Annotated in this window: 59 protein-coding genes and 6 pseudogenes; 35 read left to right on the plus strand and 30 right to left on the minus strand. The window is 61.7% G+C overall.

Going from position 1 to position 56,101, the window contains the following annotated elements; translation table 11 throughout:
* Positions 1-257 precede the first annotated feature (257 nt).
* Positions 258-449 carry a hypothetical protein gene (locus HB778_RS42660; RefSeq protein ID WP_244662151.1) on the minus strand — a complete coding sequence of 64 codons (192 nt, stop codon included), beginning with the start codon at positions 447-449 and terminating at the stop codon, positions 258-260.
* 596 nt (positions 450-1,045) lie between these two features.
* Between HB778_RS42660 and HB778_RS42665 the strand changes: the two are divergent.
* The 8 genes and pseudogenes from HB778_RS42665 to HB778_RS40450 form a co-directional block, all read left to right on the plus strand.
* Positions 1,046-1,598 (plus strand): annotated as a pseudogene (locus HB778_RS42665) (IS110 family transposase); the annotation flags it as partial.
* A gap of 378 nt (positions 1,599-1,976) precedes the next feature.
* On the plus strand, positions 1,977-3,053 hold the full coding sequence (gene aepX, locus HB778_RS40420; RefSeq protein WP_244662152.1) for a phosphoenolpyruvate mutase: 1,077 nt from the start codon (positions 1,977-1,979) through the stop codon (positions 3,051-3,053).
* A 72-nt stretch (positions 3,054-3,125) separates the two neighbouring features.
* A complete protein-coding gene (locus HB778_RS40425) occupies positions 3,126-4,313 on the plus strand; it encodes a pyridoxal phosphate-dependent aminotransferase (protein WP_183465683.1) in 1,188 nt (395 codons plus the stop codon).
* The gene (locus HB778_RS40430; protein ID WP_244662153.1) at positions 4,310-5,137 is read left to right on the plus strand and encodes a phosphocholine cytidylyltransferase family protein; all 828 of its coding nucleotides are present in this window, start codon (positions 4,310-4,312) and stop codon (positions 5,135-5,137) included. The genes HB778_RS40425 and HB778_RS40430 overlap by 4 nt, the downstream gene beginning before the upstream one ends.
* A gap of 10 nt (positions 5,138-5,147) precedes the next feature.
* The gene (locus HB778_RS40435) at positions 5,148-5,756 is read left to right on the plus strand and encodes a CDP-alcohol phosphatidyltransferase family protein (RefSeq protein WP_183465684.1); all 609 of its coding nucleotides are present in this window, start codon (positions 5,148-5,150) and stop codon (positions 5,754-5,756) included.
* Positions 5,756-6,889 carry a PLP-dependent aminotransferase family protein gene (locus HB778_RS40440; RefSeq protein ID WP_183465685.1) on the plus strand — a complete coding sequence of 378 codons (1,134 nt, stop codon included), beginning with the start codon at positions 5,756-5,758 and terminating at the stop codon, positions 6,887-6,889. Before HB778_RS40435 ends, HB778_RS40440 begins: the two co-directional genes overlap by 1 nt.
* 67 nt (positions 6,890-6,956) lie before the next feature.
* Positions 6,957-7,739, plus strand: coding sequence for a class I SAM-dependent methyltransferase (locus HB778_RS40445; protein WP_183465686.1), 783 nt, complete (start codon positions 6,957-6,959; stop codon positions 7,737-7,739).
* Between the two features lie 35 nt (positions 7,740-7,774).
* The gene (locus tag HB778_RS40450) at positions 7,775-8,593 is read left to right on the plus strand and encodes a class I SAM-dependent methyltransferase (protein ID WP_183465687.1); all 819 of its coding nucleotides are present in this window, start codon (positions 7,775-7,777) and stop codon (positions 8,591-8,593) included.
* Here HB778_RS40450 and HB778_RS40455 read toward each other — a convergent pair.
* The 6 genes from HB778_RS40455 to HB778_RS40480 form a co-directional block, all read right to left on the minus strand.
* Positions 8,573-9,472, minus strand: coding sequence for a hypothetical protein (locus tag HB778_RS40455; protein ID WP_183465688.1), 900 nt, complete (start codon positions 9,470-9,472; stop codon positions 8,573-8,575). The genes HB778_RS40450 and HB778_RS40455 overlap by 21 nt on opposite strands.
* 333 nt (positions 9,473-9,805) lie before the next feature.
* Entirely contained in the window at positions 9,806-11,011 is a 1,206-nt protein-coding gene (locus tag HB778_RS40460) for an extracellular solute-binding protein (protein WP_183465689.1), read from the minus strand.
* Positions 11,012-11,162: 151 nt separating this feature from the next.
* Positions 11,163-11,795: an HpcH/HpaI aldolase family protein gene (locus HB778_RS40465; protein ID WP_244662154.1), complete on the minus strand. Its 633-nt coding sequence runs from the start codon at positions 11,793-11,795 to the stop codon at positions 11,163-11,165.
* Positions 11,796-12,073: 278 nt separating this feature from the next.
* Positions 12,074-12,910: a carbohydrate ABC transporter permease gene (locus tag HB778_RS40470; RefSeq protein WP_183465691.1), complete on the minus strand. Its 837-nt coding sequence runs from the start codon at positions 12,908-12,910 to the stop codon at positions 12,074-12,076.
* Entirely contained in the window at positions 12,907-13,860 is a 954-nt protein-coding gene (locus HB778_RS40475; protein WP_183465692.1) for a carbohydrate ABC transporter permease, read from the minus strand. Before HB778_RS40475 ends, HB778_RS40470 begins: the two co-directional genes overlap by 4 nt.
* Entirely contained in the window at positions 13,857-15,032 is a 1,176-nt protein-coding gene (locus HB778_RS40480) for an ABC transporter ATP-binding protein (protein WP_183465693.1), read from the minus strand. Before HB778_RS40480 ends, HB778_RS40475 begins: the two co-directional genes overlap by 4 nt.
* 165 nt (positions 15,033-15,197) lie before the next feature.
* Here HB778_RS40480 and HB778_RS40485 point away from each other — a divergent pair, with 165 nt between their 5' ends.
* The 3 genes from HB778_RS40485 to HB778_RS40495 all read left to right on the plus strand — a co-directional run bounded on the left by HB778_RS40485 (position 15,198) and on the right by HB778_RS40495 (position 18,317).
* Positions 15,198-16,109, plus strand: coding sequence for a LysR family transcriptional regulator (locus HB778_RS40485; protein ID WP_183465694.1), 912 nt, complete (start codon positions 15,198-15,200; stop codon positions 16,107-16,109).
* A 122-nt stretch (positions 16,110-16,231) separates the two neighbouring features.
* The gene (locus tag HB778_RS40490) at positions 16,232-17,470 is read left to right on the plus strand and encodes a pyridoxal phosphate-dependent aminotransferase (protein ID WP_183465915.1); all 1,239 of its coding nucleotides are present in this window, start codon (positions 16,232-16,234) and stop codon (positions 17,468-17,470) included.
* Positions 17,445-18,317 (plus strand): isocitrate lyase/phosphoenolpyruvate mutase family protein, encoded by an 873-nt coding sequence (locus HB778_RS40495; protein WP_183465695.1) that lies wholly within the window; start codon positions 17,445-17,447, stop codon positions 18,315-18,317. Before HB778_RS40490 ends, HB778_RS40495 begins: the two co-directional genes overlap by 26 nt.
* Positions 18,318-18,413: 96 nt before the next feature.
* Here the strand turns inward: HB778_RS40495 and HB778_RS40500 are convergent, their stop codons facing one another.
* On the minus strand, positions 18,414-18,995 hold the full coding sequence (locus HB778_RS40500; RefSeq protein ID WP_183455035.1) for an ISAs1 family transposase: 582 nt from the start codon (positions 18,993-18,995) through the stop codon (positions 18,414-18,416).
* Positions 18,955-19,569: an ISAs1 family transposase gene (locus HB778_RS40505; RefSeq protein ID WP_183456831.1), complete on the minus strand. Its 615-nt coding sequence runs from the start codon at positions 19,567-19,569 to the stop codon at positions 18,955-18,957. Before HB778_RS40505 ends, HB778_RS40500 begins: the two co-directional genes overlap by 41 nt.
* A gap of 319 nt (positions 19,570-19,888) precedes the next feature.
* Here HB778_RS40505 and HB778_RS40510 point away from each other — a divergent pair, with 319 nt between their 5' ends.
* A complete protein-coding gene (locus HB778_RS40510) occupies positions 19,889-20,134 on the plus strand; it encodes a hypothetical protein (RefSeq protein WP_183455128.1) in 246 nt (81 codons plus the stop codon).
* Between the two features lie 22 nt (positions 20,135-20,156).
* On the opposite strand, the gene HB778_RS40515 is transcribed toward HB778_RS40510, so the two are convergent.
* From HB778_RS40515 to HB778_RS40550, 7 genes are all read right to left on the minus strand, one after another.
* Positions 20,157-20,843 carry an acyltransferase gene (locus HB778_RS40515; RefSeq protein WP_183465696.1) on the minus strand — a complete coding sequence of 229 codons (687 nt, stop codon included), beginning with the start codon at positions 20,841-20,843 and terminating at the stop codon, positions 20,157-20,159.
* Positions 20,840-21,274 carry a hypothetical protein gene (locus tag HB778_RS40520; RefSeq protein WP_183465697.1) on the minus strand — a complete coding sequence of 145 codons (435 nt, stop codon included), beginning with the start codon at positions 21,272-21,274 and terminating at the stop codon, positions 20,840-20,842. Before HB778_RS40520 ends, HB778_RS40515 begins: the two co-directional genes overlap by 4 nt.
* 100 nt (positions 21,275-21,374) lie before the next feature.
* Positions 21,375-21,992 (minus strand): hypothetical protein, encoded by a 618-nt coding sequence (locus HB778_RS40525; protein WP_244662155.1) that lies wholly within the window; start codon positions 21,990-21,992, stop codon positions 21,375-21,377.
* A gap of 69 nt (positions 21,993-22,061) precedes the next feature.
* The gene (locus HB778_RS40530; protein ID WP_183465698.1) at positions 22,062-22,616 is read right to left on the minus strand and encodes a hypothetical protein; all 555 of its coding nucleotides are present in this window, start codon (positions 22,614-22,616) and stop codon (positions 22,062-22,064) included.
* On the minus strand, positions 22,616-23,185 hold the full coding sequence (locus HB778_RS40535) for a thermonuclease family protein (protein WP_244662156.1): 570 nt from the start codon (positions 23,183-23,185) through the stop codon (positions 22,616-22,618). Before HB778_RS40535 ends, HB778_RS40530 begins: the two co-directional genes overlap by 1 nt.
* Positions 23,186-23,198: 13 nt before the next feature.
* Positions 23,199-24,176 (minus strand): single-stranded DNA-binding protein, encoded by a 978-nt coding sequence (locus HB778_RS43365; protein ID WP_348524810.1) that lies wholly within the window; start codon positions 24,174-24,176, stop codon positions 23,199-23,201.
* Positions 24,176-24,517: a hypothetical protein gene (locus HB778_RS40550; RefSeq protein WP_244662157.1), complete on the minus strand. Its 342-nt coding sequence runs from the start codon at positions 24,515-24,517 to the stop codon at positions 24,176-24,178. Before HB778_RS40550 ends, HB778_RS43365 begins: the two co-directional genes overlap by 1 nt.
* Before the next feature lie 260 nt (positions 24,518-24,777).
* Here HB778_RS40550 and HB778_RS40555 point away from each other — a divergent pair, with 260 nt between their 5' ends.
* From HB778_RS40555 to HB778_RS40615, 13 genes and pseudogenes are all read left to right on the plus strand, one after another.
* Complete coding sequence (locus HB778_RS40555) at positions 24,778-25,536, plus strand: lytic transglycosylase domain-containing protein (protein ID WP_244662158.1); 759 nt, start codon at positions 24,778-24,780, stop codon at positions 25,534-25,536.
* A gap of 11 nt (positions 25,537-25,547) precedes the next feature.
* A complete protein-coding gene (locus HB778_RS40560) occupies positions 25,548-25,859 on the plus strand; it encodes a TrbC/VirB2 family protein (protein WP_183465701.1) in 312 nt (103 codons plus the stop codon).
* A gap of 10 nt (positions 25,860-25,869) precedes the next feature.
* Positions 25,870-26,166 (plus strand): type IV secretion system protein VirB3, encoded by a 297-nt coding sequence (locus HB778_RS40565; RefSeq protein ID WP_183455121.1) that lies wholly within the window; start codon positions 25,870-25,872, stop codon positions 26,164-26,166.
* Between the two features lie 9 nt (positions 26,167-26,175).
* Entirely contained in the window at positions 26,176-28,587 is a 2,412-nt protein-coding gene (locus HB778_RS40570) for a VirB4 family type IV secretion system protein (protein WP_183465702.1), read from the plus strand.
* Positions 28,584-29,480 (plus strand): hypothetical protein, encoded by an 897-nt coding sequence (locus HB778_RS40575; RefSeq protein ID WP_244662159.1) that lies wholly within the window; start codon positions 28,584-28,586, stop codon positions 29,478-29,480. Before HB778_RS40570 ends, HB778_RS40575 begins: the two co-directional genes overlap by 4 nt.
* 84 nt (positions 29,481-29,564) lie before the next feature.
* Entirely contained in the window at positions 29,565-30,209 is a 645-nt protein-coding gene (locus HB778_RS40580) for a type IV secretion system protein (RefSeq protein ID WP_244662160.1), read from the plus strand.
* 54 nt (positions 30,210-30,263) lie between these two features.
* Positions 30,264-30,455: a hypothetical protein gene (locus HB778_RS40585; RefSeq protein ID WP_183455118.1), complete on the plus strand. Its 192-nt coding sequence runs from the start codon at positions 30,264-30,266 to the stop codon at positions 30,453-30,455.
* A 202-nt stretch (positions 30,456-30,657) separates the two neighbouring features.
* Positions 30,658-31,794 carry a type IV secretion system protein gene (locus HB778_RS40590; RefSeq protein WP_183465704.1) on the plus strand — a complete coding sequence of 379 codons (1,137 nt, stop codon included), beginning with the start codon at positions 30,658-30,660 and terminating at the stop codon, positions 31,792-31,794.
* The gene (locus HB778_RS40595) at positions 31,791-32,510 is read left to right on the plus strand and encodes a virB8 family protein (RefSeq protein WP_183455116.1); all 720 of its coding nucleotides are present in this window, start codon (positions 31,791-31,793) and stop codon (positions 32,508-32,510) included. Before HB778_RS40590 ends, HB778_RS40595 begins: the two co-directional genes overlap by 4 nt.
* Before the next feature lie 35 nt (positions 32,511-32,545).
* Positions 32,546-33,322 (plus strand): P-type conjugative transfer protein VirB9, encoded by a 777-nt coding sequence (virB9, locus tag HB778_RS40600; protein ID WP_183465925.1) that lies wholly within the window; start codon positions 32,546-32,548, stop codon positions 33,320-33,322.
* A gap of 6 nt (positions 33,323-33,328) precedes the next feature.
* The gene (gene virB10 / locus HB778_RS40605; protein ID WP_183465705.1) at positions 33,329-34,687 is read left to right on the plus strand and encodes a type IV secretion system protein VirB10; all 1,359 of its coding nucleotides are present in this window, start codon (positions 33,329-33,331) and stop codon (positions 34,685-34,687) included.
* Positions 34,647-35,704: pseudogene (gene virB11 / locus HB778_RS40610) on the plus strand (P-type DNA transfer ATPase VirB11). The gene virB10 and the pseudogene virB11 overlap by 41 nt, the downstream one beginning before the upstream one ends.
* A 226-nt stretch (positions 35,705-35,930) precedes the next feature.
* Complete coding sequence (locus HB778_RS40615) at positions 35,931-37,817, plus strand: type IV secretory system conjugative DNA transfer family protein (RefSeq protein ID WP_244662162.1); 1,887 nt, start codon at positions 35,931-35,933, stop codon at positions 37,815-37,817.
* Positions 37,818-37,961: 144 nt separating this feature from the next.
* On the opposite strand, the gene HB778_RS40620 is transcribed toward HB778_RS40615, so the two are convergent.
* The gene (locus tag HB778_RS40620; protein ID WP_183465707.1) at positions 37,962-38,480 is read right to left on the minus strand and encodes a GNAT family N-acetyltransferase; all 519 of its coding nucleotides are present in this window, start codon (positions 38,478-38,480) and stop codon (positions 37,962-37,964) included.
* On the minus strand, positions 38,477-38,752 hold the full coding sequence (locus HB778_RS40625) for a DUF1778 domain-containing protein (RefSeq protein ID WP_183455111.1): 276 nt from the start codon (positions 38,750-38,752) through the stop codon (positions 38,477-38,479). Before HB778_RS40625 ends, HB778_RS40620 begins: the two co-directional genes overlap by 4 nt.
* Positions 38,753-39,107: 355 nt before the next feature.
* Between HB778_RS40625 and HB778_RS40630 the strand changes: the two genes are divergently transcribed.
* The gene (locus HB778_RS40630) at positions 39,108-39,296 is read left to right on the plus strand and encodes a type II toxin-antitoxin system HicA family toxin (RefSeq protein ID WP_183455110.1); all 189 of its coding nucleotides are present in this window, start codon (positions 39,108-39,110) and stop codon (positions 39,294-39,296) included.
* 5 nt (positions 39,297-39,301) lie between these two features.
* Positions 39,302-39,703, plus strand: coding sequence for a type II toxin-antitoxin system HicB family antitoxin (locus HB778_RS40635; protein ID WP_183455109.1), 402 nt, complete (start codon positions 39,302-39,304; stop codon positions 39,701-39,703).
* A 412-nt stretch (positions 39,704-40,115) separates the two neighbouring features.
* Here HB778_RS40635 and HB778_RS40640 read toward each other — a convergent pair whose 3' ends face one another.
* Both HB778_RS40640 and HB778_RS40645 read right to left on the minus strand, forming a co-directional pair.
* On the minus strand, positions 40,116-42,443 hold the full coding sequence (locus HB778_RS40640; RefSeq protein WP_183465708.1) for a relaxase/mobilization nuclease domain-containing protein: 2,328 nt from the start codon (positions 42,441-42,443) through the stop codon (positions 40,116-40,118).
* Complete coding sequence (locus tag HB778_RS40645) at positions 42,440-42,769, minus strand: hypothetical protein (RefSeq protein WP_244662163.1); 330 nt, start codon at positions 42,767-42,769, stop codon at positions 42,440-42,442. Before HB778_RS40645 ends, HB778_RS40640 begins: the two co-directional genes overlap by 4 nt.
* Positions 42,770-43,411: 642 nt before the next feature.
* Between HB778_RS40645 and HB778_RS40650 the strand changes: the two genes are divergently transcribed.
* From HB778_RS40650 to HB778_RS40660, 3 genes are all read left to right on the plus strand, one after another.
* A complete protein-coding gene (locus tag HB778_RS40650; RefSeq protein WP_183465709.1) occupies positions 43,412-44,113 on the plus strand; it encodes a ParA family protein in 702 nt (233 codons plus the stop codon).
* Positions 44,110-44,541, plus strand: coding sequence for a hypothetical protein (locus tag HB778_RS40655; protein ID WP_183465710.1), 432 nt, complete (start codon positions 44,110-44,112; stop codon positions 44,539-44,541). Before HB778_RS40650 ends, HB778_RS40655 begins: the two co-directional genes overlap by 4 nt.
* Before the next feature lie 799 nt (positions 44,542-45,340).
* Positions 45,341-45,739, plus strand: a complete 399-nt coding sequence (locus HB778_RS40660) for an XRE family transcriptional regulator (protein ID WP_244662164.1) — start codon at positions 45,341-45,343, stop codon at positions 45,737-45,739.
* Between the two features lie 691 nt (positions 45,740-46,430).
* On the opposite strand, the gene HB778_RS40665 is transcribed toward HB778_RS40660, so the two are convergent.
* The 5 genes and pseudogenes from HB778_RS40665 to HB778_RS40685 form a co-directional block, all read right to left on the minus strand.
* Positions 46,431-46,787: a DUF2958 domain-containing protein gene (locus tag HB778_RS40665; RefSeq protein WP_183455103.1), complete on the minus strand. Its 357-nt coding sequence runs from the start codon at positions 46,785-46,787 to the stop codon at positions 46,431-46,433.
* Between the two features lie 9 nt (positions 46,788-46,796).
* A complete protein-coding gene (locus HB778_RS40670) occupies positions 46,797-47,024 on the minus strand; it encodes a hypothetical protein (protein ID WP_183455492.1) in 228 nt (75 codons plus the stop codon).
* Between the two features lie 532 nt (positions 47,025-47,556).
* Positions 47,557-47,862: pseudogene (locus HB778_RS40675) on the minus strand (helix-turn-helix domain-containing protein); the annotation flags it as partial.
* Positions 47,863-48,086: 224 nt separating this feature from the next.
* Positions 48,087-49,478 (minus strand): type II toxin-antitoxin system HipA family toxin, encoded by a 1,392-nt coding sequence (locus HB778_RS40680; protein ID WP_244662165.1) that lies wholly within the window; start codon positions 49,476-49,478, stop codon positions 48,087-48,089.
* A 20-nt stretch (positions 49,479-49,498) separates the two neighbouring features.
* The gene (locus HB778_RS40685; RefSeq protein WP_244662166.1) at positions 49,499-49,771 is read right to left on the minus strand and encodes a helix-turn-helix domain-containing protein; all 273 of its coding nucleotides are present in this window, start codon (positions 49,769-49,771) and stop codon (positions 49,499-49,501) included.
* 212 nt (positions 49,772-49,983) lie between these two features.
* On the opposite strand from HB778_RS40685, the pseudogene HB778_RS40690 reads away from it, so the two are divergent.
* A pseudogene (locus tag HB778_RS40690) lies at positions 49,984-50,506 on the plus strand (ISNCY family transposase); the annotation flags it as partial.
* Positions 50,507-50,866: 360 nt separating this feature from the next.
* Here the strand turns inward: HB778_RS40690 and HB778_RS40695 are convergent.
* Positions 50,867-51,385 (minus strand): annotated as a pseudogene (locus HB778_RS40695) (helix-turn-helix domain-containing protein); the annotation flags it as partial.
* A 268-nt stretch (positions 51,386-51,653) separates the two neighbouring features.
* Here HB778_RS40695 and HB778_RS40700 point away from each other — a divergent pair.
* From HB778_RS40700 to HB778_RS40715, 4 genes and pseudogenes are all read left to right on the plus strand, one after another.
* A complete protein-coding gene (locus HB778_RS40700; protein ID WP_183463841.1) occupies positions 51,654-53,285 on the plus strand; it encodes an IS66 family transposase in 1,632 nt (543 codons plus the stop codon).
* Between the two features lie 26 nt (positions 53,286-53,311).
* Positions 53,312-53,489, plus strand: a pseudogene (locus HB778_RS40705) (type IV secretory system conjugative DNA transfer family protein); the annotation flags it as partial.
* Between the two features lie 375 nt (positions 53,490-53,864).
* Positions 53,865-54,110, plus strand: a complete 246-nt coding sequence (locus HB778_RS40710) for a WGR domain-containing protein (protein WP_183465712.1) — start codon at positions 53,865-53,867, stop codon at positions 54,108-54,110.
* 119 nt (positions 54,111-54,229) lie between these two features.
* Positions 54,230-54,508 carry an HU family DNA-binding protein gene (locus HB778_RS40715; protein WP_183455100.1) on the plus strand — a complete coding sequence of 93 codons (279 nt, stop codon included), beginning with the start codon at positions 54,230-54,232 and terminating at the stop codon, positions 54,506-54,508.
* A 37-nt stretch (positions 54,509-54,545) separates the two neighbouring features.
* On the opposite strand, the gene HB778_RS40720 is transcribed toward HB778_RS40715, so the two are convergent.
* From HB778_RS40720 to HB778_RS40735, 4 genes are all read right to left on the minus strand, one after another.
* Positions 54,546-54,983 carry a TA system VapC family ribonuclease toxin gene (locus HB778_RS40720; RefSeq protein WP_183455099.1) on the minus strand — a complete coding sequence of 146 codons (438 nt, stop codon included), beginning with the start codon at positions 54,981-54,983 and terminating at the stop codon, positions 54,546-54,548.
* Entirely contained in the window at positions 54,980-55,207 is a 228-nt protein-coding gene (locus HB778_RS40725) for a CopG family transcriptional regulator (RefSeq protein WP_183455098.1), read from the minus strand. The genes HB778_RS40720 and HB778_RS40725 overlap by 4 nt, the downstream gene beginning before the upstream one ends.
* A 20-nt stretch (positions 55,208-55,227) precedes the next feature.
* The gene (locus tag HB778_RS40730) at positions 55,228-55,404 is read right to left on the minus strand and encodes a hypothetical protein (protein ID WP_183465713.1); all 177 of its coding nucleotides are present in this window, start codon (positions 55,402-55,404) and stop codon (positions 55,228-55,230) included.
* A 70-nt stretch (positions 55,405-55,474) separates the two neighbouring features.
* Entirely contained in the window at positions 55,475-55,786 is a 312-nt protein-coding gene (locus HB778_RS40735) for a DUF736 domain-containing protein (RefSeq protein ID WP_183455095.1), read from the minus strand.
* Between the last annotated feature and the right edge of the window lie 315 nt (positions 55,787-56,101).

Consider the following 56,101-nt stretch of genomic DNA (forward strand, 5'->3'; position numbering starts at 1 on the left):
CCGTTACGCCTCCAGACAGGAAGACAGGGATCGCAATCGAGTTTTTCACGGCATCGATCAATTTTTTCGGTTCGGGAACGTGACGTTGCGCCAGGATGGACATTCTGCTGAATTTCACCTGCCGGCGCTGTTTCGTGGACGCGCTTGGGACTCCCATTTCTATTGCCCGTCTCGGCTCATGCCGGGGCGGGCTTCTTTGCGTTCTGGGAGGATTATCTAGCTGACCATGGTTCATCGTGGCGGCCATGGAGATCGCCTCAGAAGCGGCGCCCAATCGGAAACGTTAGCACCTGCGCGTTTTGGCGTGGTTGCTTGAACTCTTCGGCGGCAACCGCCTCAATTAACAGGTCCAAGGCTTCGCGTCCCCTCCGGCTCATCGGGTCATCGCCACGAAGGTAGTGATACGCTCGATCTAAATGCACTCGGGCGGCGGAAAAATCGCTTGTCATATGACCCTCTCAGTAGCCGCCCGCATTAGCCGTCTACGAGGTGAGGGTCGCGCAATCGTCAATATCCACAGCGGGATTTGATTTAAATCGGGGATAATCGGGGGAGTAGCCAGGATGCCGGCTGCCTTTTGCGAGAAACAGCGTGCATTCGACAGGATCGCCCGGATGTCAGGGGGCTCCGGCCCCAGGCGCGCGAGGAATGCCGAGACCTCGGCCTCGATGTCGGCCGGTCCAGTACCGTGGGGGACACTACATTTCGTTCTGCGACATGATCCGCCCTCGAGCCGCAGACGACCACTCGCTGGCGCTCGGTCGGATCATGAATGCCGAGCACCGAGACCACCTCTGACCTCCGTCATTCGATGCAGACCTGGCGGACCCGGCCCCGATTTTGCGGCGTAGAGCCAGAGACGGCCGCCAGGTCCCAGGCCGGTTGGCTGCAAATCACGCTAGGAGGATGATGGGCCACACCGGTCCCGCGGGCGACCTCATCGGCGACACGCAGGCACCTTCGCCATAGTACGCCTGGGCTCGTCCTCCCGCGGCTTCCTCCTTCCAGGGTTGTGTGCGTCTGCAAAGAGGGGTGGTCATGCGGCTTGACGCAGCACTTTTGCGCAAGTGGTTTTCTGGGAAATGGCGCAGTTGTTTTCCGTAGGCAGCTGCGGCGCGATAAGGTGCTGGAATTCTTTGCCAAGCAGCCGGCATGCCTGGTCATCATGGAGGCGTGTGGTGGCGCGCACCATTGGGCGCGCGAGATCGGCAAATTGGGCATACCGTCCGCCTGATCCCGCCGGCCTATGTGAAACCGTTCGTCAAGCGCCGACGATGCCGCCGACGCAGAGGCGATCTGCGATGCGGCGCAACGGCCGACAATGCGCTTTGTGGCGGTCAAGACCGAAGAAGCCCAGCCCAGCGGCGGTCGTGTTCAGTGTCCGCGATCTGCTGGTTCGGCAGCGCACGCAGGTGATCAACGCCCTGCGCGGTCATCTCGCTGAATACGGGCTGGTGGCTGCCCAGGGCCCGCCCCATGTCGCGAAGCTCGTCGACCATGTGGAGGATCCGGCAAGCGCTTTGCCGGCGGCGGCTCGGCTGGTTCTCGGCATGCTGGTTGAGACCATGAGAGCGCTTGAGGAACGGATCGAACACCTTCAAGGCCGCAGGATATGAACCGGATTAAACAGACGCGTTCTAGCGTGGCCGGGACATCACTATTAGGGGGCGACCTGCCGCCCTCGCACCGTGGTATAGCTTGTCCACTGTCGCGATCCCGACAGAATTGTACTGTCGCTAACAACGGTAACCAGCCGCGCAAAGCCAACCTATTCCAATAACAACGGCTTTTTAGCTGGCATGGCTCTTGCTGCTTGAGCTGTAACGTGCGCTCCGGCAAGAGCCGCTTCCAGCGGATCTCAGACCATTGCGCATATGTAGGCCAAAGGACTTTCTGCGGCGAGGTCAGGGCGACAATGAGTAATCGTCCCGTTTCACCGAGTTCATTGGACCTGAGTTTATGGAGGAGGTCATACAATGAGCAAGGCGATTTCATTCGGGGCGGAAGTCTTGCCGGTGACGGCGTCATCAACGACCCTTCGCGAGCTCATTCTTTCCAACGACCTGACATTTTTGATGGAAGCGCATGATGGGCTTTCGGCAGCAATTGCCGAGCGCGCTGGCTTTCGAGGGCTCTGGGCCTCTGGTCTTTCCATCGCCTCGGCGCTCGGCTATCGGGACGCCAACGAAGCGAGTTGGACGCAAGTCGTCGACGTCGTCGAGCGCATGGTCGATGCGACGAACATCCCTGTTCTTGTCGACGGTGACAGCGGCTTCGGAAATTTCAACAATGCTCGACTGGTCGCGCGGAAGCTTGAGCAACGCGGCGCTAGCGGCGTCTGCCTTGAAGACAAGGGGTTCCCGAAAAGTAACTCCTTCGTCGGCGATCGGCATCCGCTCGCTGACATTGATGAATTCTCAGGGCGGCTCAAGGCCGTAAAAGACACGACGGATCCAAATTTCGTGGTCGTCGCGCGCATCGAGGCGCTGATCGCCGGTCACAGTCTCGATGAGGCGCTATGCCGGGCCGACGCTTATTCAGAGGCCGGCGCCGACGCAATCCTCATCCACTCCCGTCAGGCCGTCGCAGACGAGATCCTGACCTTCGCCAAGGAATGGAACAACAAGCTCCCAGTCGTCATCGTCCCCACCAAATACTACAACACCCCGGCTTCGGTGTATCGTGATGCCGGCATTTCGACCGTCATCTGGGCCAACCATTCGATGCGGGCGGCGATTGCTGGCATGCGTGACACCTGCGGCCGCATTCGGTCGGAAGAAAGCATCGCCGGGATCGAGGACCAGGTTGCGGGCCTCGACGAACTGTTCAGTTTGATGGGCTACGACGAATTGGCTCAGGCGGAAGAACAGTATCTGCCGAAGCGGACAGCGGAGCGACGTCCGAGCGACTCGGACCAATTAAGCAATCGACAATTAGCTCAGGAGGGGGGGACGTCACGTGTGCGACCGCATCATTCAGGAAGAGAGCATTGCCGTATTGAAGGTGAAGTCGCGACGCTCGACGAGCTGTTCGAACTGATGAACTACGGCTAGCTCTCGGCGGCAGAAGAGAAATGGCCAGGGACAGCCGCGGTAAGCGGTTTTGCCGAAAAGATGGAGACGCGCATGTTAGCGTCACGGACAAACTTGTTCAAATCGTCGGGCACAGCGGCCGCCCGCGCCGCGGCGAAGGCTGCCGCCGATGCCGGGATGGAGATTGTGGATCTCACGGCCGGCGAAATCTGGAGCGATCTGGCACCAACGATCCGGGACGGAGCGATCGAGGCCATTCAACAAGGTCTGAACCGCTACACCGACACGATCGGCTTGATGGAGTTGCGCGAGGCGCTGGCACGGAAGATCTCTCTCGAAACCAGCCAGGTCTGGCAGGCCGACGAGATCGCGGTGACGGCCGGCGCCAAGCAGGCGCTGTTCAACACGGCCATGGTACTGGTCAACCCAGGCGACGAAGTCATCGTCCCGGTCCCCTACTGGACCACCTTCCCCGCCCAGCTGCTGATCGCCGGCGGCATACCCGTTTTTGTCGACACCCGCGATAGCGCCTATGTGCCGCGGCCCAGCGACATCGAGCGCGTGATCACGCCGCGGACGCGCGCGATCGTCGTGAACACGCCGAACAATCCCACCGGATCCGTCTATGACCGTGAGACACTCCAGGCTCTCGCGGAGCTGTCCATCGCGAAGGATCTGTGGCTGATCTTCGATGAGTGCTATGGCGCATTCGCGCATGATCCGCACATCCATCATCCGATCGTCTCGCTGGTGCCGGAGGTGCGGCCGCGCACTATCATCATCAACGCCTTCTCGAAGACTCTTGCCCTGACTGGATGGCGGATCGGCTATCTGGCGGCGCCCAAGGAACTGGTCAGTGCGGTGAAGGCGCTGCAGTCGCACACGACGTCGAATCCCAACGTCATCGCGCAGCACGCGGTGCTGAGCCACCTCGAGCGCAATGACGGAACATACGAAGCGCAGCTGCGGGCCCAACTGACCGCGGCGCGGCGACGCGGCCTCGACATCCTGTCGAGCCTGGCGTCGGTGCCGGCCCCGGCGGCGCAGGGCGGGTTCTACTTCTACCTCGATCTCTCCAATCAGGTCGCGGGCGACAATCCCGTCCACAATGCCATGATCGCCGATCGCTTCGCCCACCGGCTTCTCGCCGAGCATGGCGTCGCCGCGGTCTCCGGCAGCGCCTTTGGCGACCCCTTCGGCGTCCGCCTCTCGTACGGCGTGCCGCCCGACCAGCTCGCGATCGGCCTGGACCGCCTCGTCCAGATGCTGGTAATCGCATGATGCCGGAGACCATGATGCCGAAGCCCAACATTCCGCAGCAGGCCGTCATCCTCGCCGCCGGCTATGGATCGCGACTCCGGCCCTTTACTGACTACCGGCCCAAGCCGCTGGTCGAGGTGAACGGCGTCGCGATCCTGCACAACGCGCTCGCCCATCTCGATGCGCTCGGCGTCCGCGAGGTGACGATCGTGGTCGGCTATCGCAAGGACGCGATCGAATATGCCTGTGGCAGCCAGTTCGGCGGGCTGCAAATCCGCTATGTCGAGTCGACCGTCTTCGCGACGACCGGGAGCGCTTGGTCGCTCTGGCTGGCGCGCGAGGCCTTGCTCGCGGGCGACCTCTTCCTTTTGGAGGGCGACGTCTTTTTCGAGCGTGCCGCGATCGAACGGCTCGCGTGGCATCCAGCACCGGACGTCGCCGCGGTCGCGCCCTTCACCGAATTGATGGAGGGGTCCGCTGTGGTGATCGACGAGGGCGGCGCGATCCACGAGGTGCGGATGAAGCAGACCGCTGCCGATCTGCGCCGGCCCGGCCCGCCCGTGTTCAAGACCATGAACCTTTTGCGGTTCTCAGCTCAAACGCTGCGAGACAAGATCGTCCCCGCTCTCGATGCCTATGCCGACGCCGGGCACGCCAACGTCTATACCGAGCAGATGCTCGCGCAGCTGATCGCCGACGCCGGCCTCGCCTTGGCCGCCGCGCGCTGCGACGATCTGCGCTGGTACGAGATCGATACCGCCGACGACCTTCGCATCGCGGAGGGTATGTTCTCCAAGCCGGCACTGCGGTCTGCGTCGGCCGGACACATTGAGGTCATCAGGTGAAGGCTTTCCTATGATCCGGCACCTTCTCGATCCGGCTAATGCCATAACAGCGGGCGGCATCGTGCTCTCGATGATCGCGATGGGGCAAAACATCCTCGGCGTGCCTGAACTCGGCGCCGCCATCGCGCTCTGGGCGCTGCTGGCCGACCATTTGGACGGCATCGTCGCGAAGCGAACGAAAGGACGGCAGGCAGAAACGGCCGAGATCGGAAAAAATCTCGACTCGCTGGCGGACCTTGTCAGCGCGGGCATCTTTCCAGCGATCACTATCCTCGGCATCGCCCAAGCGACCCCGACTACCATCGCCACCGCGTCGCTCCTCGTACTCTCCAGCGCCCTACGGCTGGCTTATTTCAATGTGAACGGGTCGCCCGGCGGCAGGTCGACGGGCTTGCCCACCACCTATGCCGTGCCGGTGACGGCAATTGTCCTCCTGTGCCGGCCATTCATCCCGGACACCTATTTCTCGACCGTGCTCGCCGCGTCGCTGCTGGCGGTCGCATGTCTGCAGGTCGCGCCGCTTCAAGTACCGAAGACGGCGGGGATAGGATATCTCCTCGTATCGCTCTTCTGCGTAGCTACTTCCCTGGCGCTGCTTGCTCGGGTGGGTATGGCGTGATGGCCAACGCGCGCTCCTCTGCGAGTGTCATCGACTTGACGACTGCGCTACCGGCATCCGCCTCGGCGCTTGACGACGCCTTGGCGGATGCGCTCCGCAGACTTGCGGCGACCGATGGGTGCGGCGAACTCATTCGCCGGAATCGCATTCGCGGCTTCGATCGGGACGCGCAGCTTGGCGCGAGATGGCTCTCGACCCGGCTCGGACGCGACCTTGATCCGGCCCAGATCGTCCTAACGAATGGCACGCAGAGCGCGCTCAGCCTACTCTTCTCAGCCCTTGTGCCGAGCGGCGGCGCGCTCGTCACCGAATCGCTAACCTATGCCGTGCTGCGCCAAATCGGCAACCGAGCAGGGCTCAGGTTACGGGGCGTGGCCCTGGATGAAGAGGGGATGATTCCTGAAGCGTTGGAAGAAGCCTTCGCGGATTTACCCGGCCCGCGGATCCTGTTCTGCAATCCCACCGTCCACAATCCGACCACGGCCGTCATGGGCATCGGCCGGCGGCAATCCATCGTGGACGTCTGCCGCAGACATGGCGTGGCGATCATCGAAGACGATGTCCTTGGATTTCTCCACCGCGATGCGCCGCCGCCGATCGCAGCGATCGCACCCGACATCACCTGGTACTGCATGAGCGTGTCCAAATGCCTCGCGATGGGGTTGCGAATGGCCTATCTCGTGGCACCTTCGGCGCTAAGCGCCGCCCGCGTGACGGAACCGGTCCGAAGACTATCCTCCTGGTTCCCCAACTCGCTGTCGGCGCTCATCGTCGCGCAGTGGATCGAGAGCGAAGCCGCAACCGGAATTGCCATGGCGATGGCAGCAGAGATCGCGAAGCGACATCAACTCGCGGCCGAGGTGCTCGCGGACATAGCTTATGTCACCAAAGACGGCGCCCTCCACATCTGGATGCCATTGCCTGCGGAGCTGCCGAGGCAAGCGTTTGCCACGGCGCTTGAACAGCGCGCAGTCCTCATCCGGCCGGCCGACCTGTTCTCGGTTGACGATGCCGATATCCCGAATGCCGTCCGCATTTCCCTGACAGGACCCGACACGGGTGCCGAGCTGAAGACAGGCTTGTCGATCGTTTCCAAGACCTTCCTTGGCTGGTCACGAGGATCGGCGCGATGAAGCCGACGATCATGCGCGTTCGCGCTTGCGCCAAGCAAAGACCGCTGGACTTCGAGGAGGAGACGCCGTGACAGCGACCGCCGTTGATTGGGGCAACTTCAGCGCCACGCCCCAGGACTATGCGCAACGCCCCGCGCATGCACCAACGTTGCTCCACACGCTTAAGCTGGAGATTGCCGACAAAGGATTCGCCGATTTCGTCGTCGACCTATGCGCCGGAACCGGCAATCTGACCGCGACCCTCGCTTCGCTTGGTCTTGGCGGCTACGCGATCGAGCCGGAGGCCGAGATGCGGCGGGAAGCGCGTCGCCTGAACCGCGATGGCGCATTTCAATGGCGCGACGGATATGCCGAGGCCACGGGCTTGCCGGACAACACCGCAAGCTGGATCCTGATCGGCAACGCTCTCCAGTTCGTCGATGCAATAAAAGCGCTCGAGGAATGCAGTCGGATTCTCAAGCCGGGCGGGTTTCTCACCGTCCTCTGGAATCCTCGCGACATCCGGTTGGATGCCTTTCAGCGCGAGATAGACCAGTTGATACGAGAAGCATGCCCAGCGGTCCGCCATACCTTCACCGACACCGAAGCGGCGATCCGGCCCGTCGAGCAGTCCGGGCACTTTCGGCCCTATCTCTACTGTGAACGGACGGATTGGCACGAGATGTCCGTCGAAACCTTTATGGCGACATGGCGAGGCGCACATTACGTGCCCAGCCAGATCGGGCCGCAGGCATGGCGCGATCTTCTTCAGACCATCGCCGCGCGCGCTTCGACACGAGACGTCCTGCGGACAGGCTGGCGGACCCGGGCCTGGACGTTCCGCGCGACCCCGCCGGACGATGGAAATTGAATTCGCTCCCCGGCTGTTGACAAGGAGACCCCTCGATGACGCAGCATCAGTCAGTGGCACCCGCACCCGACGACCTGTTCGAAGGCGCAGCCTATTATTTTGCCCGATATCAGGCCTATTATCCAGCGACGATGTTCGAATTCCTGGCCGGCAATTATCTTGTCGACCCGTCCGCCGACGACCTGTTGGACCTCGGATGCGGGACCGGCCAGTTCGCTGTCCCGCTCTCGAAATTCGCACGACACGTCGTCGCGGTGGATCCAGACAGCGGCATGATCGCGGAAGCCCGCCGGCTCGCGGAGGCAAACGACGCCGCCAACATAACATTTCTGTCGGGTCGTTCCGAGGAGCTTCTGCCCGAGCTCGGTAGCTTTTCGTTAGTTACCATCGCCGGGGCGTTCCATTGGATGGATCGGGAAACGGTGCTCGCGAAGCTGAGCGCGAAAGTCTCCGACCAAGGCGCTATCGCGATCATCTCGCGCGTCCGGACGAATTGCGAGCCGCGTGACTGGTTCTCGGAGCAGCTCCGCTACATCGAAGATTTCTGGGGCGGCCATTTCCCCGCAGGCAAGGACGGCATCAGGCCGACATTGGCGGAGTCGAACGAAGCTATTCTTCGGCGCTCCGCTTTCCGCAATGTCCAGCGGCAGAATTTCAGCTACGAGCATCGCTGGGATATCGACTCGCTCATGGGATATATCCTTTCCACGTCCAAAGCTTGCCCGGGCGTTCTCGGCGATCGACGCAGCGAATTCGAATTGGGAATGCGTTCGCATTTGCTCGCGATGTCGCCGGCAGGCAGCTTCATCGAGCGCGGAAATGCGGAGGTGCTGTTAGCACGGCGGCGGGGATGAGGATGCTCCGCCCAAGGCTTGGAGACGCGATCGAATTGCGTCCAATGCCGCCGAGAGGCGCGATATATGGGCAGCGGTTTGCATGGCGCCTTCGCGACCGATGAAGAAGAAATGGCCGCCTTCGACCGAACAGGACAGCGTGGTCTCCATAGCGAACTTCACATCCAGGATGCTGTTCCATACGTCGTCGCTGCCGATGCTGGCACCGGCTCGCGCCAGAGCTTCGTAAACGGAATAGAGCTTCTGGCTGTTCAAGAAGGCCCAAGTCGCCTGATCGGTCACCACGTGCCGCGCGTCCAAGGGAGACGTCGGCATGATGGCCCCGGTGATCGGATAGCCCGAGAAATCGAACGACCCCAGATCAGTGATGGTTTCCACGAGACTATTTCCGGAAAGACCACTGCCCTGCTCCGGTTCGCCCCGCAGCAGGATCGGCGTGTTTGTCGTGTAGGCCCCAAAATAGTCCGCCGCGGCAATGAGGTCATATTCCCTGCCGCCGTTCCTCCAATGAATGTCGTTCAGGTATAGTTCGTGCTGCGGCTGCGCGTCGCCGAGCCGCCCGTCGGTCTTCCAAAGGCCGTCCTCGGTGAAAGGCTGGCCCTGAGGCGGCGTGTCCGCGAACCGCGGCAGCGGCGGGGTCGCGGCCAGCGAGATGAAACCCCTGACAGCAAGACCATGGCTTTCAGCGGCGCGCGTGAACGCGCGGCTCGCGCGACCCGCCATGCTCCAGCCCATGAGAAGTACGTCGGGCGGCAGGCTGCGCTTGGCGATTATATCGGCAGTGATGGTCGCGGCGGCCGCAGCCCACATCGTCGTCGTCAGCGCCACGTCGGGCCGCGGGAAGACAGGGTGGTCCGATGGATAGGAGAGCGCGAGCAAGCCGAACCCGCGTTCCTCAAGCCAATGATCGAGAAAGTCCGTCGAGCGGGCGCCATCATGGCCGTAATAGACCCGCGCGAGATGGCCCCCGCCAGGCAGGCCGACAATTAGCGGCAACGACGCCGCGCCCTCGCGAAAATAGGCGAGCGCGGAAACACCTTCGCCCTCGACAATGAATTCAGACGCTCGCAGGCCGGACTTCGCGGCCGCCGATATCGAAGGCATCGGACATAAAATCTCCAGTGGGACGCCCATTGCTGGGATGGGTCGAGCCGGCGCGATCTCCCAGGCCGGCTCGACCAGATGCTGCGCTAGTTCGGCGCACGAACAGGGTTACTCGCCCACCATGCCCGGGATCTTGTTCTGCAGATCGGCGACCGCATCGGCCGGCGACTGACGAAGCGTCACCACTTGGCGTGCCGAGTCCAGGAACAACTGGTCGATACGCGCCGCACCCGTGCCGTTGAATGCGTACCAGGGGGCAGCATAGGCGCTCGAGTCAAGCGCCGCCGACATGGCCGGGCGGTCCTTATAATATTGGCCGAGCAGGTCGGCCGTTTCCACCGCCACATTGTTCGCCGGCACATAGCCCGTGCTCTTGCCGACAATGACTTGCGCCTTCGGGCTCGAGACAAAGCGCATGAAGCGCCACGCGGCCTTCGCGCGATCGTCATCGCGGGCGTGGAGAAGGACTGCGATGCCCGCCGTCGGAATCTTGCCGCTGTCGTTCGCGAACGGGAAGCGGATCGTCCCGATCTCGAAATGCCCCTGCGCCGCGCGCTGGAAGCTCTCCAGGCTGCTGCTGGAGTCGACGAGGATCGCGATCTTTCCGCCGGAGAATGCCTGACGCGCCTGCTCGTCCGTCATGTCGACCTTTGCTTGACCGGCTTCGCCAAACTGGCGGAACAGATCAAAGGCGTGGCGACCGGCGTCGTTGGCGAACGCGACCTCCGTCCCGGCGGCATTGCCGACTTCCGCGCCCTGGCTCAGGATAAAGCCCTGCCCGACGAACGAATTGTAGCGCGTGTAAGCACCGAGCACGTCCGGATGCTGTTGCTGGATCGCCTTGGCGACGCCCAAGATGCCATCCCAGGTGCCGGGAAGCGTGCCGTCGCCGTTCTGCGCCTCGGCAACCAGCTCCTTGTTGTAGAAGACGACCGGGAAGGAAAAGGCGACGCTCAGGCCCAGGACCTTGCCGTTGATCGTGGTTGCCTGAGTGACGGACGGCGAGAAATCGGTGCTCCAGCTCGTATCGCTTTTGATGAAGTCGCCGACCGGCGCGACATAGCCCTGATCGTCAAGCAGCTTCAGATAGTTGAAGCTCTGAAACGAGATATCGGGAAGCTGGCCGACAAGCCCCTTCCGAAGCACGCTTTGGGTCGCGTCGGTCTGATCGCGCTGCGTGAGATCGAGATTGATCTTCACATCCGGGTTCTCGACTTCGAAAGCCTTGACCAGGTTCTGGAACATCTCGGCGAAGATGGACGGGGTCGCGTCCACCTGGAGCGTGATAGGCGCGGCTGAAGCAGCGCCGGACATAAGGGCAAAGCCCAATATTGCTGTGGTTGCGAGGCGAGAAAACATCGCTCTACCTTTCGAGAGGCTTGGAGTTGATCTGATATCGACTGGGTGGGCCAGCTATCAGCCGGATCTAGCGACGGCCCCGGTCGCGCGATCCGGCCGAACCGCGTCATTTGCTCGCGCGCCGAGCGCTCTCGATGCGACGATGGAAGTCGCTGGCGCCATGGGCGAGCATATGATTTGCATGATCGTAGAACAGGCGAACGCCCTTGCCCATGAACTCGGCCACGTCGTCATGGTTGACCAAGGTCCCGCACGCCCGACCGCTGCCTACGATGGTGTTGATCGCGCCATCTACGGCGTCGGCGACGGCCTTCGGCTTATCACCCTTTTGCCAGCGGTAGGTGATGGGGGTTTCGCCGATTGTCAGCGCCAGATCGCCGGGCGCGACGAAATAGGCGTCGACACCATCGACTGCCATGATCTCTTCCAGATTCCGCACGGCTTCGATCGTTTCGATCATCAGGATCAGCACGCGGTCCTGATGATCGAACGGAGCGGAGAAACGGAACCGATCGACAATGGCTTTCGCAACGGTCGCGTCGGGCACAAGTGGGATCATCAGACCATCAACGCCGCATTCCAGATATTTGGTCACCATCCACGGTGACGGGTCTTCCGGGCGCAGGATCGATACGATGCCGGACAGGTTGGCGGCACGCGCCATTTCCTCAGCCCGCTCCGGGCCGATCGCGCCATGTTCGCAGTCGATCAGCACAGCATCGAAGCCGCATTCGGCCAACTTCTCGACCAGGCCGGGCGACGAATGGCTAGAATGGACCATCGTCGCTACGTCGCCGGTCCGCAGTTTATCCTTAAGGGCACGGGAATAGGAGAGATTTCGCTTGAAGAATGATGCCATGATTGAACTCCTTATGGTTTTTGAACATCGGCAGGCATGAAGGATCGAGCGGACCCCGAGGACGGACGCCCGATAAGAAACGGATGGTGCTGCTGGTGGCGTTATCGCCCGCTAATGATGCGAGTTCTTCGCCCGGTCACTGTCGGCAAGACGGCCCTTTATTTGATGGCACCTCTTGTAATGCTTTCGATGAACAGGCGCTGCGAGGATAGAAACGCGACGATCAGCGGCAGGACGACGATGGTTGCAGCAGCCATCAGCGGTCCATAGTCGACCCCCACGTCCTGATTCTTGAAAGCGATGATCCCGACAGGCGGTGGCAGCAGGCTGTCGTCATTCACTGCGATGAGCGGCCAGAAGAGACTGTTCCAATGTCCGACCACCGAGAAGATGCTGAACGCAACGACCGCCGGCATCGTCATCGGCACCATGATCTTCCAGATGATCGCGAACTCCGACAGGCCGTCCAATCGCGCGGCGTGGACGACGTCGTCCGGGATCGCTTTGAAGAACTGGCGGAACAGGAAGATGCCGAACGGCGAGACGATATAGGGAAGAACGAGGGCGGCGTAGCTGTTCAGGATGCCCACCTTCGATGCGAAGATGAAAAGCGGCAGCGCCAGAACCTCATGGGGCAGGAGGAGCGCAATCAGCACGAGGGCAAAGATCAGCTCGCGGCCGGGGAAGCGCATCTTCGCGAGGACGTAGGCCATCGGCGCGCACACCAGGATCTGAAGGGTCAGGATTGCTGTGCAGACGATGACGCCGTTCAACATGTAACGCAGCAGTGGCACGCGGGTCAGCGCCTGCGTATAGTTTTCGACCCCATAGAATTGGGTCGGCAGGAACGAGAAATGGTCCCCGAACATCTCGCCGGGCGGCTTGATCGACAGGCTGACCATCCAGATAAACGGCAAGAGAATGATCGCGCTAGTCATCAACAATGCGGCATGGCGCAGGAAAAGGGCTGGGCGCATTGGCACGTGAATGCTCATTGGTAATGAACCCTCTTGTCCATGACGCGCGCCTGGAGCAGCGTCAGCGCAACGACGATGATGAGGAACACGACCGCGACGGAAGCCCCATAGCCGGTCCGTAGATAGACAAAGCTCTCGCGATAGAGGGTGAACAGCAGCATCTCCGAGGCGTGGCCGGGACCGCCCTGGGTGAGGACCTCGACCGTGTCGAACGTCTCGAACGCCCGCAGCGCCACCACGATGAAGACGAACATCGAGACAGGGCCAAGCATCGGCAGCGTCACCGTCCGCAGGCGATCGAGCCAGAGATCAGCGCCGTCGATGTCGGCCGCGTCGTAGAGGTCCTGAGGGATCGCCTTCAGCCCCGCGAGAAATAGCACCATCGCGAAACCAAGGTTTTGCCAGATGCCAATGACAGCCAGCACCGGCAGGACAGTGTTCTCGTCGCGCAGCCAGTTCGACGTCGGCAGCCCGAGCGACGCGAGCGACTGATTGACGAGGCCGATCGTCGGATGAAGCAGCGCCTCCCACGCAATCGCCATTGCCGCAAGCGTCGCCATATAAGGCACGAAGTGGATCGCCCGATAGAATGCGCGGAGACTCTTTCCGCTCTCGATAAGCAGCGCGATCCCCAGACCGAACATGATCGTCCCGGGCACCACGGTCGCCACATAAACGAGCGTGTTGATCAGGGATGCTCGAAAGCCGTCATCGGCGAAGACCTGCTCGAAATTGTCGACTCCGACAAAGGATAAGGTCCGCGCGCCAAAATGCCAGTTGGTGAGTGCGACCGCGAAAACCGCAAGCACCGGCAAGAAGAACAACGCGACCAGCAGGACCAGTGCGGGCGCGGCCAGCGACCATGCGGCAAGTGTTTCGGCGAGCTTGTGATTGCGCAGCGCCTTGCGGGTGCCGGGCCGGTCTGCTGAAGAGCCGGCAGGTTTGATTGCGGTGGAAGCGATGCTCATTGCACGCACTCCTTCATCCGCAGCACGGTCGCGCCCGCATGGTCATGGGCGCGCAGGCGGCGTCCGTCGGCGAAAAAGAGCAACAGGCGCTCCGGCTTGACGCCGAGATGCAGGGTCTGGCCCGAGCCGATCTGCGGTGCGCGTTCGGCGAGGAGCCGGGCAATGACCGGATGATCGGTTCCCGGGACGTTAAGATGGACGAAGAGATCGGAGCCCATGTGCTCGACCAGCCGGACCGCGCCGGTCAGGACATTCGGGCCACCGGCATCGACGAGATGGAACGCTTCGGGGCGGATACCCAGGGTCAGGGCTATACCCGGTCCGATATTGCCGGCAATACAAAAGCTCGTGCCGGCCGTATCGGCCAGTCCGTGTTCGCGCAGCCTCGCATCCAGCATGTTGATCTTGGGTGAGCCGATAAACTCGGCGACGCGCCGGTCGTCGGGATCGTCATAGATTTCCTGCGGCGGGGCGACCTGCAGCAACTCGCCGTCGAGCATGACCGCCACCCGGTCCGACATGGTCATGGCCTCGGACTGGTCGTGGGTGACATAGACGAAGGTGACGCCGAGCCGGTTATGCAATTCCTTGATCTCGGCGCGCATCTGCACTCTGAGCTTGGCGTCGAGATTGGAGAGCGGCTCATCCATCAGGAAGACCGCCGGCTCGCGCACCATGGCACGGCCGACGGCGACACGCTGGCGCTGGCCGCCCGACAACTGGCCAGGCTTGCGGGCAAGCAGATGGCCGATGCCAAGTGCTTTCGCGGTCCGCATCACTTCCAGCTCAATCTCTGCAGATACCGCCTTGGTGCCCGGCAGCAACCCGCCGACCATCGACAACCTCTGCCAGGCCGACAGCCGCCGCATACGCAAGGGCAGGGCCATGTTCTGAGCGACTGTCATATGCGGATAGAGCGCATAGGACTGGAACACCATCGCCACGTCGCGCCGCTTCGGACGTACGCCGTCGACAACACGCTCGCCAATCGAAATCGAACCGCCGGTTTGCACCTCGAGGCCTGCGAGGATGCGCAGCAGCGTCGACTTCCCGCAGCCCGACGGGCCGAGCAGCGTCAGGAACTCACCATCGGCTATCTTCAGCGAGACATCGCGCAGCACGGGGGTGGCGCCGAATGTCTTTTCTATTTTTTCGATGGTTATAGCCGACATCGGTTACCTCGCTCAGTCGGCAATGTTCAAAAGCATCGCCTTGATGAGTTCAATTTGGGGCTGACCATCGAATGGCTTTGTTACATGGTTGTGACAATCATCGAATATTGCGATGCAAGTTAAGCGATTCTGGATGAGTATCCATCCGGTTCATGGGAGACGAATTTGACCGAGGAAAAGGATCTTTCACTCAATGCGGTGCGGGCCTTCGTGCAGGTCGCGCGAGACAACAGCGTCACGCGGGCATCGAAGACACTCGGCATTACCCAGAGCTCCGTCAGCCGCCATCTTGCAGTGCTGGAGGAGTATTTCGGGGCAAAGCTGCTCGAACGGTTCGGCCGACAGAGCCAGTTGACGGACTTCGGGCGACTGTTCGCCGATGCCGTCGCCGAGCCGCTCGATACGATCCTTTTCACCGCAAAGCGGATGCGTCGCAGCGACAGGAAGGACGTCAATCGTCTCGTCGTGCGAACGTCGCTTTCCACCTTCGCCTATACGGTCCTCATCCCCAACTTGCGCGAGTTCTCGAAAGAAATGAGCGGTGTCACGGTCGACGTCATCAGCACCTTATCTGCACCCGCTTCGACCGACAGCTTCGACGTACTGTTGACTCGAGATTTGATGTTGACCGAGCCGGCCGACCGCTGGGACGTCTATGACGAGCAACTCGTCTGTGTCGGGGCGCCGGATTGTGTAGCTGGCCGCGGCCTCAAGGCCTTGCGGAGCACCCCGATTATTGCGGTGACGTCCCGGCCCGACATTCTGCCCACCTGGCTGCGCGGAATGAACCTGAAGACATCCGATATCACCTCAGGCGCCCGTTACGATCACCACTATCTCGCACTGCCGGCGGTAACGACCGGGCAGAGCCTGCTGGTGACGCCGCATATCGTGGTTGCGGAGCTGATCAGGCAGGGCCTTCTGGAAGTGCTTGCCGGGTCACGCGCGCCAAGCGGCATGCAGTACCGTGCCTATGCGATCGATAGCAGCGACAACCCGGATGTTGCCCGCGCCTTCTGCCGTTGGCTCACGCGGCTTTGCCGGAAGATGACGGAGGAAGACGTCCCAACCAAATAGGTCGCGCGTCCGATGCATCGGTAAATGCGATCATTATCCTCGCTTTACGCGATGCCGCAATTGGCGAGTTGCAGTTACCTTGGCTAGTTTTGGGACAAACCCGAAATTTCGAGGAGAGTGGTATGTCACTCATCGCCAAAAGACTACAAGCCGTCCGTCCCTCTCAAACCAAGGCTATGACTGCCGCTGCCGCCGCTTTGCGCGAGAAGGGCATTGATGTCATTGCGCTCAGCCAGGGCGAACCGGATTTTGATACGCCCGACGTGGTGCAAAGAGCTGGAATAGCTGCCATTCGTGAGGGCAAGACACGCTACACGCCTGTCGCCGGCGTAAAGCCGCTACGTGAGGTAATCCGTCAGAAGCTGCTGCACGACAACAGCCTCGACTACGACATCGACGCGATCACCGTCGGCTGCGGCGCCAAACAGGTGGTCTTCAATGCGCTCTTCGCCAGTCTCGATCCGGGCGATGAGGTCATCATCCCGACACCCTGCTGGGTGTCCTATCCGGACATGGTGCGGCTTGCCGGCGGCGAGTTGGTTCTCGTCGCCTGCCACGAACGTTTCGGCTTCAAGCTGAAGCCGCAAGATCTGGAGGCGGCGATGACGCCGCGCACCAAGTGGCTGATGCTGAATTCACCCAACAATCCGACCGGTGCGGTCTATTCCAAGGCCGAGCTTGCGGCGCTCGCCGTCGTTCTGCGCCGCCATCCTCAAGTTCATGTGCTCGCAGACGATATCTACGAAAAACTCGTTTATGGCGTGCGTTTCGCGACGATGGCCGAAGCCGCGCCAGACCTCATCGGCCGGACGCTGACCGTCAACGGCGTTTCCAAGTCCAGCGCCATGACCGGATGGCGCCTCGGCTACGGCGCCGGGCCGAAGGATCTGATCAAGGCGATGAATACGATCCAGGGGCAGACGTCGTCCCACACCAGCTCGATCTCGCAATATGCAGCGATCGAAGCGATCGGTGGCAACCAGGACTACATCGACGATTTCGTCTCCAGCTTCCGCAAGCGCCGCGATCTCGTCGTCGAGAAGATCAACGAGGCCCAAGGCCTCAAATGCCGGACCCCGGATGGCGCCTTCTATGTATTCGTCAATTGCGCCGGTGTGATCGGCAAGACAAGTCCTCAGGGCAAGGTGATCGAGACCGACATGGCTTTCGCCATGTATCTTCTGGAGCATTTCGGCGTCGCCGTTGTGCCGGGCAGCGGCTTCATGGCCTCGCCCTACATCCGCATTTCCTACGCCGCGTCGATCGAGGATCTCCAGCATGCCTGCGACCGCATTCTTGCAGCCTGCGAAGCCCTGTCAGAAAGTGAGAGTATCTATGAGCAAAGCAAAGCAACTGCGTGACCGCATGGCCGAACGCGGCCTTGTTCACATCATGGCCGCTCACAGTCCTCTGTCGGCCATCTTGGCCGAAGAGGCCGGCTTCGATGGCCTCTGGGCTTCCGGCTTCGAGCTTTCGGCGCTTTACGGTCTTGCCGATATGAGCCTGATCACCATGACCCAGCATCTCGACATGCTGCGGGCGATCGCCGGTCAGTCCTCGCTGCCGATCGTCGCCGATATCGATACGGGCTACGGCAATGCCGTGAACGTCATCCATGCCATCCGCGAATATGAAAAGGCGGGCACGGCTGCCGTCGTGATCGAGGACAAGACTTTCCCCAAAGTCACCAGCCTTGCCGCCACTGGGCGCCAAGAACTTCTGCGTATTGAGGAATTCCAGGGCAAGATCGAAGCTGCGGTCTCCACCCGCAGCGACCCAGATTTCCTCGTCATAGCCCGCACGGAAGCCCTGATTGCCGGGTTGGACGAGGCGGAGGCCCTGAAGCGCGGCATGGCCTATGTCGAGGCAGGTGCCGATATGATCCTGATCCATTCTAAGAAAAAGGACCCGGCAGAGATCGAAAGCTTTTCCCGCGCCTGGAAGGGCATCGTCCCGCTTGTGATCGTGCCCAACGCCTATCCGGAACTCGACGGGACTCGGATCCGCGCGCTCGCCAACATCCAAATGACGGTCTATGGCAACTACGGGATCCGCGCCGCAACCACCGCAATGCAGGATGCCTTCCGACGGATCATTGCCGATGGCGGGGTGCAGAACGTCCATAAGGACATCGTTTCGGTCGAGGAGATCTTCCGGCTACAGAAAATGGACAAGGTCAAGGGGGACGAAAAGTGCTTCCTGCGCTGAACAATATACAGAAATTGCCGAGATGTTTGTTTCAAGGCGCCTTTCCCAGGTTCGGCCTTCCGAAACTGATACCCTGACAGGGCTGTTCAACGCTGATTACAGAGCCTTGTAAGCGAGGATGAGATCGAGGGAGAGAGCGCCGTTCCAGAGGGCTTGAGCGACGTTTTTCGTGCCGTTGTGACGCAGGATGTTGAGGGCGAAGCTGCGGGCTCTGGCCATGATGCCGGGGTTGTCGCGGATACGGCTGCGGTCCTCGTCGCAGGACACGTCGCGGACATAGTGGTTGCGGTTCTCGATGCCCCAGTGGCCTCGGATGATGGCGGCCCAAGTCTTGGCGGGGAGACCCTGTTCGGAGGAGATATAGTATGAGACCTCGCCGCGCGGCTGCCACATGCCCGTGGCGGCACTGCGGAGCCAAGTTTGGCGGGTGACGCGGATGATGGTCTTGACGAAGGGCTGCCATTCGCTGTCGACGAGGGCCTTGCCGACGGGAAAGACGTCCACGGTTCGATCCTCCTGCCGGGATCGCACTGTGTCGCGTGAGGAGGCCGTGTCGCTGGGAGTGCGGCTGTCGACGATGGCGCGAATCTCGTCATCCAGATTGGGCTGGTTCTCCTTGAGTTGAACCAGCAGATGGTTACCCGTGGCCAGGGCTACGGCGAAGGTTTTTTTGGGCATGCATGGCGTCGAGAGTGAACATGCGCCCGGTCAGGCCCAGCGTGGCGATCAAGTCCTGGGCGGCGGGGATTTCGTTGCTCTTCTCATCGATCGCCAGATGGCCGAGGATGATCTGACCATCGCTGGCGAAAGCACTCAGCAGATGCGCCGCTTTGCGATCGTTGAAGGCGTCGAAGCTGCCGCGCAGCGTCTTGCCGTCAATGGCCACGCACGCCGGCATGACGTCGTCCGGCATGGCGTCGTCCGGCTCTTGGGCCGGGGGCGTCGGCAGGCCGGCCGCATGCTGGCGGAACACCCTTTCGACCTCCGCCCCGTCGAGACCGCGAAGGATGAACCGCACCGTCGAGTAGGCTGGGGCCTTTCGCACCGAGACCCCGAACACGCCGTTCAGGCGGACAAGATGGATGCGGATGAAGGCGTGGACCTGACGATACGAAACCGCCCCGGCCAGCATCGCCAGCACCGTGAACAGCAGGATCGGCGCCTGGGGATACATCTGCCCCTGGCCACGGCGTGGATCGGGGATCTGCGAAAACAATGACAGCAATGTGCCGGGCAACGGTGCAACCCTCATGATTGGTTGCCCTGCATAGATTCAGACAAATCTCCCGGAGGGAATCGCCCTTTTTGCCCGCGACGCATCAAAGCCGATCACAAAGATGTTAGCGTTGAACAGCCCTGGATACCCTGACAGCCGCGCCGTTTCGCTACGGAAAGCCGGACGGGATGTCGTCGCTCTTAGCTTGGGCGAGCCTGATTTTGACACCCGGAGAATGTAGGAGAGGCGGCATCCGTGCGATCCATGAGGACTGCTTCGAGAGAACGACCTCGGCCAGGGTGCACCGCTGCCGGCGGCAGCGTAACCCAAGAATAGTGCAAGAGGAGAACTGGCTTTGATCCGAATTGCCGATACGAAAACCCTCGCCGGCGAACTTAGATCCCGTTACGATCCCCCGCGGGCGGTGACGATCATGGGCCGCCTTCTGTTAAAGGCCCTGTTTGCCGGACTTTCTGACGAAGTCGTCTTCTGGGCTCTGGTCCATGCCCACTATCGCGGCGGCGACCTCTGCGCACCGGTGGAAGAGCAGCTTGCAGCGTTCTCGGAATTCATCCTGCGCGATGAATCCGAGTCGAACTGACGAAAATTACCTCAACTCGTTGTCAGACATCGCTCGGCGCGACGACGATCGACGCGCTGGCGGGGGTCGGCGCATAGGCCGCGATACCCGTCGAGGTCGGGAAGTCGCCAGGACCGATCTGCGGTTGAGCGCACAGTTGTTGACCGGTAAAACAGGACACATCGTAACCCGAGCCTCGGACCAGATAGGAACAGACGCTGACGCCATTGCCGTCTTTGACATTGCGGGCATTACAGTCGCCGCCCGCCGCATAGTTGGCAAGCTTGCCCTTGGCGCCGCAGCCGAATTGGCAGGCCATCAGGATCGCCGATTGGTCAATCGTTGCGCATTGGCCGCCCGCACAAACCTGCTGGCCGACGAGGGAGACGAGGCCATTCTTCTGCGCCTGAGCCCAGGAATCCTGTTCGTATTTCGTCCACGCCGCTGTCTGCGCCGATGGATTGTCCAGAAAGCTCTGTGCGCTACCGCTGTAGTAGCGTTCGAACGTACCGGGGCAGAACTGGAAGGCGCCGAGGCAGCCGTATTGGTTGGTCGTTCCGAAATTGCCCTCGCTGCCGGAGACCCTGGCGGCGAACTTCGCGCAATTCGCTGGCATCCCCGCGTCGATGAGGCTCGCGGCCGATTGCCCGGCGAAGGCGGCCGCGGCCGACAGCGAGAGAATGAGGCCGGCGTCGAACAGGATTTGCCGGAGAGCGGTTCGCGTGCTCATGGCTTTTCTCCGCCTATCTCGAACCTCAAATCGCCGTTCAAAAGCTCCTTGCCGTCCGCACTCAGATGAAAGGGAGCCTTTGCGAAGGCCGCCTGCGCCTCCGATTTCGGTAAAGCCGCAAAACGGGGATCATCCGGCGGGATCACCTGATGCATCATGTCGTCGACCACGACGGTCTTCTTCCCGTCGGCTGATGTCCGAACCAGCCGTGTCGGACAGGTCGCCGAGCCACAATCAGCGTTCCAGATTTGGGATATCAGCCAGTCGCCTTGTGCTGACTTCAACGTGTATTCATGGATGGTGACGGTCCCGGTCGGTGACGGCGACAAAGCGGGCCCGGCCCAAATGCCGTCAGGATCCTTGGCGATGTTTCGGTAGGAGATCTTGTAGGCGAACGTGGCACCGGCGGCCTTGGCCGGCGCGGTGGGCATGAGTGCGACCGCGCATGCCAGGGCAAGTTCGATGATGGGGGGGGCGGGTCATACGACACTCCTGAAGGTAGGGTGAGAGAGAAATGAACCATGGCCAAGTTCACAGAGGCGGGAGCGCGAGCGTGAGCGAGCAGCCCTCGACAGCTTGATGGGCGACGATCGTGCCGGTCTTCAGCGTCTTGGTCTTGATGTCATAGGAGACGTAAGAGCCCGAACCGACGGGATTGCCGCCTACCACCTTCGGCTCGATCTCAAGGAAGCAGGCGCGCCCGCCATCCAGCGTGCGGACCAGCAGACCATCGTAGATCGCGATGCGCAGCGGGCAGAGCTTTACGGCCACGCCGGCGGCAGGCACGCCCTTGGGTGTGCAACCCGTCGCGGTATCGAGGACACTAAAGACCACGGACCGTTTGGTGCTCCAGATGACAAAATGCGCCTCGACCGCCGGCGCATTGGCGCCCGCAAATCGCGTATCGCCGCGAGCGACATAGGCGCGGTTGTTGGCTTCGATCGCATCCTTCCAGATATCAGCATAGGTTGCGGTATCGGCGGATGGCCGTTGCATGTCTGCATAGGAAACGTTGCGCCAGGCGGAGGGGTCGGACGTTCGCTCCTGGGCGCTACTTGATGATGTTGACGCAAGCGAGACCAGCGCAGCGGCGACGATCGTCACGGCAAAGCGGTCGAAGGTCCTCGGACGAGTTTCATATGTTGTCATTTTGACATCTAATATAATATATTCTCGGTTGCCTGCCATCATGCAGCATCCGGCTTGATCGCTTCGTTGCTATTCGTAGCGGCTTCGGCCGGGCACCCACCACCACCTGTCCTTGGGCGAGTGCTCTCCAGTTCGCCAGGGAACGGCGGTGACCGGCGGGTAGACCGGCTGCATGTTCCAGGCCGAGCGGTAATAGTAGAAGTTCACTGTCTCGCGACTGACACGTCGCCCCGATGGGTCGAGAAAATCCGTGGCACAGTGGACGACTGGACCGCGATAGCGTGTCACGCGCGCTGTCTGTGCGTCGAGAGCGCCAGGCTTGCAGCCGAAGAGCCATATCGAGGCGGGATAGGGGCGCGAGGCGCTTGGCGTCAGGACGACGAGCCGACGATAGGCGTCGTTGGCTTGCGGCTGTGTCGGATAGGCAAAGCGCTCCGTCAGAACCGGCGCGAAGGTCGAACGATCCGGGGCGTATTCGAGCCGCCCGGGCTGAATCCATTCAGGTCGATACAAAGGTTCCGTCGCCGGCAGCAGCGTCGCGTCGACGACGGGCGTCGCGACGGGTTGGGCGCACCCCGCCAGGACGAGCGCGATCCAGAAAGGGAGGAAAGCCGACGGGGACATCACGGCGCGCCCCGTCGGCTGACTGCCGCGATGGCGTGGCGTTCGGGACTGGCGCGAAACTCCCATGGCATCTGGAAGGTGCTCGACCACAATCCGCGGTAGGCTTTTCGCGCTTCCTGCTCTGCTGAAGCGTAGGCGCGGATTGCTGGATCGCGGTTCGGCGGCGGCGACGTGACGGCGACCCCGTCGCGCACCATGTCGGCGCCGATATCGGCGTGATCGGCAGCAGCGCAGCGGGCCAGATGCTCCCCGTTCTCCTCGCGCAGGATGTTGCAGGCAACCCATTTGTTCAAAGTAGCCCTTACCAGCCAAGCCGCTGCCATGGTTCCGCAGGGCCACGGCTGGCGGCCGAGCAGTGCGGTCTGATCGGGAGCACAGGTATCGATGCCAATGAGGCGATAGATCGCCGTCGTCTCGATATCGCGGAACCGCGTGCCGTCGAGCACCTCGACCCGCAACGGTGGCGATTGGAGAGCCTGGTTGGGACGATATAGGCCCGGCGAACCGATCGAGGGCGACTGGGCGCTCGCCTGTGGGGACACCGCGATCGCCATCGCGAGCAACGTCATGCGTGCGCCAACATCAAATCTCTGCGTCATCGCGATGGCCCAGATCGAGCTTGTGGAAGGCGTTGGCGATGATGTCCGTCGTGTAGACGGTCTCGCCATCCTTTTTGTAGGAGCCGTCGGCAATACGGCATTCGGCGTAGACCGCGTCGCCTTTGCCGACATTGGCCAGCGCCCACTCCGCGACTTTTTCGTTGAGCAGCGTCACCGTGACCCAATCGGTCTCTTCCTGGCGCTTGCCCTTGCTGTCGGTCCACGCCCGATCGGTTGCAACATTGATTTTCGCGGCTTTGCCGAAGGCCTTCGGCGCCTGGCCGACGCGGCCGCGCAGGATGAACAGGTTCGTCGTTCTCAAAGCAGATCTCCTTGGTGGGCTCGAGGTCGATGTTAGCGCGGGGGGCGGGCTTGTTGTTGCGGCAGGGGATTGCGATGTTGAGGTCGAGGTCGGGGATCTGAGGGCGCGCAGAATAATCACGTTCGGATCCGGCAGATCGGCAAAGGCCCAGAGGCCTACCTTGGCTCGCTCGGCAACGAGTTGCGCCACGAAGTAGGGCGCGTGCACCGGCTGTCCCTGCGGATTGAATGCCGCGAAGGCATAGCCGGTCGAGATCAGCGCGGTGCCGAGATCGATGCGTGATCCCGCGCCCGCGCCGGTTGCGCGCGTCGCGACACAGAAGACGAATATCGTCTTCATCTGCGGCGCCTCCGCCGCGTCGTAGCACTGCGGCCGCAGATCCCGGGTGAGAGCGATGAGCATGGCGAGCGAGGCTTCACCGCAATCGCGATTCAGACCGTGGGCATTGGTGAAGCTCGTGCCACGTAGGCAGGATTGCACGCCGTACAGGCGAAAGGTTGTCTCGCCATCGGTCCAGCTGTCGCCAGTCTGATAGACGGCGGTCGGCGGCACCGGAAACCAACCAGTCGCCGCCGGCTGAGCCATCGCCGGCGTAGCCATGGCTATACCCGTCAGAAGCGCTGCCGCCGCGCCGCGCATCAATACCCCCTCAACGAAAAATAGAAGCGCTGCACGCCGTTGCCGGTAGATATGTCGACGTAGTCGGGATCGCTGCGCGGCTGGCGGGGAATTGTCGGATAAGTCGCCTGGCAGGAGCTGTCACGTCCCCATGTGCAGACGTTGCTCGGTTTCTTCGTGTCGGCGCAGAGGTTGCCGTTGGGCGAGGCAATCAAGCCGGCATTGCCATCTAATCCCGATCGCATCGCCGTCATGCCGGCCGGGCAGGGATAGTAGGGCTCGTGGCCAAGGCCACCGGCGTTGCCTTCCGGGCAAGTTGGCCAGGAGCCGCCATGGGCAAGACTGCGGAAGAGTTCATGCATGACAGGGACGCAGTAGGGAATTCCCGACCAACTCGGCGCACTGGCGGCGGCACACAGCAGGACCTTGCAGCCGAAAGAGGCGTCTTGGGCTCGTGCCTGAGGTGGGACGAGGCAAACGAGCCCCGCCGCGATGGTCGCAAAGTGAACCCCGATTCCCTGCATGAAGGCTCTCATAACAAGTTTGCTCAATTTTCGTTTCGCTGTTGCCAACGTAACAATATCTATTATATTGTCCATAGTGAATCGATGCCGGAGGCGAAATGCGGCGCAGAAACATGTGTGTTGGGGGTGCGCTATTGGCCAGCGCTGTTTCTGCCCTGGCGCAGACCGTTACCGTCACTTCACCCACGGTGCCGATGACCGTGATCGTGGACGCCGACGGTCGCGTCAAACCCATCGCACCGCTGGATCGTCCGGTCGAGGTCGTTGGGCAGTCTGCCACGGGTGCGCCGCAGTCCCCATGTCAAAACACGGTGGCGATGCCGATCGATGCGGCGAAGGCGCTTGTGCTGCGGGTCGCCAACGAGGAAGCCTTCTCTCCAGAATTTGTCCAATCGGTCGCCAAGGTCGAAAGCCGTGACGTTTCGACGGCGCTGTCGCAAAAGGGCGCCTACGGCCTGATGCAGTTGACGTCGGACACGGCGCGCCGGTTCAAGGTCGACCTTTGCGATCCTGAAGCCAATGTGCGCGGCGGCGTCCGCTTTCTGCGTGCGCTGCATGAGCGCTACCGGAATCCATTGTTCATTTTGGCCGCCTACAACGCAGGCGAGGACGCAGTTGAGAAAAGCCGTGGCGTACCGCCCTATCCGGAGACGGTGCGCTTCGTCGCCGACGTCATGAACGATTTCTATGCCTGGCCCGATCCGGCAGGCAGCACCCGCCCGCCCGCGCGCAAAAGCCCGGCAAGCACACCCGACATGATCGAACCAGCCAGAAATTTCGCGCCTCCGGTTGCGGCGGAGGCCGAGCAACCCGCCGCCTCCGAATGGAGCGACGGTTTCGTGATGCACGTCCAATGAAGGAGCTACTTATGCGACTACGACACACGCTGCGCCAGCGAGCTCTCCCAGCCGGCGCAATTCTCCTGGTCCTGGCCAATCAGGCGGTCGCTCAATCGGGCGGCACATTGCAGCCGGTTCAATCGACGCTGACGCAGCTCGTCTCCGCGCTGACCGGACCGATAGCCACTGCGCTGGCGACCCTGGCCGTGATTGCTTGCGGCTTCTTCGCCTGGTCGGGCCGCCTCACCTGGGGCATCGCCGGCAGCGTGATCTTCGGTATCGTGCTCGTCTTCGGCTCGGCCCAGATCGTCGACTTCTTCCAGTCCGCCGTCGGGCAGTGAGGAAAATCCAATGGACGAACGCCAGCTCGAGGAACCGCTGATCACGCCGCTCGTCAAGGCCTTGACGCGCGCGCCGACGCTTATGGGCGTGCCTTACATGTATTTCATGTTCAACGGCGTCGCCTCGTCCGTCTGCTTTCTCCTCTCGCACGATCTCATGATGCTGCTGGTTGCGATCCCGCTGCATCTCTTCGGCTATGTGATGACGCTGAGGGATGATCGGATCTTCGAAATCCTCTTCGTCAAGTCGACCAGATGTCCTCCACGTTCGCGCGCCTTCTGGGGCGCCGATAGCTATTCGGCATGAGGAGGCAGCATGGTCGCGCGGGCGCTGCTTGATGAATTGACCTTTGGCGCGGTATCGCGGCGCGAGCGCCCGGTCGCGTCGCACATCCCGTTTACCCGCCACGTGGACGATCACGTTCTCAAGACACGCGATGGCCTGGTCCTGACGGTGCTCAAGCTCGAAGGCTATTCCTTCGAGACCGCTGACATGTCGGAGATCAACGCTCGCCTTCTGGCCCGTAACGACATTGTCCGCACGCTCGCGAATTCCCGCTTCGCCCTGGTCGGCCACATCATCCGGCGCGAGGTCAAACCGCGGATCGCGTCCACCTTCGACAATGCGCTCTGCCGCGAGATCGACGAACGCTACGACGCGGCGTTGTCGCAGCGGCGGATGTTCGTCAACGACATTTATCTGACGATCGTCCGCAGGCCGCTCCAGGGCCAGGCCGGCACCTTCGACGCCTTGTTGACGAAACTCCTCGGCCGAACTGATGCGACCGGCCAAACTGTCGCCGCGCAGACGGCTTTGACCGAACTGCGCGACGCCGCGACCGCCGTGCGGGAGAACCTCGCCGCCTACGGCGCCCGTCAGCTTGGCGTGGTCTCGCGCGATGGCGTCTGGCATTCGGAACCATTGGAATTCCTCGTGCAAATCGTCAACGGCGGCCTGCCTCGCCCGATGCTGCTGCCGCGCATGGCGCTGAGCGACGCGCTGTCGATGAAACGGGTCTTCTTCGGCAAGAACGCCATCGAGATCCGCGGCGCCGGCGCGCACGACACGCGGTTTGGCGCCATGATCTCAATTCGTGAATATCCCGCGCAGACCGGGCCCGGATCCTTCGACAATCTCTTGCGCGTCCCGCACGAATTCATCGCCAGCCAAAGTTTTGCTATCATCGATCGCCCCGAGGCGGCCAAACAGGTGGACCGCGTCGCCCGCCAGGTCGACATGTCGGACGAGGCGGGTTCAATCGTCGCCGAGCACCTGGACGACGCCCGCGACGAGCTCCTGGCCTCCGAGGCGATCTATGGCGAACATCATATGACGGTGATGTGCCTTGGACGCAGCATGTCCGAGGTCGACGCGACTGTCACGGCCGTTGGCGCAGCGCTCACCGACCGCTCCGTGATCTGGACGCGCGAGGATCTCAACTGCGAACCCGCGTTCTGGTCGCAGCTGCCCGGCAACTTTGCCTACATCGCCCGCAAGGCGGTGATTTCCTCAAAGAATTTTGCCGGTTTTGTTTCTCTGCATAACTATCCGAGCGGCCGTCCCGACAACAATCACTGGGGCCCGGCGATCTCCGTGTTCGAGACGACGTCGCAGACCGCCTACTACTACAACCATCACGTCCGCGACCTCGGCAACTTCACGGTTGTCGGCCCTTCGGGCAGCGGCAAGACCGTGTTCCTGTCTTTCATCTCGGCGCAGTCACAGCGCGTCACGCCGCGTCCCAAACTTCTCTTTGTCGACAAGGATCGCGGAGCGGAGATCTTCATCCGTGCCATGGGTGGGCAATACGAGGTCCTGGTGCCTGGAGAACCGACCGGGTTCAATCCGCTCTCCATGCCCGACACAGCGCCGAACCGGGAGTTCCTGTTCCAGCTCTTCGGTTTCATGCTGCGGCCGGCGAATGGCGGCGACCTCACGGCCTCCGAGGAGCAAGTCATCCGCAACGCGATTGCGGCAGCACTCAGTGCCGGTCCGGACGGTCGGACATTGCAAGCATTCTCAACATTGCTCCGCGGCCGCATCCGAGCGGGCGAGGGAGATCTGCTGGCGCGCCTGGAAAGCTGGATGCGACCGGACCAGCGCGGCTGGCTCTTCAACAACGAGACGGATCAGTTCTCGCTCTCGAGCATTTTCGGTTTCGACATGACGCGGGTGCTCGACGACCCGGTCATACGCACCGCCGCGCTCATGTACATCTTCCATCGCACGCAAGAGCTTCTTACCGGGGACCCGGTGATGATCTTTCTCGACGAGGGATGGCGCCTGCTCGACGACCCCGTCTTCGCCTTCTTCATCAAAGACAAGCTCAAGACGATCCGTAAGCAGAATGGTATCATTGGCTTTGGTACGCAGTCGGCCGCCGACATCGTGCGCTCGAGCTCGGCGAGCACCTTGATCGAACAGACCGCCACCAACGTGTTCTTTCCCAATCCAAAGGCCGATGATGAGAGCTACGCGCGCGCATTCCGCCTATCGGAGCGGGAGGTGGCCTGGATTCGCGGCACGGTTCCGGAAAGCCGATCCTTCCTGATCAAGCACGGACGCGACAGCGTCATCGCCAAGCTCAATCTCGCCGGCATGCCGGACCTGATCAAGGTTCTATCGGGACGCACGGAGACCGTGGCCGAGCTCGAGGCGCTGCGGGCGCGCGTCGGCGATGATCCAGCCGTCTGGCTGCCGATCTTCCTGGGAAGGACCACGCGATGAAAGCAGTTTTCGCCGCCTTCGCTCTTATAACCACCTGCAGTTTCACCGCGCCGGCTTGCGCGGATATTCCGACCATCGATGCCGCGCAGCTTACCGAACACTCGCAGACCGCGAGCGCGACGGTAAATCTCGTGCCGATCACGACGCAGCGCCAGGACGCCAACAGCGGCGTCAAATGCGCCATGACCACCGGCAAGAAGGCCAATGTCATCGACCCAACCCTACAGCCGCAGATGGGCGCCGGTGCCAAGGCGATCCAGGGCTATGCGCCGGATATGCCAGCAACGCCCGACGCGACGGCGCGAGGCGCGGCCTTGAACAGCCAGTCGCTGTTCAAATCGAGCGGCGATGTGGTCGCCGGTCTTGATGCCAGCGGTCAGTCGCTCAGCGCCGCGCGAACCATGTTCCAGGCGGCAGGTCAACAGGTCGGCACGGCGCCAACAGTGATGGGCGCGTTTGACATGAACAGCGCCGCGCGCCTGCAAAACAACCTCGCCTGGAACAGCGCCATCGGCTCGGCCAATCTCTGGGTGACAGCGCTGAATGCGCCCAATCTCGCGCAAACCAGCGACATGAGCCGGGCAGCTATTGGCATGCGCTCGAGCCCAGGGACATCGATGCCGGTCAGCGGGCTCCTGTGCCCAGCCGGAATGGCCGGATCGGGTACCGCAGCCGACCCCTGCCGTCAGCCGGCATCCTGCTCGACCACACCGCCCGGGACCCCGCCCGACCCGGCCTGCGTCTCTGCACGCGCCACCGATAGCACCGGCAACGTTGCCTTCTTCCTGGCACGCAACCAGGACGCGGCCCAATCGGCCACTCCCGCCCCCAGCGCTCTCTCCGCCACCGACGTCAATGCCGCTCTCGCGGCCATGCAAGCAAACGCACGCTAGGACCCCGCCATGTCGATATCCCGCTCGTTCGCCTTTGTCCTCACCGCAATCTTCGGTCTCATTTGTGCCGAGGCCCGTGCGCAAGTGCCCGTCATCGACAATACCAATCTTGCCAAGGCGCAGGAGATCGCGACCAGCACGCGGCAGATCCTCACCGCAGATCAGCAGATCCTCCAATTCACCCAAAAGACACTGCAGGCCGTCACCGGCGATCGCGCTTCCGTCGCCCAGGGCAGCCTTGCCCAAATGGCGCTCGGTGGCGGTTTCTCGATGGCGCAGGCGCCCTCGCTCGGCTCAGTCATCTCCGGCGGTGCTCTATCGTTTGCAGGGATGAGCCCGGGGTCCCAGAACATCGTCTCGACGCTGATCAATGGGCTGCAGCTGGTAAAGACCATCACTGGTCTCACCGCAGGCCAGACCCATCCGGTCGACACGGCTTACCAGAATTCCGTCAATGTTGCCGCGACGCTCTCCGGGCTGATCACGTCGACGCAGACCGCAGTGCAAACGAGGTCGGCGGCCTTCACACAAGGTGGCCAGCAAATCGGCCAGGCCCCCGATCTCAAGGGCAGCGTTGACCAGAACACCCAGGTCCAGGTTCAGACGGGCCAGACGATCAATGAACTGAATGGCGTCGTGAACAACGCCGCCGCGGCAGCCAACCAGGCCAACCTCGACCGTATCGCCGCCGAATCCGCCGCGGCGCGGGCGATGAAGTTCACGCAGTAAAGCCCGACCCTGAATTCCCCGACCCTGAATTCCAAGAGAACGACCGGAGGACATGTGTCAAAACAAGCCATTGGCTTCCTCGTTGCCGGAATCCTTATCGCCGAAACTATATATCTGGCGGTGTGGAGGCCGCGCGAGCAGCCGAACCCATCGTCGATGGCGGCCGGGCCGGTCTCGCAGGATGATGCGGCGAAAGCCGCCTCGCGCGCCATGACGTTCAGCCAGCCGAAAGAGCCAAAAAAGTGAAGGCTGCGATCGGTTTGACCCTCACACTCACGCTGGCGGCAGCTCTCTCAGGCTGCGCTTATAAGCCTCTGAAGGCGCCGTGCTCCTCGGATGAAAGTGGCGCGCCGCTCGCATATGGCGACCCGGTCGCCGCGCCGGCGCTCCCGCCACCGCTGCGGTTGCCCGACAGCTGCGGCCCGATGAAACCGATCTGAGCGCGCGGATGGGGTCGTTCAGCATCACCACGTTGCTCCAATCGGTCGATCAGCTCGGGCAAAACTACGTCTCGACGGCTTATCGGGCGCTCGCGAACGCGGCGACATCGGGCGGTGGCACGGGCGTCGCCGGGCTGCTTCTCACCCTCTACGTCATCTTCTGGGGTGTCGGCATCTGGCAGGGAACGGCGAGCGGCGGGCCGGCCGATCATGCCTTTCGGTTGTTGCGGGCCTTCACCATCTATGCCCTTGCGACGAGTTGGAACGATTTCCAGACGCTCGTCTATAACCTGATGAACGACGGGCCTTCCGCAATTGGCAATGCGCTCTTGAGCGCTGTCACCACGGCCAACAACACCGGCACCGCGGTGAACCTTACCTCCGTAAACGGTGTTCAGAACGCGCTTCAGAACATGTGGGACACGACGAACAATGCGACAGAGGCCTTCCTCCAGAACGCCGGCATCACCAATTGGGGACCTTATATCTTTGCCGCCGTCTTTTACGTCGTGATGGCGGTGCTGATCGGCTTTGCGCTGTTCCTCATCATGCTGTCGAAGATGTTCATGTGGCTGCTGCTCGCCTTAGCGCCGATCTTCATCATCCTCCTGCTGTTCGGCATCACAACACGCTTCTTCTCGGGCTGGCTCAGCGCATTGGTTCAGTATTTTCTGGTGCAGGTCCTCGTCTATGCGTTCCTCGCCTTCTACGTCTCGCTCATCCAGCAGACGATCGACACGCTAAACGGCGTCGCCAACACCAAGAGCCCGACCTGGGCAACGATTGGCCCGGTCGTGCTGCTTGCCATCATCGGCATTCTCCTGCTCGCGCAGATTAACAATGTGGCGGCAGCGATCGCAGGTGGCGTGCCGATAGGCGCACCGCGGATAGGTCGGTTCTACGCCAGCGTCACCGGCGCCCGGGCCGCGCTTGCCGCGAACCGCGGCCGGCTGGCGTTCCGCAATCCTTTCAATCCGGCCTCGGTCTCACGGCGCGAGGAGCTCGCCGCGAGACAGCGGGCACGCGTTGGCCTCAGGGCCGCCGCTTGGGCGGAGACACCGGAGTTCCGGCGCCTTGCAGCCCAGATCAGCAATCCCGCCGTGACGCCAACGGCCCGTGACAACAGGACATCTTCATCATCATGACGCAGGCAAGTGCAGCCATAGCGGAACGACGCGTCGACCCGCGCTATTATTCGGAAGGGATGACCTGGGAACAGGACATCGCGCGTCGCAATCGCAATTCACGAGCGCTCGCCTGGATCGTCGCGGCGGTGATGACCGTGGTCGCGATCGGTTCGCTCGCAACGTTGGCGCTGCTCGTGCCGCTCAAGACCTATGAGCCCTATATGGTCGTCGTCGACAAGGCGACGGGCTTCGTCGAGGTCAAGCGGCCGATGGCGGAAGGGCCGCTGACGCAGGACGAGGCCGTCACCACCTTCAATGTGGTACGCTACGTCAAGGCGCGCGAGACGTACGACCCCAAGGCGCTCAAGGACAATTTCGACCTTGCGCAACTGCTGGCCGCGGGCGACGCCGCCCGCGAGCTGACGGAGATCTATTCCCCCGCCAACCCGCAGAACCCGATCAAGATCAATGGCACGAACACGGTGGTGTCCGTCTCCATCAAATCGGTAACCTTCCCGAACAACCGGACGGCATTGGTACGCTTCTCGACCGACACCAAGTCCGCCACCAACATCGTCACGGCGAACTGGGTCTCGCTTGTGCGATTCCGCTACACCTCGGCGCCGATGCGCAATGAATGGCGCTTCGACAATCCTCTCGGCTTTCAAGCGTTGGAGTACCGACGCGACCAGGAAACAGCGCCGTCCCCGGGAACCATGGGGGCGCAGCAATGAATCGTTTTGTCCCTGACAGCATCGTCGTCGGCTTGATGCTTTGGCTCGGGGTCGGACCGGCCGTCTCGGAGGCTATCCCGAAGCCCGGGCGCGTCGACAGTCGCGTCCGCGATGTCGTCTACAACAAGGACAATGTCACCGCGATCGACGCCACTTTCGGCACTTCGACCATGATCGAGTTGCAGGGCGATGAGAAGATCGAGACGCTGGCGCTGGGCGACTCGACCGCCTGGAAGGTCGAACCCAACCACAAGGGCGACATCATTTTCGTCAAACCGATCGAGAAGGAGGCGCTGTCGAACCTCAATGTCGTGACCGACAAGCGCATCTATTCCTTCCTGCTGCGATCAAATACCCGCCCACCGGCGACACAGATCTTTGTCGTGCGCTTCCGTTACCCCGAGGACGAGGCGAGTGCGCAGCTCCTGGCGACTGCTAAGGAACGAGCGGCGAACCCGAACCTCAAGGCCCTCAACATCGCCAATGCCAACAGCGACTACGGTTACAAGGGCTCGTCGGCAAACAAGCCGATCGCCGTCTTCGACGACGGCACCAAGACGTGGTTCCGCTTCGAGGGCGAGACGCCGGCGATCTACATCGTCGACAGCGGTCGCAACGAGAGCCTGGCAAATTTCCGGACCGAGGGTCCCTATGTCGTCGTCGACAAGGTCAGCCGGCAATGGACCCTACGCAACGGGAGCGTTGCGACCTGCATCTTCAACCGGCGGCTCACCAATGTGCATGAGCCGAACGGATTGGAGCCCTATGCTCCCCAGCGCGTCGGAATGCCGTCGCCCGCGACGGGAGGCTGAGGCGCCATGCCGAGCCCGCAGGACTATCGCTCGCTTGAGCTCGATGCCGCAGCCGCCACGACGGTCGCGCGCGGTTCGACCGGCTTTGGCCGGATCTTGAAATTCGCCGTGCCGGTCGGCGCGCTCGTGATCGCCGGCTGGCTGATCTATGGGTCGCTCCAGCGAACGCCGAAGAACATGACGTCGCCGGACAAGGAGGAGTTCACCACGACACAGTTTCCCGCGCCGTCGCTCGCAGCGCCGCAGACGCGGACCAACCAGGGCACAATTGTTGTTCCGGCGGCCCCGGCCGCCCCGGAACCGACTGTGCCTCCGCCGCCGGTCGCGCCACCAATCGCCCTACCGGCACCGCCACCTCCCGAGCCGCCGCTGGTCGAGGCGCCACCAAACGATGACGAAGCCCGTCGCCTCGCCGAACTCGAGCGTCAGCGCCAGGAGGCGGAGCGGCGCAAATGGGAACGGCTGCGGGCGCCGCAGGTGATCGCCGACAATGCTGCTGCGAGCGACGGGACAGCAAATCCGGGCGACAGCGCGCGCGACGGCGCGGGGCAGCAGGAGGACGACCCGAACCGGCGGTTCCTGGCCTCCGTAGCGAACGCGGGTGTCGAAGTGGCGAAAGCAATCAAGAACGACCGCATCGACGCACTCGTGGCGCAGGGGACCCTCATCCGCGGCGTCCTCGAGACCGCGGTGCAAAGCGACCTTCCTGGCATGGTGCGCGCGGTGACCACCGAGAATGTCTGGTCCTTCGACGGCCGGCGGATCCTGATTCCAGCCGGCAGTCATCTCGTCGGCGAATACAAATCCGGCATCACCCAGGGCCAGACCCGAATCTTCATCGTCTGGACGCGGATGCTGCGATCGGATGGGGTGTCCGTGCAGCTCGGATCGACCGGCACCGACGATCTCGGCCGCGCCGGCAATGCCGGATTTGTCGACAACCATTATGTCGAGCGGTTTGGTTCGGCGATCATGCTGTCGGTCGTCGGCGGTTTCTCCCAGTTCCTGAGCGGCCTTGGCCAAAACACCGGCAACGCCGGCGGCACGACGATCACCACCACTGATCCGGTGACCGGTCTGGTCACGACGACGCAAACCGGCGCCAATCAGAACCAGCAGGCGCTCCAGGCCCGCCAAATCGCCGCGCAGAATGTCTCGCAGACCCTCACCAACATCGCGCAGGAGGCGCTGAAAAACTCTATCAACATCCCCCCGACAATCTACCTCGACCAGGGAACGCGGATCATCGTCTTCGTCAGGCGCGACCTCGATTTCTCCGCACTCTATCCCGATCCGGTGAAGGAAGCGCTTCAGGAGCTCAAACGTGAACGTTCCGGCTCGAAACCAGACGATCTTTCTCGATAGGGCGCTCGGCCCCATCCGGCCCTGGCTTGACGACGATCAGGTGGTCGAGATCTGTGTCAACGGACCGGGCGCGGTCTGGGTGGAGCGCTTCGGCCAATCCGCCATGGAGCGTCATGACGTTCCGGAAATGACCGAAACGGCGATCCGGCATCTGGCCGAGCGCGTCGCGGGGTTCACCGGCCAGAGCATCAACGAAGAACACCCGCTTCTGTCGGCAGCACTTTTCACAGGCGAGCGGTTCCAAGGCGTGATGCCGCCGGCGACCCCCGGGGAGGGGCCTTCGCCATTCGCAAGCAGGTCATCAAAGAAATGCGCCTCGTCGACTACCGCAAGCTCGGCTCCTTCGACAAGGTTGTGACCACGACTGACGGCGCGTTGTCCGAGGTCGACCGGGCCCTATGCGCGCATCTCGACGCAGGCCGCATCGAGGATTTCATCCGCCTCGCTGTCGTCAACCGCTATTCGATCCTGCTTTCCGGCGGCACGAGCTCGGGCAAGACGACGTTTCTCAACGCGATCCTGAAGGAGGTGCCGGTCGACGAGCGCATCATCACCATCGAGGACACGCGCGAGGTTAAACCGATCCAGAAGAACTTTCTGCCGCTCGTTGCCTCCAAGGGCGACCAGGGCGAGGCCCGCGTCACCGTGGAGACACTGCTGCAGGCCTCAATGCGCTTGAGACCGGACCGCATCTTCCTCGGCGAGATCCGCGGCGCCGAGGCTTATTCGTTCCTGCGTGCCATTAACACCGGCCATCCCGGCAGCATCACCACCGTCCATGCCGACAACCCGGCCGGCGCGTTTGAACAGCTTGCCCTGATGGTCATGCAGGCCGGCCTCGGCCTCAGGCGCGAGGAAATAGTCGGCTATATCAAATCGGTGCTGCCGATCGTCATTCAGCAGCAAAAGATAGGCGGATGGCGCGGCACCTCGGCCATCTACTTCGCGCGCATGGCGGAGTGGCGCGAAGGCAGGGGTGAGAGGAAGGCCGTCCATGGCACGCGTCGTCGCCTTTAGGATCGGCGTTGCCCTTCTGGCGCTCATCGGGTTCTGGCTCCTGTGGAGCCTGGCTTATGAAATCGTCGTAGCGTCGCGCTGGGCACCGGCCCGCTTCCCGAGCGAGGGCGCAACCCGCTGGGCACTTTTGCGCATGCAGAACAATGATCGCACCGCGAGCGTCTTCCTGATCGCCTGGAAGCATTTTTACGCGCGCGTCTTCTTTCCGCTGACGCAGGTCGAGGCGTTGATCCGCGCCGGCATCGCCGTCGGCAGCGTCGTGGTGCTGGGGCTCGCCGTCTGGCTTTTCGCGACTGTCAATCGCCGGCAGATGCCCTATGGCGAGGCCCGTTTCGGCACCGTGCTGGAAGCGGCGAAACAGGGCCTGACAGCAAAGCAAGGGATCATCCTCGGCAAGCTCGCCGGGGCCACGATCCGCTCCGACGAGCCCGCTCACATTCTCGTCGTCGGTCCGTCGCGCTCGGGCAAGGGCACGGGCTTCGTTCTGCCGAATGGCTATCTCTGGCAAGGCTCGGCCGTGTTCTTCGACCCGAAGCGGGAGAATTTTGAGGCGCTCGCGAACCATCGTCGCGCAATGGGCAACAAGGTCTTTATGTTTTCGCCTGGCTCGAACGACACACATCGCTACAATCCACTCGACTTCGTGCGGCGCGACGAGCGGATGGCGACCGACTGTCTGGTCGTCGCCTCCTTCGTCATCCCGGAGAAGGCGGACGATACTTGGGCGGGTGCCGGACGCCTGCTGCTCTCTGCGCTGATCGGCTACGTGCTCTCCTCGCCGCTTATCGCTGGCGCGCAGCACATGCGTAGCGTTGCGCGCATGACGACGACGGGTAAGGATATCTCCTCCGTGCTGCGCGCCATCGTGAAGACCGAGCGCCTGCACCTGCCGACATGGGTCGTCGATAGCTTCAACCAATATATCGCCCTGGAGCCGGAAACCAGGAATTCGGCCGTCTTCAACGTCAACATGGCAATGTCGCTGTGGAACAACGGTCTGATCTCGGCCGCTACGGAGACATCTGATTTCGACATCCGCGAGCTCAGGCGCCATCGGATGACGATCTTCATCGGCTGCACCATCGCCGAGTTGTCGATCTTCCGACCGCTGATCCGCATCCTGTTCCAGCAAATCCACGACTTGATGATGGTGAAAATCCCGGGCGAGGACGAGCCGCATCAGGTGCTGCTCATGCTCGACGAATTCTACCACGTCGGCCGCATGGATTCCTTGATCTCGAAGATCACGATCAGCGCGGGATATGGTTTTCGCATGGCGATCGTCATGCAGGACATTGCCCAGCTCGACGAGCTCTATGGCAAGAACAAGCGCATCACCACCGTCTCCGGTTCGCAGATCAAGCTCTTCATCCAGATCAACGATCTGGAGACCTCGGAATTCGTATCTGAGATGCTGGGCGAGACGACGCAGGTCTACAAGACGCCGGTGATGCGACCGGGGCAGGGGATCTTCGCGCCACGCCTCTGGGCCCCACACTACACCCCGCGACCGCTGTGCAGTCCACTCGAGTTGCGCGAGATGTCCGCGCGGACCTCGATCCTGATGGTCAAGAACTCGCGCTCCTTTCAGCTTACCAAGATCCGGCACTATCAGGATCAGCCATATCGGCGGCTTTACCAAACAGCTAAGGCACATCCGCCCAGCTTGCCCACGCTGCGTAAATGGCAGGATGAGGTTCTCAACGGTGCCATCAGCCCGGCGCCGAGCCTGGAGGCGGCCGAAGACGAGGCTCAGCCTCCGCAGCTCCAACGCAACGCCGAAAAAACACCGCCTGAAGCTGCACCGAAGAACGAATATGCTCGCGGCAGCGTTAAGTCTCCGGCCGAGCCTGCTTTCCTTCCCACGCCACCAATCGTCGCGAAAAAGATCCCTGTTAAGCAATCCCGAAAGGTTTTGGCGCTCGGCGAGGAGCCCAACGCCCCGCAAGACGAGAACTGCAATATTCGTGACCTGCTGGCCGCTAGCGAGCGTACCCAACGAGACGACTTCGATGTAATGGCGGCATCAGCTCGCACCGCGTCCATAGCGCCGAAACTCGAGGAAGCTTTATCGGCGCTCGCCACCTTGCAGGAGCAGTTTGGGGATGACTAAATTTCCTTATCGTCGACGCGAGGTCCGCCGTTGTCAACGGCCGTCGCCACTGCGCAGCTCATCCACATTGGTGCCAACACTGCCATGGGCTTCTTGACCGAAGCGAGCGCTGGGACATGCATGGCAGACGATTTGCTGCTGCGTTCATATCGCGGCTATCGCCTTGGCGATCGCGGCGAAAGGCAGGACCAGGTATAGCGGCGCGTCATCGAGACGGACAGCACCGTAGCCCTCATACCAGCGTGCGGCCTGGTCGCCTTTGGCGTCGATAAGCAGGGCGACGCCGCCGACTTCCTGCGCGACTGCTATGCAGCGTCTCCCTGCGGCGAGTAGCAAACCGCCACCGAGCCCGCGGCCTTGTATCTTACGATCCACTGCGAGGCGACCGAGACGGTAGACCGGCGCGTTGTTGCGGCCGAGGCCACGCCTGGCGACCGTTGGTGTGCGGGCATAGTCCATCGAGGCAGGACTCAGGGAATAGAACCCGAGGATGTGCGAAGAATCTTCCGCCGTCACGGCGACGAACGTTTTTGCGCCGCCGCTTTCGTGGTTTTGACGCGCGAAGCGCTGTAGATAGGTATTGAGGTCCGCGTCGCCACAGTTGAAGGCGGCACGATCGTGCTGTTTACTGATCGGCACTTCCTGCCAGATGACGGAACTCACGCGAGGGTCTGACCGGCCTTGGCGGCACGGATAAGACGGTCGGTAGGCGCCGGCGGATTCTCGAGCAGGTCGAGGACGCGCAGGCTGTCGCGTTCTGACAGCGCGAGATGTTCGGCGCGTTCGATCGCGGCCTGGGCGTCACGCAGCGCTGAGCGCGTGACAAACTCGGTTAGACCGACATTCGACAAGGCCGCTGCACGTGCGATCACGGCTTTTGCTTCTGGCGGAATCCGGAAATCGATTCGGCCATTGTCACTGACATTGCGGGGCATAGGTATCTCCTTTGGCCCGATAATATAGTACGGATTGAATCCGTACACCGTAAATCCTTTCGCCTTCGCTTCATAAGCATGGGAGATGGCTGTTCCCAATCTTTCGAACCGTCCCGATGTGACGCTAGTCGCCATCCTGCATGGCCGATGAGCCCGTGTTCTACGCCTCACCGTCAAAGCTTCAAATGAGGCGGTGTAGAGGAATATCTTAACGCCAGCGAATGCGCCGCCGAAGCCCATCCGCCGGATCATCCGCGACTGGCTCGTTACTCATGGACATCTCAAACCCGGGGTGGCCAGAACCCTCGGCCCACTTTCTTGTTGCATGTTTCACGATCGATGTGTATTTATACACATGAAAAGTGCAGCAGTGATCCAGGCCCTAGAGGCTGATGGTTGGTATGAAGTCGCTCGAAAGGGCAGTCACGCACAATTCAAACATGAAAAGAAGCCGGGCCGAGTCACAGTCCCGCATCCTAAAAGGGATATCCCTTTGGGAACTTTGCGGAGCATTGAACGTCAATCCGGTCTAAAACTGAGGTAGAGACAATGAAGCAGTATATCGGACTGATCCATAAGGATGCCGAGAGCGACTTCGGCGTGTCCTTTCCCGATTTCCCCGGCGTCGTCACGGCCGGTACAGATCTAGATGATGCTCGCGCTATGGCCGAGGAGGCGCTGGCCTTTCATATCGAGGGGCTCGCGGAAGATGGTGAGGCTATTCCAGAGCCCTCCAGCTTGGAGAATGTCATGGCCGACGCCGAGAACCGTCGCGGTGTTGCAATCTTGGTGGCGGTCAAGACCGAGGCGAAGAAGGCAGTGCGTGTCAATGTCACGCTTCCCGAAGATGTCCTCAATCGGATCGATGCCTTTGCCGAAGCCCATGGATATACCCGCTCGGGGTTTATTGCCCAGGCAACCCAGAAGGTCATGGAGTTGGAGGCGGCTTAGCCGCCCCCAAATATCGCCCCGAACATGGCCGGCGTCATTGCCGCCCCCCTCGGCACCACCATCACGAACTCGCTTTCATGGTCAACATGGATGCGTTACTCGCCGCCGTGAACTGTCTGCATCCTCTCGGCAGGGAGACGAGCAAGAACCTCAATCTCGTTGTTGATCGCCTTGGCCTCGGTACCATAGGGCTGAAGTCGATCCGTTCATGCACACCTCCTTTCTTCGGCGCTGCTAATCTGGCTAGGCCTCGCGACGTCCCTGTGGCGAAAGTTTGGGTTTGCGGCCGAACTGGAAGCCATTGGCCTTGGCGCGGACGCGACCATTCGAGGTGTTTTCCTGAATCCTGCGCCGCCCGCGCGATCCCTCATCTGGACCGCGTCCGACCTTTGCAAAGCAGATCGCGCGATCGTCAACTTATCCTCTGGCCCTTGGTTGCCTGCACTTCGGCTTTGTCAGCATCGATTTCTTGAAGCACCTTTTCCTGTTCCAATTGGAGCGCCACAATCGCATCGGTCTGAAGCAGCGACTGCGGCAGCGGCTGTGCGGGATGATCGGCGAGCACACGCGAGGCCTCGATGGCGGCCGCAGCTTCGCGTGCCTCACGGGCGGCGGATTGTTGCGAGTTCGCGACGATGGCCCGATCTACACCAAGCTCGCGATGCGATGCCGGGTCGATCCCGCCACGGGCCTCTTGTCGGCGCTCCATCTCGACGGCGCGATCGACAATCCGTTCCGCAGAGACGGCCTCCCGCTGTTCCTTCAGGCTAACCTGTTGAGCACGCGCGATCAGGCGATCGGCATTGACCCCTGCAATGGCCTCGACTTCGGAACGAGAGACCTCCTGCGCGCCGCGCTCCTGTGCGCGCTGGAGATCGATTCGGCTTGCGAGTGTCTCAAGGTACCGTGACGATGCCTCTCGAAACTGTTGCTTGGTCTCCCCATCGAGGAGATCGCTTGTGCGAGAAACCGCCTCGTTCATGAGGCGAAGATCCTTCGTCATCTGCGCCGATGTGACCGGCATGTCGTTAGTCTCCTTCGTAAAATGGTCAGCTCGTTTCCCGATCATGTCGAGGACATTGCCTAATGTCTGGGCCATCGCCAGTCGTTCAAACATTTGCTTCGCCAGCGCATTGTCTGGATGTTCCCGAGCGAGAGTTCGCCAGGCGGCGACGCTTTCGTTGACAGCGCGACGATCAGGCTTCGAGGCGGGAAGCTTGATGGGGTTCGCCCGAGCGACACGGATCCGGTTCCTGGCATTGTGGATGAGTCGCTGGTTAGCAGGATCCGCCGCATAAGCGCGGTCACGTGCTTCCCGCGTCGGCCGTGGCCGCTCGGCCACGTCGACGATCGCCTTGTCCTTCGGGCCGTAACTCTGCGACGATGCCCGTTCCTTCGCTGAAGTGGCGACGATTTTCAGCCCATGCGCCTGGGCGTGCTGAGCATACACCTCGCGCCATTCTCGGAACGTCTCACGGCCCGGATGGATCTTCTGTCCGGATTCATTTCTCACCGTGATGATGGCGTGGGCATGGATATGCCCGTCGGCTTGCTTGTCGGTGTGAACGCCAAACATGAACTTGTGGTCGGCGAACCGGTCATGCAAGAACGCGCGGACGGCGTCGGTTAGGGCCGCGACATCCGCCCCAGTCTTCGCCGACATGATCAGGTGCATTGTGTCGCGCGCGGACTGCGACCGCAGCGACGGTCCCCATTCTCGCGCGGCGACGCGCGCATCGGCGACATTCGACAAAACCTTGCCATGATCGTCGACCACGGCGCCCTTCTCGATCAGCTTGTTTAGTCGATAGGTCACACCGTCTCGACCGTGGGTGGTGGGGCCTGGATCAACGCTCACGGCATGCCTCGGATGGCCGGTCGCCGCCTCTATCCGCGCCTTCACCGTCGCCTCCGATCGGATATTGAGCCGGCGCTGAGTAAACCCAACCTCCGCATCGCCAACCCGTTCCTCCCGGACTCGCAACCGCTCCTTGGGGGATCCAGCCATCGACACAACGAGCCGCGCCTCCAGCTCGCCCGACGGTGTCGCATCGAGACGATAGGCATAGCGATGGCCCTCGAATCCGGCAACCATCGCCTTCTCATAAGTCTGTCGCCCTGCCGGTGCGTCGCGCACGCCGTGAAGCTTCAAGCGCATGGCAGCCACGTCCTGGCTCTCTGCACGCTTCGCGAAACTGGTGGACCAGACCTTGATCTCGTTGGCCACAGCTTCACGATCGCCAAGCATGCGCCCATCGTGGGTCTCAAGCGCGACCTCCTCGCGCTGCACATACTGGCCCGTTGCCGTGACGCGCGCGACGCCCCGTGCGTAGGACACCACTTTGATGACCGCCGGCTGATAGCCCGCCGCCAGTTGCCGGGCGCGGCCGATAGCCCCACCACCCTGCGCTCCACCACTGCTCGAAAGATTTCCAGCGATCGGCGCCGTCGGCGACCCAGATCCGGTGTTCCCCGCCAGCCCGCCAGCGCCTCCCCTGGCCGCCGCCGGCAGCAACCGACGCCGCTCCTCGTCCTGTCCGCCCGAGATCGTCGCGCCACGAATGTCTGCCTGAGACGACGTACTTGGTAGCGACGAAACCCGCTTGGCTTTCGGTTGGCGCTCCTCGTCAATCGGCCTCGATACCCGTGGCCGCCCGCGTTCCTCGCGTGCCGTTTCGACGGCCCGCCGCGCAGCATTGACCTGCTCAAGCCACCATCCGATTTGAGCGGCCCGGCTCAAGAGCGGACTTCCTCCGACAGTGTAAGCTTCGCAACACGTCGAAGCTTGGAGCCATAGGCGACGGTCATCTCGGTGAGCTCTTCATTGATCGTCGCGATCACCTCGTACAAGCCGCGCCACACGGCCTCCGTGTCCTCGATGCGCACGGCCTGGCCACGGTGGATCGCTTTCAAGACCTGGGAGAGATTGCGCCCAACCATCCGGACTTGGTAGGCGAGATCCACGATGACCACAGTGTTCTCGGCAGAAAGTGCGGGGCCGGCCTGAACCGACGCCCGGATCAACCGTCGTACGACCTCGGCCTTCGGCAAGCCGAACAGTGCCACTGCCTCCTGAAGGCGCCGCTCATCCAGCTCCGACAGCTCCGTGCGGAGCCTTGGTTTGCGTCTCGGCATTGCAGCGGAACTGGCCACAGCGTCCTCCCTTCTCTTCTCGGCCGACGGGCTCAAGCTTCGCCGGCAGGCAACGCGCGTCAGCGCCCTGGCTGCGTCCAGCAGCCTCCCCGGTTTGGCCCACAAACCGGTATCTTGTCAACAAATATCTATTATAATGAACTCCAATGGCCCAAGGAGAGCAGCCGCCCCATGCCCTGCCGTGCCCGCCTGCGCTGTGCCGCGATCCGCCCCATAGCGCTATCCCCACCCGTTGTTACCGCAATACTGATTTGACGCCTTTTGATATGAATACACCTGTCAGGACCCCCGCTATGCCTCAGGGGTCGGGATTGTTCTCCTCCAAGATTGCCGTATGTCGCGAAACGCGAGTTACAGCATTACCCGGAAGTGTCATTGCCGCCTTGGAGCAAACGTGCCTTGCGGTATTGCCGCTTTGCCGAAACACAGCACTGCCGCATTCTCTCATTGGAGGACCGCGCGAACAACGACTTGCACGATTTCCGACCTCGTAATATCTAATATATTGTTTTGGTCATTTCGCTGTCGCGATCGCGGCGCCACGAGGAGCCTTTCATGCCGAGCATCTTCGCCATCGCAAACCCAAAAGGAGGCTCCGGGAAAACCACCGTCGCCATTATCCTTGCCGGCGAGTTCGCCAATCACGACTATTCCGTCGCCATCGTCGACGCGGATCCTCAGGGCTCCGCCTACCAATGGCATGCATCTTCGGTCGCGCGGGATCTCAGTCCGAAAGGGATCGATCTCGTGCGCGCGCCGGATGAACAGAGCCTCGCACAAGCGCTCGAGCGCCTTGACAGCCATGACGTCGTCGTCATCGACACGCCGGGCTATTACGGACCAGTGCTTACCCATTCGGCGCTGCGCGCCGACCTCGTCGTCCTGCCCTGTAGGGTTCACACCTTCGATGCATCGCAGGTCGTGCGCTCCATCCGCAACCTCGAGCAGCATGCCCACGCAGCCAATCTCCCCATGAGCCAGCACCGCGTTCTCTTCAACGAATATGACAGTCTCGACCGCAACACCAGGCCGCTGCGCGAAGTCCTCGCCTATCTCAACGCCGAGCAGGTGCCCATCTGCGCCAACGCGCTCTATCGGCGCGTCACCTATCGAACGATGACCAGCGGCCACGGTACACTCTACCAGATGAGCGACACGGATGAGTCGATCCGCAAGGCCCGCTACAATGCCGACCAGGTCGTCCGCGAATTGCTCGCGGCGAGCCAGGGCGTCAATAACGGCGACAATGCCGCATGAACGAAACCGCCAAACCGCCCCGTCCTGCCCTGCCACGCGACGCCTTTCGCGCCCAGCGGATCTCGTCTGATCCGCCGCCCGGGGCCAAGCCCGTCGTCATCACACCGCATTACGACGATCAACCGACAACGCAGGCGTCAACCTCCGCTGCCCCGCAAACTCCTCACGCAACCCTGCCCAACAAGATCGAGGCGCCTAAGTCGGTACCGTCGGCCAAACCGAAGAGGGAAAATCCGCGCAAGCCGTTCGATGCCTATGGCGAACGCAGTTCGTCGCGCCCTTATGCACTTCGCTTGCCCGACGCCATCGATCTGGTCCTCAGGCAGATCGCCGCGGAGGAGCGCACGCATCCTCTACGCATCATCGATCGTGTTCTCCACGACTACCTGAAACGCATTGGACGTCTCCCGCCCTCGCACGACGCCTGACCACCAGCCCTCCGCCGTACCTGCAGCGCTATTTGGGAGCGCTGTCCGGCTGCGGGCTGGCTCCGCTACGCTTCGGCCGCTCGCGCGGCTGGACAGCCGCTTAAACAGCGGTGAGACAGGGCAACAGGCCTCGCGCGAGTACGAATTCGAACGGCAAGCCGCTAAAAGGCATCCGAGAAAAAGGGCGTCCGGACCGGCTTGACGTCCAGATGCCGCCCGCCATGCAGAGATACTCTTTGGACAAATAGCCTTGGAGCCGTCGCCCAGGGGACGATGTGCCGCTCCAACTCAACACCCCCAGAAAGCGCTCGCCGTGCGCAGCCAGAACCGGAGAGGAGCAGGAAGGTCCATTCTATCGCCAGCAGGCTTATCGGTTTTAGTGGCGAACGGCAACGTTGGCTCATGCATAGGCTTGCGGTTGTTCCTACTCAGTATCGGGCGGGCCTTCCATTTTGCGGCCGGCGGCGTCGCGCGGGGCCTAACGGCATCAGCATCAGCCAGACAGAAAATGGGAGCGCTTGGGCCTAAACTCAGTCCGTACATTATCTCGTATGTGCTCACTGGCAACGTAAGGCCCGAGTCCACGGTCGTTCATCAAGTGGGAAGCCAAAGTCTCTCGCAGCCAGCCTAATACGGGCCAGCTCGAGCCGGCCCCCGTATTGGAAATGTCTGCGCGCCGACGAAGCTTTAGGAGGTTTGATCCGACACGCCCGTGCTTCATTCAGAGAATATTCAATATATAAGAACATTCATATACAAGATAACCTCATTGCGGTATTGATCGCCTCCGCAGGCGCAGGTGCCTCATCTGGAGTTCATCGATTTCATGTCGCCCGTCCGCAAGCCCCAGCCGGTCGATCATTCCATCCTCAATGAAATGCTGGCGTTGCGCCTCCAGCAGCTTGAGATCGAGAATGGCGGAATGGAAGCCTTCCTCCCCAAGACGGGTTTGGCGCGAGGGACCTACTACACGATGCTGCGCGGTATCGGAAATCCGACCCTTAAGACGATGGAGCGTATCGCTTCCAAGCTCAATATGACCGTATTCGAGTTGTTGGGCTTCGAGATCGACGATGCGCGCAGGGCGCTGAAGAAGCGCGGCGTCGACTATGACGAGTTGACCTCAGCCATCCGGAAAAAAGATGAAGCTACCCGGCGTGTAGCGCGGCAGACCCGGTCGCAGAAGCTGTCGGGCTGAGAGAAACAGAAAGGTGCGCGACCCCAGGACACCGTCATCCACGCCGGCGAGTGCCTGGACCAGTTCGCAAAGTTCGGCGCCGACAACGCCAAAGAAGAGATGCCGAATTTGCCGCAGCTAACGCGATGCTGAGTTCTGACCGCTCGTTTTGCAGGCAGGGGGAACGCCTGGAAAAACTGCGGAGCTACAAGCCCTCACGCCCACTGGCCGATCCGTCACTGGATATCTGACGGCAGGAACGACAGGCAAAGCCAAGCTGGCGCTTCAGCTGCTCGGCTACTTCATCCCCCCAACAGAAATTTGAGACCACAAATGAAACCGCGCCGATACCGCCGGCCAAAGCGCCTCCCGCCGCGGCGCCGGCACCACGTCCTGCTTGCAACCCGGGCGAGGAGCGCGATGCAGAGGGGACATGTCGCCCACAGCCGTATGAGGCGAAAAGCAGCCCTCAAAGCACCAAAGGAATTATCTTGTCCAAGATGGTCGATGATGGTCAGACGACCTCATATCTGACCAGGAATGCCAGCCGTTGAGCGGCATCGAAGGGCTCAAGGAACAATTCAGTTATGCTTCAATCGGTAACACCGCCGTGGCGTATGTTCGTGGCGATTTTCCAAGCCGAAAGCTGGGCTCAACTGACGCCTGTCACAGAGTAAGCCGAACCCCGGCTGGAGCCGGGGTTCGGTGGCAGTCAGGTGCGGGTGGCACCATCACGCTGCGCGATGTCGGCATAGGCCGATAACGTGCGGTTTGGCTGGAAGTGCAGGTCACGCTCGACCGGCAATCCGAGTCTGCCGCGCACCGCGGCGAGCTCCGCAAGGCTGACGCTGCCGAGTTCGGGGCTGCCGATCCCGAGATCACATAAGCCGAAGGCGATGTCGGGATCATCCGGATCCATCTCCGTGAGGAGCCAGGTCGCGCCGGCGTCAGGCGTGAACAGTTTGACGACGGGCACGAAATCGATCTCGTCGCTAGTACCGCGGAGAGGCTGCTGCTGGCGACCATTCGCCAGCAGCTTCTCCCGCAGATCTTGAGTCAAGAGCTGCATGTCCGCCTCCTACTTGTCTTCTTCGACTTTGGGGGCGCGCAGCACGACCCGTCCGTCCAGGGGCAGGGCCTCGAGGAGGAGCGTGCCGCCTTCGCCATCTTCGTGGGCGAAGAATGCACCGATGCGTGTCCAGAAGCCCTTCTGGCCTTCTTCCTTGGCATCCCGCACCGTATAGGCGAGGTACATCGGGGATTTCGACTCGGTCTTCTTGGTCTTGGTGTTGTTAGTGTCTGTCATGGTCTTTTCCTTTGGTTGATGGTTTGTGTCCCGGAGGACGGTTCCAAAGGGGCCGGCGCCTAAGATGGCTTGTCCCCAACTCGGGAGCGCAGCGAAGGAGCGGGCAGGAACGGGACAAGACAGCAGCGTTGGCCAGAACAACCGTCGCTAATTCCGGACAGATCCATCAACGGGAATGCCTGCAAAGACCGAACAGCAAGCCATGACCAGAAACCCGCATGCCACTCGCGCCTAAGGCTTGCGGCTGGGGAAGGGGGATCTGGATGACGGCAGGCAGTCTTTGACAACAGCAGGCGAAAGATCGGCAGGATATCACGATGCCCCGCACGGCCGTCGCACGAGCGATCCGGAAAGGTGGAGACCGGGAGGGGTTTGCAAGATCATGTGGGAGGCTGCGGGCTGCTGCTGCAATGGTCGCGACGCAGCAAATGTCTTGGACATCAGCGGCTCATCGGGGTCAGGATGTTCGTCCGGACAACCGGTTTCGACCTCTTTCACGCCTGAACCCGCCGCAGGCGGGGCAGGGGTCGTGCTGATGCCACTCAAGCAGTTTCTCGCGGGCAAGCGTCGGGCCGAAATTCTGGTAGCGATCGCGCACCAGATCCAATGCGGTGTTGCGGAAGTCCTCATCATGGCGTCGATTGCTCGGCCGGCCGCGCTTCTTGGACGCCAGCCCGCCGGCGCCGTCCAGGGCATAGACCTGCAACAGTCGGTGAACCTGACTGCCACTGAGGTGAAGGAGTTCCGCCGCCTGGACGACGGTCAGCCGTCGGTCGCGGATCTTCTGGATGGCTTCGAGACGATGCAGCTCTATTTGCGACAAGGTGACCAAAGGCATGACGGCTCCGCAAATGGGCCCGGTCTCACGCCAGGCTCTGTGAAGTCGCCAGCCTTCCTTTCCAGCTTCATGTTGACCAGCCTCGGAAGCGGGAAGTGTCGCATCTCTAACTGGGGCAACTGTCGCATGTCCCGTGACCCATAAGTTGACTCGCCGACCTGCGGAAATCGGGATGGTCTGGTATCCGCGTTGGTCGCGCGTGCTGGGAGGCCCTTTTGTCGTCCTCACATTTTAGAACTAGCTGAGCTTCCTTCCTCAAGCTCGTCTCCTGAATCTGGCGCGATGTCCGGTGCGCGATCCAGGATTGCCAAGGCCGCTTCGGGGTTGCTTTTCGGAAGGGGCTCGGAAACAGCCAGGCTGTCGGGGGATGTGTCCCAACGTAGCGCCTGTGCAGGCTGCGGCCTCCGTCCATTCAGGATCAGATCAAGTTCATTGGTTCGTGCTTTGGATAGACCTGCTTCGTCCGCGAACCGTGGCCAGCGATCGACAGCAGAGCGGATGCGTTCGATCACGTTCAACGCTTCTTGTTCGGAAATGGAAGCGCCTTTGGCGACGGCAAGCAGATGCTGTCGTCCTGGGTTCAATCCTTCCCCCGCGATCGATGCGCTGTGCTGTCCTCCGGGGCCTGCCGAGAAAGTCAGATCGTACGCCGGAGAGAGTTTCCACCGCCCATTCGGTCCCATCAGGAATGCATGGTTCTTCGAATGGTCGTCCCGGTTCCGCGCGTGCACATTGAATGCCATGTGACCGAACATGCGGAGGACCTCCGCGCTGTCTCTCGTCATCATGTGCGTGAGCTTGTGAAGGGCGGCGTAGTCCAGGGAGGCTTCGCGATGGCTCGCATACAAGAGGCCGCTGGCGGTATGCATGTGCAGCCGTCCCTCGGGCGTGCGATCAAATCTCTTTGTTGCGAACAGACGATTGCCCTTCTTCGTCTGCAATATCCGTGTCTCGGCCATCGCCAGCCCGGCCTCGCGCGCCATGAGAGCATATGCTTGCTCCTCGACGCCGATGTCCGCTGGATCGTCGGAACTTCGCGATTTCACCATCCAGCGATCAAACCCGGGCTTCAATTCATGGCCGTAGTCAATCACGAAGGTATTCTGATCCGGGTTCAAGCCGATCATGATCTTTGGACGCGCCCCTGCGGAACCGCCTTGGGCACTCTGCAAGGCATCGATATCAGCAGTGTCCATCTCGTTCTGGACAAGCTCCACCTGTTCAACGAACCAGTCTAGGTCCCCTGCAGCCGGCTCTTCGCCAGGCAGTTCAGGAATGTAGGCCAACGCGCCCATTCCCGTCCTTCCCACCGCGGAAAGGCGGTCCAAGGGTGTGAGCATGTGATAGTCGACGCCAGCCTTTTGAAGGCGGCGATCCAGCAAAAGGCGTCCCCATCCATCTGGAAGGCTGTCGTTAAACAAGCCATGCAGCCCATCGAACGGATCGAGCTTGGCTGCAATAAGACCCGCCTTGGCAGCCAAATTGAATGGAGAAATCAAGAGCGGCGCAGTTATGAACTCAGCCGAGTACTGGAAGTAAGCCCGTCGTTCATCGGTGCTCCACGCAAGCGTCCCTAGCTGTCGCTGGCTCCCTTCGAGATCCAGGACTACCTTCATTTCCCTGATTGGCCTGAACTTCATTTCTTGCGGACCCTCTGCCTGGCCGGGCGCCCGATTACGTCTTCGAGTGTTTTCGGCGGACGTGAAGGAAACAAACCTTCGAATTCAGCTTCCGCCTCCAAGGCGAATGCGAGCTTCACGACAGCTTCGAAGGATGCCTTGCCAGTCTCCTCGAAAACTCTCAGCGAGCCGTAGGAAACTCCAGCCTTGGAAGCCAGCTCCCGTTGGGTAAGATCGGCATCGATCCGCCGCCGCTTCATCCGTGCTGCGGCACCTTGGATAATTTCCATCGGAGATGTCATATTGAATGTGAGCATAGTAGCATTTAACGCGATTTAATGTGTTAAGTGGCTTTATAATGGCAATTACCGCAGATGTCAATCACAGCTGTGGCGATTGCCATGATCCGAACACTTCTTCGTGGGTCGCGCGCGGAGGTAGATTCAATGTCGACGAGGATAAAAATGGTCCCCATCATCCGGAAGGCATCCGAGGACGCGCCGCCGATTTCAATTCCCGTTTTGGTAAGGAACCACGCAATCCGAAGGACATGCACCGTCCCCTCGCCGATCATGAGAACCTGGACGGCGCCATGTGCCGCAAGGAGTTCCGCACACTGTCGCAGGCTTTGACGCTGCGCTACGACAAGGTGCTGTTCATTCTCGATCCGAGCGTCTTCGCTAAGCGCCTGGCCGGTAAGAAGGTCGTTGTCTGCGACTATCCCGATGGCCGCCTCGAGATCATGGAGGGCAGCACGTCCTTACCCTATAGAACTTTTGACAAGCTGCGCTCGGTACACAGATCGGAGATCGTCGAGAACAAACGCCTGGATGAAGCGCTTGCAATGGTGGCCGAGATGCAGGCCGGACGTGAACTGACACGCAGCCAACACGGACCGCGGCGCACAGGCCAGGCGAACCACTTGTTCGGCATTCCCGCCTGGTCGACGGACGGATTTCATGAACGATCCCGCCGTGATCGCCCGGCGGGGACAGGCGCTGACGAGGCTGGAAGCTGCGGAATGAGATGTCGTGACCAGATCATCAGCGACATTGCGCCAATGTCGTAGGCTCGTCGGACGCTGCCCTTCGCATCCATGTCGTTGGCAGGCTCTCAAAGCTAAAGCCGAAGAAGCCACGATTGATCGCACCCGATCGGGCTGCGCAACCCTGACCAGTTTACGCCCGATCGGGCGCTCACGTCGGCGCCAAGACGCGCGTCGCTGTCGCATTCTAAATTGCTGGCGATGTCGCGTCTCTAAATCGTTTTGACATCGGATGTAGCTGCGCCGAGCGTCGTCCAGTGATCCGCGTGCGCGTCCTCGATCACTGATCGGTTGCGAACTCGGCCGCATAGGCATTCGCAGATTCGATCGTGTCGATACCGCGCAGATGCAGCAGCTTGCCGGTGGCGTCATCGATGTAGACGAGCAGGGCGCACTTTGGCCCCCGGCTCTCGAACCACCAATGGTGCGATCCGTCGATCTGAACCAACTCGCCGATGCAATCTCGCCTGCCACGCGGTTGATGAATCTGGCGCTTCCGCTCACGTCGCGATGTCCAAATGGCGGCTTCGGTCATCCATTTGCGCAGCGTCTCTTTGCTGACCGCTATCTGGTGTCGCTCGAGCAGCTTCTCGCGGACAAGCGTCGGACCAAAGTCGACATAGTGTTCGCGGATGAGCTCCAGGACAAAGTCGCGAACGTTGTCGACGATCCGATTGTTCGAACATCTGCCGCGCGCCTTGTGGCGGAGAGCCGCGGCACCGTCGTCTTGGAATGTCCTCAATAATCGTTGGGTCTGGCGGACCGTGAGCCCCAGAATCTTCGCGCCCGACGCAGTGGAGATGCGTCGTTCAATGACTTTCGACAAAACCTCGATACGCTTCAGCTCGCGTTCGCTCATCAGAACAAGTCCCAAGTTGCAATCTCCCGCACCGTCGAAGGCGGAGAGATTGGCAGCGCACAAGCAGGAGCGACATTCCTACTTTGCCAAACCCGGACATTTTAACTTTGCGCCTACATCCGATCCGATCCGAAAGTCGCATAATCTGAATTATGGAACACGATATTATGTTGGTAAATCAGTGCGTTAGGAAGAAGATCGCGTAACCGGGGCAGATTACCGGGCGGTGGGGGTTTGCAGGCGCGTGCTTTCGTGATTCACCCTTTGCGTGACGCTACCACCGACTGATTCGCTTGAAGGCCTGTCGCTCGCGGAACTCCGCGGGCTGGTTTCTGCGCTGATCGGCGAAGTGCGCGGTCTTCAAAGCCGGGTCGAGAGCCTTGAGATCGAGAACCAGGCGCTACGCGCCGAGAACCAGACCCTGAAGGATGAGATCGCCCGGCTGAAGGACCTGCCGCCGCGTCCCCCGGTCAAGCCGACCAAGCCATCGGGCATGGAGAAGGCGACGCAGCCGACATCTGGCAAGGGCAAGCGCCGCCGGCGCGGCGCCAAGCGCGACGGCGGTCGCGTGAGCCGCGAGGTGACGGTTGCGGTGAGCGCTCCTGCGGGCTCTCGCTTCAAGGGGTATGAGACGATCCTGGTGCGCGATCTGGCGTTGTCGGCCGAGGTGGTGCGCTATCGCCGCGAGCGCTGGGTGACACCGACCGGCGAAACGATGGTGGCGCCGTTGCCGGCGGGGATCATCGGCGGCTGGGGCGCGAACCTGCGCCGCTTCATTCTGGCCTGTCACATTCAAGGCCAGGTGACGACGGAGCGGTTGACGGCGTTGTTGACCGGGATCGGGGTCGACATTTCGAAGCGCCAGGTGGTGCGGCTGATTTCGGAGGGCCTGGAGGCCTTCGCGGCGGAGGACCGTGACGTGCTGCGCGCCGGGCTGGCTACGGCGCCCTGGATCACCGTCGATGATACGTCGGCGCGCCACGCCCACCAGGACGGCTACACCACCCAGATCGGCGATCGCCGCTTCACCGCGTTCCGCACCGGGCGATCGAAGTCACGGGAGGCGTTCCTGGCGACGCTGCGTGCCGGGCACAGCGATTACTTCATCAATGAAGAGGCCCTGGCCTATATGCGCGGCCGCAACCTCGCCGGTCCGGTGATCGCGCGGCTGGCGGCTGCGCCGCACAAGGCATTTGCCGACAGCGCCGCATGGCAGGCGCATCTGGCCGCACTCGGCCTCGACCAGCTCGCGGTTGAGCCCAACCCAGTCAGGATCGCCACCGAAGGGGCGATGTGGGGAGCGATCCGCCACCACGGCTTTCTTGGCGATACCGTGGTCGTGTCCGATGATGCCGGCCAGTTCCGCATCGGCGACCATGCTCTGTGCTGGGTCCACGCCGAGCGGCTCGTCCACAAATTGATACCCGTGACCCCGGATCAACGTCAGGCCGTCGACATCATGCGCCAGTTGATCTGGTGGTTCTATCGCGACCTCAAGAGCTACCAGCGTGCTCCTTGTCCGCGCCACGCGGCGGCCCTGCGCGCCCGCTTCGAGCGCCTGTTCAAACGACGAACCGGCTACGTCATGCTCGACCGGCTTCTTGCCAGGCTGCATCGCCGCAAGCATGAACTCCTGCGCGTTCTCGATCGTCCCGAGATCCCGCTCCACACCAATGGTTCGGAAAACGACATCCGCACCTTCGTCACCAAGCGCAAGATCTCCGGCGGAACCGTCAGCGAGGCAGGCAAGAACGCCCGCGACGTCCTGCTCGGCCTGATGAAGACCTGCATCAAGCTCGACGTCTCATTCTTCCGCTATCTCGGCGACCGCCTCGGCATACCAACACAAGAGTCGATTCCGCCGCTCCCGGATCTCGTTAGGCAAGCCGCTCAAGCCTGACTGCCCGGTAATCTGCCCCGGTTACGAAGATCGCTCGACGGCCGCTGATCATCCCCTCATGACGTTATACAAATACGCACCGATGAGCAGATCGTCTTCACCGCCGGCAACCCGCCGCTGCGCTGCGGCCGCGCGATCTACTGTCGGCGCAACGACATGCTTGAACGAGTTGGCACAAACAGGTTCGGGCCGAACAAGAAATGACCTGCCCGATCGGGCAAGGACTTCTCTCCCTGTGAAAGCTCCGGGGCTTCTCTACGGCGCGTTTTGGATAGCGCGTTCAGCCCCTCCGCTTCGCCGCCCACCAAGTTGGGCGGCGGCCCTTCGGGCTGGGGAACACGCGAGCCGTCGATCGCTGACAAGTACCGCAAGCGGATGCGTTCCATCAATACTGCGAAGCACCGGCAACCGATTGGGAACACTCATTGGACACGATCGGCGTAGCACGACATTTCAGGCGAACAATCACGGCGCAGCTGGTGTATTGAGCCGGGCGCATCAGCCGCATGAATCGGTCAGGCATGATCGATTCATCGAAGTCGTTGGACGTTGCTTCCAAAGGAAGCGAAGATTCCAACTATGCCGAAACCTGTGACAGAACCGCTTCATCTTCGCCGCATCGATCCGGCTCGCAACATGTCTCGGTTCTATGTGCTGTCCATTCAGCCGACATTGTTCGGCGGCGCGTCGCTGGTCCGCAACTGGGGCCGGATCGGCACAAACGGCCAGGTGATGATGGAAACCTTCGATGAGCGCGCGGATTCCGACGAAGCGTTCTCCCGGCTCGAGCGCCGCAAACGTAAGCGCGGATATATGGCTCCGTAGGAAATCAGGCCGATCGCGCAGTCTTCCGGGAATTTTCAAGCGTTGCGCACGCGCGGACTACCAACCCCGTGTTGTTGTGTGCCAAACAGTGACCAGCAACAACGCGAGGAGCACGTTCCATGACGACCGCAAATGAGATCGCTGACAAGATTGCAGCCGACAACGGTCTGACGAAGATGCAGGCCAGGAGCATCGTCGACAGCGTGTTCAAGGCGATCGCCGATGCGGCCGCGAGCGGTGCCGAGACGAGCCTGCCCGGTTTCGGCAAATTCAAGGTGAAGGACACACCTGAACGCGAGGGCCGCAACCCGTCGACGGGCGCGACCATCAAGATCTCCGCCTCGAAGAAGCTGTCCTTCACGCCGGCAAAAGCCATCAAGGACGCGCTCAACGGCTGATCTTGCCGGGATACCCTGACAGAAAGAGCCCGGCGGTCTAGCTTGTGGTGATCAGGTGCAGTGAAGACTTCCCGCTCTTCAGGGCCGCCGCCGACAGCTTGCGGTCAAAGCTCGCAAGTTGGCCACCATGCGCCTTGGCGAGCGCAAGAAGATAAGTGTCGGTGACCTGTGCCGAGGTCAGGATTTTCGCAGCATCGATGTCGCCGGAGCCAACCAGGCTCACATCGTCGGGCCAGAAGCTGTGCCCATGCAGGGCTCGCAACTTGGTAACGATTTGCGCAACGACTGCAGGCGAGCCGGGAGAATTAGGATATTTTTGGTTGCCGACGATGCGCAGGACGCCGTTTTCGGTGATGGGACAGGTAGCCCATGCGGCGTAGCCGGTCACTTCGAACCAGCCATGCGCATCGTCATGGGCGACATGGCCAGGATCGATCAGCGCGATCAGCACATTGACATCGAGCAGGAAGGTCACGGCAGCTCGTCACGTAAGGCGTTGACCGTCTCAAGCGTGACAGGAGGGGCATCCGGCCGAGGCGATAGCAGAGGAATCCCGTTGCGCTCGCCGCCGGCCTGCGGGCGGCGCAGCGAGCGCCGGGCGAGATCGGTGATGATCTCGCCCACGCTGCGATCTTGCTGCCGGGCCATGGCCTTGGCCGCGACCAGGACGTCGTCATCGATCGCCAGTGTCGTTCTCATATCGCCCTCCTTGGTTCGCATCAATCATCACGCATCATATAGAGCAGCGACGGCAGATACTCAAGCGGCTCGAGGTATCGGACACGAAGCCGCATCGCCGTTCCAGACGTCGACCAGTTCGGTCCACGCACCGCCCGGCCAGACGGCGATGTCGACGGAACCAAGGGCTTTTGCTGATGCGCGATGGTGCTCGTCATGTAGGTGTCCTTTCGGTTGACCAGTTCGCCAGTGGGCCCCGCCTTGCGGCGGAGCCCTCGCGCGAGATCCTCAGTCCCGGTTTGATCGGGACCAGATCAGCTGCAGGCCTTGCTCGCCGTCAACTTCGATCAGGGTGGCGTAGATCGGAGCGGGGAAGCTCGGGTCGTCCAGCTTGACCGAGAGGTAGTCACGGCCTTCTGCGGAGACCTTCTGCCAGGCGGCGCCCAATTCGACATTCGCCGCCGCGAAGATGCGGAAGTGCGGGCCCTTGTCCGAGGGGTTCTCGACGCGGACCAGCTTGGCCTTGACGTTGAGGTTGAGGGTTTTGATCGTGCCGGTGAAGCCGTTGCCGGTGGAGGTGAAGGTGCCGATGGTAGCCATTTGTCTCATTCCTTTGTTGGTCGGGCCGCGCCCATCGCGACCTCGATGACGGTCGGTGGAACGGAGGCGATCGACCCGCACCCACCGGGGTCCCCGTTGCGCGTGCGCAAATGGGGTGGTCCTTAGGGCTGGAACGAAGTGGAAGGCGGCCGGGAGCGACTTTCTTGGATCGCGAGGAATGGCGGCGCAGCCGGCAGGGGAAGAAAGTCGCGCAGGCCGTTGCCGGGACAAGATCGAGAGCCCGCACTGCGGGATCGGCGTTCGGTCAGACCAGTCACATCGAGGACGCAGATGGACGTGCTTTCGGAAACAGGA

Source organism: Mesorhizobium huakuii (genome assembly GCF_014189455.1).
Lineage (GTDB): Bacteria > Pseudomonadota > Alphaproteobacteria > Rhizobiales > Rhizobiaceae > Mesorhizobium > Mesorhizobium huakuii_A.

Coding starts and splice junctions, on each gene's coding strand:
- HB778_RS40635 (WP_183455109.1), top strand. CDS start 39,302: ATGAAGCAGTATATCGGACTGATCCATAAGGATGCCGAGAGCGACTTC.
- HB778_RS40655 (WP_183465710.1), top strand. CDS start 44,110: ATGAACGAAACCGCCAAACCGCCCCGTCCTGCCCTGCCACGCGACGCC.
- HB778_RS40530 (WP_183465698.1), bottom strand. CDS start 22,616: ATGTCCCCGTCGGCTTTCCTCCCTTTCTGGATCGCGCTCGTCCTGGCG.
- HB778_RS40495 (WP_183465695.1), top strand. CDS start 17,445: ATGAGCAAAGCAAAGCAACTGCGTGACCGCATGGCCGAACGCGGCCTT.
- HB778_RS40440 (WP_183465685.1), top strand. CDS start 5,756: ATGGCCAACGCGCGCTCCTCTGCGAGTGTCATCGACTTGACGACTGCG.
- HB778_RS40590 (WP_183465704.1), top strand. CDS start 30,658: ATGGGGTCGTTCAGCATCACCACGTTGCTCCAATCGGTCGATCAGCTC.
- HB778_RS40575 (WP_244662159.1), top strand. CDS start 28,584: ATGAAAGCAGTTTTCGCCGCCTTCGCTCTTATAACCACCTGCAGTTTC.
- aepX (WP_244662152.1), top strand. CDS start 1,977: ATGAGCAAGGCGATTTCATTCGGGGCGGAAGTCTTGCCGGTGACGGCG.
- HB778_RS40735 (WP_183455095.1), bottom strand. CDS start 55,786: ATGGCTACCATCGGCACCTTCACCTCCACCGGCAACGGCTTCACCGGC.
- HB778_RS40560 (WP_183465701.1), top strand. CDS start 25,548: ATGCGACTACGACACACGCTGCGCCAGCGAGCTCTCCCAGCCGGCGCA.
- HB778_RS40565 (WP_183455121.1), top strand. CDS start 25,870: ATGGACGAACGCCAGCTCGAGGAACCGCTGATCACGCCGCTCGTCAAG.
- HB778_RS40450 (WP_183465687.1), top strand. CDS start 7,775: ATGACGCAGCATCAGTCAGTGGCACCCGCACCCGACGACCTGTTCGAA.
- HB778_RS40550 (WP_244662157.1), bottom strand. CDS start 24,517: ATGCATGAACTCTTCCGCAGTCTTGCCCATGGCGGCTCCTGGCCAACT.
- HB778_RS40680 (WP_244662165.1), bottom strand. CDS start 49,478: ATGAAGGTAGTCCTGGATCTCGAAGGGAGCCAGCGACAGCTAGGGACG.
- HB778_RS40715 (WP_183455100.1), top strand. CDS start 54,230: ATGACGACCGCAAATGAGATCGCTGACAAGATTGCAGCCGACAACGGT.
- virB9 (WP_183465925.1), top strand. CDS start 32,546: ATGCTTTGGCTCGGGGTCGGACCGGCCGTCTCGGAGGCTATCCCGAAG.
- HB778_RS40710 (WP_183465712.1), top strand. CDS start 53,865: ATGCCGAAACCTGTGACAGAACCGCTTCATCTTCGCCGCATCGATCCG.
- HB778_RS40535 (WP_244662156.1), bottom strand. CDS start 23,185: ATGACGTTGCTCGCGATGGCGATCGCGGTGTCCCCACAGGCGAGCGCC.
- HB778_RS40555 (WP_244662158.1), top strand. CDS start 24,778: ATGCGGCGCAGAAACATGTGTGTTGGGGGTGCGCTATTGGCCAGCGCT.
- HB778_RS40595 (WP_183455116.1), top strand. CDS start 31,791: ATGACGCAGGCAAGTGCAGCCATAGCGGAACGACGCGTCGACCCGCGC.
- HB778_RS40505 (WP_183456831.1), bottom strand. CDS start 19,569: ATGAGGGTTGCACCGTTGCCCGGCACATTGCTGTCATTGTTTTCGCAG.
- HB778_RS42660 (WP_244662151.1), bottom strand. CDS start 449: ATGACAAGCGATTTTTCCGCCGCCCGAGTGCATTTAGATCGAGCGTAT.
- HB778_RS40625 (WP_183455111.1), bottom strand. CDS start 38,752: ATGCCCCGCAATGTCAGTGACAATGGCCGAATCGATTTCCGGATTCCG.
- HB778_RS40425 (WP_183465683.1), top strand. CDS start 3,126: ATGTTAGCGTCACGGACAAACTTGTTCAAATCGTCGGGCACAGCGGCC.
- HB778_RS40470 (WP_183465691.1), bottom strand. CDS start 12,910: ATGAGCATTCACGTGCCAATGCGCCCAGCCCTTTTCCTGCGCCATGCC.
- HB778_RS40570 (WP_183465702.1), top strand. CDS start 26,176: ATGGTCGCGCGGGCGCTGCTTGATGAATTGACCTTTGGCGCGGTATCG.
- HB778_RS40480 (WP_183465693.1), bottom strand. CDS start 15,032: ATGTCGGCTATAACCATCGAAAAAATAGAAAAGACATTCGGCGCCACC.
- HB778_RS40430 (WP_244662153.1), top strand. CDS start 4,310: ATGATGCCGGAGACCATGATGCCGAAGCCCAACATTCCGCAGCAGGCC.
- HB778_RS40650 (WP_183465709.1), top strand. CDS start 43,412: ATGCCGAGCATCTTCGCCATCGCAAACCCAAAAGGAGGCTCCGGGAAA.
- HB778_RS40665 (WP_183455103.1), bottom strand. CDS start 46,787: ATGCAGCTCTTGACTCAAGATCTGCGGGAGAAGCTGCTGGCGAATGGT.
- HB778_RS40630 (WP_183455110.1), top strand. CDS start 39,108: ATGAAAAGTGCAGCAGTGATCCAGGCCCTAGAGGCTGATGGTTGGTAT.
- HB778_RS40685 (WP_244662166.1), bottom strand. CDS start 49,771: ATGGAAATTATCCAAGGTGCCGCAGCACGGATGAAGCGGCGGCGGATC.
- HB778_RS40460 (WP_183465689.1), bottom strand. CDS start 11,011: ATGTCCGGCGCTGCTTCAGCCGCGCCTATCACGCTCCAGGTGGACGCG.
- HB778_RS40520 (WP_183465697.1), bottom strand. CDS start 21,274: ATGCCCACCGCGCCGGCCAAGGCCGCCGGTGCCACGTTCGCCTACAAG.
- virB10 (WP_183465705.1), top strand. CDS start 33,329: ATGCCGAGCCCGCAGGACTATCGCTCGCTTGAGCTCGATGCCGCAGCC.
- HB778_RS40490 (WP_183465915.1), top strand. CDS start 16,232: ATGTCACTCATCGCCAAAAGACTACAAGCCGTCCGTCCCTCTCAAACC.
- HB778_RS40725 (WP_183455098.1), bottom strand. CDS start 55,207: ATGAGAACGACACTGGCGATCGATGACGACGTCCTGGTCGCGGCCAAG.
- HB778_RS40515 (WP_183465696.1), bottom strand. CDS start 20,843: ATGAGCACGCGAACCGCTCTCCGGCAAATCCTGTTCGACGCCGGCCTC.
- HB778_RS40500 (WP_183455035.1), bottom strand. CDS start 18,995: ATGCCCAAAAAAACCTTCGCCGTAGCCCTGGCCACGGGTAACCATCTG.
- HB778_RS43365 (WP_348524810.1), bottom strand. CDS start 24,176: ATGCGCGGCGCGGCGGCAGCGCTTCTGACGGGTATAGCCATGGCTACG.
- HB778_RS40475 (WP_183465692.1), bottom strand. CDS start 13,860: ATGAGCATCGCTTCCACCGCAATCAAACCTGCCGGCTCTTCAGCAGAC.
- HB778_RS40525 (WP_244662155.1), bottom strand. CDS start 21,992: ATGACAACATATGAAACTCGTCCGAGGACCTTCGACCGCTTTGCCGTG.
- HB778_RS40730 (WP_183465713.1), bottom strand. CDS start 55,404: ATGACGAGCACCATCGCGCATCAGCAAAAGCCCTTGGTTCCGTCGACA.
- HB778_RS40670 (WP_183455492.1), bottom strand. CDS start 47,024: ATGACAGACACTAACAACACCAAGACCAAGAAGACCGAGTCGAAATCC.
- HB778_RS40435 (WP_183465684.1), top strand. CDS start 5,148: ATGATCCGGCACCTTCTCGATCCGGCTAATGCCATAACAGCGGGCGGC.